Origin of the sequence: Paracoccus salipaludis, from assembly GCF_002287065.1 — a bacterium.
Taxonomy (GTDB): Bacteria; Pseudomonadota; Alphaproteobacteria; order Rhodobacterales; family Rhodobacteraceae; genus Paracoccus; species Paracoccus salipaludis.
The window spans coordinates 1-56,347 of sequence record NZ_NSJZ01000002.1 but is presented as its reverse complement, the minus strand read 5'-3'; the positions used below and the strand labels follow the sequence as shown (position 1 = coordinate 56,347).

Annotated in this window: 51 protein-coding genes and 1 pseudogene (1 of these 52 cut by a window edge); 22 read left to right on the top strand and 30 right to left on the bottom strand. The window is 70.0% G+C overall.

The window, feature by feature from the left end; all coding sequences use genetic code 11:
- Nucleotides 1-203, top strand: partial view of a glutamate--cysteine ligase gene (locus CK240_RS02920; protein ID WP_095638846.1) — the 3' end only. It extends 1,162 nt beyond the left edge of the window; only the last 203 of its 1,365 coding nucleotides appear in the window; its start codon lies off the left edge, out of view; its stop codon occupies nt 201-203.
- Between the two features lie 33 nt (nt 204-236).
- Here CK240_RS02920 and CK240_RS02915 read toward each other — a convergent pair whose 3' ends face one another.
- From CK240_RS02915 to CK240_RS02890, 6 genes are all read right to left on the bottom strand, one after another.
- A complete protein-coding gene (locus CK240_RS02915; protein ID WP_095638845.1) occupies nt 237-650 on the bottom strand; it encodes a DUF2852 domain-containing protein in 414 nt (137 codons plus the stop codon).
- Between the two features lie 92 nt (nt 651-742).
- Entirely contained in the window at nt 743-1,351 is a 609-nt protein-coding gene (locus CK240_RS02910; RefSeq protein WP_095638844.1) for a TetR/AcrR family transcriptional regulator, read from the bottom strand.
- A 10-nt stretch (nt 1,352-1,361) separates the two neighbouring features.
- Nucleotides 1,362-1,637, bottom strand: coding sequence for an HPr family phosphocarrier protein (locus tag CK240_RS02905; protein ID WP_420818599.1), 276 nt, complete (start codon nt 1,635-1,637; stop codon nt 1,362-1,364).
- A complete protein-coding gene (locus CK240_RS02900; protein ID WP_095638843.1) occupies nt 1,634-2,044 on the bottom strand; it encodes a PTS sugar transporter subunit IIA in 411 nt (136 codons plus the stop codon). Before CK240_RS02900 ends, CK240_RS02905 begins: the two co-directional genes overlap by 4 nt.
- Nucleotides 2,041-3,021 (bottom strand): RNase adapter RapZ, encoded by a 981-nt coding sequence (gene rapZ / locus CK240_RS02895; RefSeq protein ID WP_095638842.1) that lies wholly within the window; start codon nt 3,019-3,021, stop codon nt 2,041-2,043. Before rapZ ends, CK240_RS02900 begins: the two co-directional genes overlap by 4 nt.
- 51 nt (nt 3,022-3,072) lie before the next feature.
- Nucleotides 3,073-3,486 (bottom strand): HPr kinase/phosphorylase, encoded by a 414-nt coding sequence (locus tag CK240_RS02890; RefSeq protein ID WP_095638841.1) that lies wholly within the window; start codon nt 3,484-3,486, stop codon nt 3,073-3,075.
- A gap of 268 nt (nt 3,487-3,754) precedes the next feature.
- Between CK240_RS02890 and CK240_RS02885 the strand changes: the two genes are divergently transcribed.
- Nucleotides 3,755-5,350: a phosphoenolpyruvate carboxykinase gene (locus tag CK240_RS02885; RefSeq protein ID WP_095639224.1), complete on the top strand. Its 1,596-nt coding sequence runs from the start codon at nt 3,755-3,757 to the stop codon at nt 5,348-5,350.
- A 228-nt stretch (nt 5,351-5,578) separates the two neighbouring features.
- Here the strand turns inward: CK240_RS02885 and rnr are convergent, their stop codons facing one another.
- Nucleotides 5,579-7,837 carry a ribonuclease R gene (gene rnr, locus CK240_RS02880; protein ID WP_095639223.1) on the bottom strand — a complete coding sequence of 753 codons (2,259 nt, stop codon included), beginning with the start codon at nt 7,835-7,837 and terminating at the stop codon, nt 5,579-5,581.
- An 89-nt stretch (nt 7,838-7,926) separates the two neighbouring features.
- Here rnr and CK240_RS02875 point away from each other — a divergent pair, with 89 nt between their 5' ends.
- Nucleotides 7,927-8,868, top strand: coding sequence for a glycosyltransferase family 8 protein (locus CK240_RS02875; protein ID WP_095638840.1), 942 nt, complete (start codon nt 7,927-7,929; stop codon nt 8,866-8,868).
- On the opposite strand, the gene CK240_RS02870 is transcribed toward CK240_RS02875, so the two are convergent.
- Nucleotides 8,865-9,410, bottom strand: coding sequence for a gamma-glutamylcyclotransferase (locus tag CK240_RS02870; RefSeq protein ID WP_095638839.1), 546 nt, complete (start codon nt 9,408-9,410; stop codon nt 8,865-8,867). The genes CK240_RS02875 and CK240_RS02870 overlap by 4 nt on opposite strands.
- Nucleotides 9,411-9,471: 61 nt before the next feature.
- On the opposite strand from CK240_RS02870, the gene CK240_RS02865 reads away from it, so the two are divergent.
- On the top strand, nt 9,472-10,482 hold the full coding sequence (locus CK240_RS02865) for a DUF2125 domain-containing protein (RefSeq protein WP_095638838.1): 1,011 nt from the start codon (nt 9,472-9,474) through the stop codon (nt 10,480-10,482).
- Here CK240_RS02865 and CK240_RS02860 read toward each other — a convergent pair.
- Together CK240_RS02860 and hisC are read right to left on the bottom strand one after the other, a co-directional pair.
- Nucleotides 10,479-11,411 carry a prephenate/arogenate dehydrogenase family protein gene (locus CK240_RS02860; RefSeq protein WP_095638837.1) on the bottom strand — a complete coding sequence of 311 codons (933 nt, stop codon included), beginning with the start codon at nt 11,409-11,411 and terminating at the stop codon, nt 10,479-10,481. The genes CK240_RS02865 and CK240_RS02860 overlap by 4 nt on opposite strands.
- Nucleotides 11,408-12,505, bottom strand: coding sequence for a histidinol-phosphate transaminase (gene hisC / locus CK240_RS02855; protein WP_095638836.1), 1,098 nt, complete (start codon nt 12,503-12,505; stop codon nt 11,408-11,410). Before hisC ends, CK240_RS02860 begins: the two co-directional genes overlap by 4 nt.
- 128 nt (nt 12,506-12,633) lie before the next feature.
- Here hisC and queA point away from each other — a divergent pair, with 128 nt between their 5' ends.
- From queA to CK240_RS02825, 6 genes are all read left to right on the top strand, one after another.
- On the top strand, nt 12,634-13,692 hold the full coding sequence (gene queA / locus CK240_RS02850) for a tRNA preQ1(34) S-adenosylmethionine ribosyltransferase-isomerase QueA (RefSeq protein ID WP_095638835.1): 1,059 nt from the start codon (nt 12,634-12,636) through the stop codon (nt 13,690-13,692).
- Entirely contained in the window at nt 13,689-14,942 is a 1,254-nt protein-coding gene (locus CK240_RS02845) for an MFS transporter (RefSeq protein ID WP_095638834.1), read from the top strand. The genes queA and CK240_RS02845 overlap by 4 nt, the downstream gene beginning before the upstream one ends.
- Complete coding sequence (locus CK240_RS02840; RefSeq protein ID WP_095638833.1) at nt 14,939-15,526, top strand: DUF924 family protein; 588 nt, start codon at nt 14,939-14,941, stop codon at nt 15,524-15,526. The genes CK240_RS02845 and CK240_RS02840 overlap by 4 nt, the downstream gene beginning before the upstream one ends.
- Before the next feature lie 41 nt (nt 15,527-15,567).
- Nucleotides 15,568-16,959: a dihydrolipoyl dehydrogenase gene (gene lpdA / locus CK240_RS02835; protein WP_095638832.1), complete on the top strand. Its 1,392-nt coding sequence runs from the start codon at nt 15,568-15,570 to the stop codon at nt 16,957-16,959.
- A gap of 584 nt (nt 16,960-17,543) precedes the next feature.
- Nucleotides 17,544-18,380, top strand: coding sequence for a manganese catalase family protein (locus CK240_RS02830; protein WP_095639222.1), 837 nt, complete (start codon nt 17,544-17,546; stop codon nt 18,378-18,380).
- Nucleotides 18,380-18,730, top strand: coding sequence for an HIRAN domain-containing protein (locus tag CK240_RS02825; protein ID WP_240517263.1), 351 nt, complete (start codon nt 18,380-18,382; stop codon nt 18,728-18,730). The genes CK240_RS02830 and CK240_RS02825 overlap by 1 nt, the downstream gene beginning before the upstream one ends.
- A gap of 226 nt (nt 18,731-18,956) precedes the next feature.
- Here the strand turns inward: CK240_RS02825 and phoB are convergent, their stop codons facing one another.
- From phoB to CK240_RS02780, 9 genes are all read right to left on the bottom strand, one after another.
- The gene (phoB, locus tag CK240_RS02820; RefSeq protein ID WP_095638831.1) at nt 18,957-19,646 is read right to left on the bottom strand and encodes a phosphate regulon transcriptional regulator PhoB; all 690 of its coding nucleotides are present in this window, start codon (nt 19,644-19,646) and stop codon (nt 18,957-18,959) included.
- Nucleotides 19,647-19,677: 31 nt separating this feature from the next.
- Nucleotides 19,678-20,397 carry a phosphate signaling complex protein PhoU gene (gene phoU, locus CK240_RS02815; protein ID WP_095638830.1) on the bottom strand — a complete coding sequence of 240 codons (720 nt, stop codon included), beginning with the start codon at nt 20,395-20,397 and terminating at the stop codon, nt 19,678-19,680.
- Between the two features lie 10 nt (nt 20,398-20,407).
- A complete protein-coding gene (gene pstB, locus CK240_RS02810; RefSeq protein WP_095638829.1) occupies nt 20,408-21,211 on the bottom strand; it encodes a phosphate ABC transporter ATP-binding protein PstB in 804 nt (267 codons plus the stop codon).
- A gap of 22 nt (nt 21,212-21,233) precedes the next feature.
- On the bottom strand, nt 21,234-22,598 hold the full coding sequence (pstA, locus tag CK240_RS02805) for a phosphate ABC transporter permease PstA (RefSeq protein ID WP_095638828.1): 1,365 nt from the start codon (nt 22,596-22,598) through the stop codon (nt 21,234-21,236).
- The gene (gene pstC, locus CK240_RS02800) at nt 22,595-23,776 is read right to left on the bottom strand and encodes a phosphate ABC transporter permease subunit PstC (protein WP_095638827.1); all 1,182 of its coding nucleotides are present in this window, start codon (nt 23,774-23,776) and stop codon (nt 22,595-22,597) included. Before pstC ends, pstA begins: the two co-directional genes overlap by 4 nt.
- 102 nt (nt 23,777-23,878) lie before the next feature.
- Nucleotides 23,879-24,910, bottom strand: coding sequence for a PstS family phosphate ABC transporter substrate-binding protein (locus tag CK240_RS02795; protein WP_095638826.1), 1,032 nt, complete (start codon nt 24,908-24,910; stop codon nt 23,879-23,881).
- 193 nt (nt 24,911-25,103) lie between these two features.
- Nucleotides 25,104-25,274 carry a YdcH family protein gene (locus CK240_RS02790; RefSeq protein WP_095638825.1) on the bottom strand — a complete coding sequence of 57 codons (171 nt, stop codon included), beginning with the start codon at nt 25,272-25,274 and terminating at the stop codon, nt 25,104-25,106.
- A 58-nt stretch (nt 25,275-25,332) separates the two neighbouring features.
- Nucleotides 25,333-26,085 (bottom strand): tRNA1(Val) (adenine(37)-N6)-methyltransferase, encoded by a 753-nt coding sequence (locus tag CK240_RS02785; RefSeq protein ID WP_095638824.1) that lies wholly within the window; start codon nt 26,083-26,085, stop codon nt 25,333-25,335.
- Nucleotides 26,082-26,288 carry a putative signal transducing protein gene (locus CK240_RS02780; protein WP_095638823.1) on the bottom strand — a complete coding sequence of 69 codons (207 nt, stop codon included), beginning with the start codon at nt 26,286-26,288 and terminating at the stop codon, nt 26,082-26,084. The genes CK240_RS02785 and CK240_RS02780 overlap by 4 nt, the downstream gene beginning before the upstream one ends.
- A 72-nt stretch (nt 26,289-26,360) precedes the next feature.
- Between CK240_RS02780 and CK240_RS02775 the strand changes: the two genes are divergently transcribed.
- Nucleotides 26,361-27,362, top strand: a complete 1,002-nt coding sequence (locus tag CK240_RS02775; protein ID WP_095638822.1) for a polyprenyl synthetase family protein — start codon at nt 26,361-26,363, stop codon at nt 27,360-27,362.
- A 101-nt stretch (nt 27,363-27,463) separates the two neighbouring features.
- Here the strand turns inward: CK240_RS02775 and CK240_RS02770 are convergent, their stop codons facing one another.
- Complete coding sequence (locus CK240_RS02770) at nt 27,464-28,876, bottom strand: ammonium transporter (protein ID WP_420818604.1); 1,413 nt, start codon at nt 28,874-28,876, stop codon at nt 27,464-27,466.
- A 323-nt stretch (nt 28,877-29,199) separates the two neighbouring features.
- Here CK240_RS02770 and CK240_RS02765 point away from each other — a divergent pair, with 323 nt between their 5' ends.
- Nucleotides 29,200-31,794 (top strand): transglycosylase domain-containing protein, encoded by a 2,595-nt coding sequence (locus tag CK240_RS02765; protein ID WP_095638821.1) that lies wholly within the window; start codon nt 29,200-29,202, stop codon nt 31,792-31,794.
- A gap of 53 nt (nt 31,795-31,847) precedes the next feature.
- Here CK240_RS02765 and CK240_RS02760 read toward each other — a convergent pair whose 3' ends face one another.
- Entirely contained in the window at nt 31,848-32,444 is a 597-nt protein-coding gene (locus CK240_RS02760) for an MlaC/ttg2D family ABC transporter substrate-binding protein (RefSeq protein ID WP_095638820.1), read from the bottom strand.
- Nucleotides 32,434-33,168 (bottom strand): MlaA family lipoprotein, encoded by a 735-nt coding sequence (locus CK240_RS02755; protein ID WP_095638819.1) that lies wholly within the window; start codon nt 33,166-33,168, stop codon nt 32,434-32,436. The genes CK240_RS02760 and CK240_RS02755 overlap by 11 nt, the downstream gene beginning before the upstream one ends.
- A gap of 176 nt (nt 33,169-33,344) precedes the next feature.
- Between CK240_RS02755 and CK240_RS02750 the strand changes: the two genes are divergently transcribed.
- The 4 genes from CK240_RS02750 (at nt 33,345) to CK240_RS18605 (ending at nt 39,824) form a co-directional block, all read left to right on the top strand.
- The gene (locus tag CK240_RS02750; RefSeq protein WP_095639219.1) at nt 33,345-35,081 is read left to right on the top strand and encodes a type I secretion system permease/ATPase; all 1,737 of its coding nucleotides are present in this window, start codon (nt 33,345-33,347) and stop codon (nt 35,079-35,081) included.
- Nucleotides 35,082-35,251: 170 nt separating this feature from the next.
- Nucleotides 35,252-36,514: an HlyD family type I secretion periplasmic adaptor subunit gene (locus tag CK240_RS02745; protein ID WP_240517282.1), complete on the top strand. Its 1,263-nt coding sequence runs from the start codon at nt 35,252-35,254 to the stop codon at nt 36,512-36,514.
- Nucleotides 36,515-36,825: 311 nt separating this feature from the next.
- Nucleotides 36,826-38,199 carry a Trk system potassium transporter TrkA gene (gene trkA, locus CK240_RS02740; protein ID WP_095638818.1) on the top strand — a complete coding sequence of 458 codons (1,374 nt, stop codon included), beginning with the start codon at nt 36,826-36,828 and terminating at the stop codon, nt 38,197-38,199.
- On the top strand, nt 38,199-39,824 hold the full coding sequence (locus CK240_RS18605) for a TrkH family potassium uptake protein (protein ID WP_095638817.1): 1,626 nt from the start codon (nt 38,199-38,201) through the stop codon (nt 39,822-39,824). The genes trkA and CK240_RS18605 overlap by 1 nt, the downstream gene beginning before the upstream one ends.
- On the opposite strand, the gene CK240_RS02730 is transcribed toward CK240_RS18605, so the two are convergent.
- Nucleotides 39,821-40,234 carry a VOC family protein gene (locus CK240_RS02730; protein WP_095638816.1) on the bottom strand — a complete coding sequence of 138 codons (414 nt, stop codon included), beginning with the start codon at nt 40,232-40,234 and terminating at the stop codon, nt 39,821-39,823. The two genes, CK240_RS18605 and CK240_RS02730, sit on opposite strands and share 4 nt — an antisense overlap.
- Nucleotides 40,235-40,381: 147 nt before the next feature.
- On the opposite strand from CK240_RS02730, the gene hfq reads away from it, so the two are divergent.
- Nucleotides 40,382-40,615, top strand: coding sequence for an RNA chaperone Hfq (gene hfq / locus CK240_RS02725; protein WP_020949330.1), 234 nt, complete (start codon nt 40,382-40,384; stop codon nt 40,613-40,615).
- Entirely contained in the window at nt 40,616-42,022 is a 1,407-nt protein-coding gene (gene hflX / locus CK240_RS02720) for a GTPase HflX (protein ID WP_095638815.1), read from the top strand.
- Nucleotides 42,023-42,250: 228 nt separating this feature from the next.
- Here the strand turns inward: hflX and ntrX are convergent, their stop codons facing one another.
- The 5 genes from ntrX to dusB form a co-directional block, all read right to left on the bottom strand.
- A complete protein-coding gene (ntrX, locus tag CK240_RS02715) occupies nt 42,251-43,639 on the bottom strand; it encodes a nitrogen assimilation response regulator NtrX (protein WP_095638814.1) in 1,389 nt (462 codons plus the stop codon).
- Nucleotides 43,636-45,903: a sensor histidine kinase NtrY-like gene (locus CK240_RS02710; RefSeq protein WP_338048839.1), complete on the bottom strand. Its 2,268-nt coding sequence runs from the start codon at nt 45,901-45,903 to the stop codon at nt 43,636-43,638. The genes ntrX and CK240_RS02710 overlap by 4 nt, the downstream gene beginning before the upstream one ends.
- Before the next feature lie 87 nt (nt 45,904-45,990).
- Nucleotides 45,991-47,376, bottom strand: a complete 1,386-nt coding sequence (locus CK240_RS02705) for a response regulator (protein WP_095638813.1) — start codon at nt 47,374-47,376, stop codon at nt 45,991-45,993.
- Complete coding sequence (locus tag CK240_RS02700; RefSeq protein ID WP_095638812.1) at nt 47,358-48,485, bottom strand: two-component system sensor histidine kinase NtrB; 1,128 nt, start codon at nt 48,483-48,485, stop codon at nt 47,358-47,360. The genes CK240_RS02705 and CK240_RS02700 overlap by 19 nt, the downstream gene beginning before the upstream one ends.
- Nucleotides 48,482-49,504: a tRNA dihydrouridine synthase DusB gene (gene dusB / locus CK240_RS02695; protein ID WP_095638811.1), complete on the bottom strand. Its 1,023-nt coding sequence runs from the start codon at nt 49,502-49,504 to the stop codon at nt 48,482-48,484. The genes CK240_RS02700 and dusB overlap by 4 nt, the downstream gene beginning before the upstream one ends.
- A 209-nt stretch (nt 49,505-49,713) precedes the next feature.
- Between dusB and CK240_RS02690 the strand changes: the two genes are divergently transcribed.
- The 4 genes from CK240_RS02690 (at nt 49,714) to CK240_RS02675 (ending at nt 54,724) form a co-directional block, all read left to right on the top strand.
- Nucleotides 49,714-51,096, top strand: a complete 1,383-nt coding sequence (locus CK240_RS02690) for an L-serine ammonia-lyase (protein ID WP_095638810.1) — start codon at nt 49,714-49,716, stop codon at nt 51,094-51,096.
- Between the two features lie 109 nt (nt 51,097-51,205).
- Nucleotides 51,206-51,718 (top strand): hypothetical protein, encoded by a 513-nt coding sequence (locus CK240_RS02685; RefSeq protein ID WP_095638809.1) that lies wholly within the window; start codon nt 51,206-51,208, stop codon nt 51,716-51,718.
- A gap of 124 nt (nt 51,719-51,842) precedes the next feature.
- The gene (locus CK240_RS02680; protein ID WP_095638808.1) at nt 51,843-54,062 is read left to right on the top strand and encodes a YjbH domain-containing protein; all 2,220 of its coding nucleotides are present in this window, start codon (nt 51,843-51,845) and stop codon (nt 54,060-54,062) included.
- Nucleotides 54,063-54,070: 8 nt separating this feature from the next.
- The gene (locus CK240_RS02675) at nt 54,071-54,724 is read left to right on the top strand and encodes a YjbF family lipoprotein (RefSeq protein WP_095639216.1); all 654 of its coding nucleotides are present in this window, start codon (nt 54,071-54,073) and stop codon (nt 54,722-54,724) included.
- A 147-nt stretch (nt 54,725-54,871) separates the two neighbouring features.
- On the opposite strand, the gene CK240_RS02670 is transcribed toward CK240_RS02675, so the two are convergent.
- Entirely contained in the window at nt 54,872-55,102 is a 231-nt protein-coding gene (locus CK240_RS02670) for a hypothetical protein (protein WP_240517261.1), read from the bottom strand.
- A gap of 383 nt (nt 55,103-55,485) precedes the next feature.
- Nucleotides 55,486-56,347, bottom strand: a pseudogene (locus CK240_RS18600) (hypothetical protein); the annotation flags it as partial.

Sequence of the window (56,347 nt, the reverse complement as noted above, 5' to 3'; positions counted from 1 at the left end):
CCGCCGAGGCGCTGGTGTTGGCCGAGGCGGGGCTTGCCGCGCGCGGGCACCTGAACGACCGGGGCTCGGACGAGGCGCAGTTCCTCGCCGTCCTGCGCGACCGGGTGGAACGGGGCGCCACCGAAGCCGACGACCTGCTGGCGAAATACCACGGCGAATGGCAGGGCGACCTGTCGCGCATCTACGCCGACTGCGCCTATTGAAAAGGGGGGCCGGGAAGCCCGGCCCCCTTTGCATCAGTTCTGGCGGCGCTCGTCCATGAACTGGTCGAACTCGGCCTTGTCGCGGGCGTCGCGCAGCTTCTGCAGGAAGTCGAGGAAGGCGCGGTGCTCGTCTTCCAGCCGCTTCAGCGTCTCGTCGCGGTAGGCGTCGAAGGCGGCGTTGCCGGTGCTTTCGTCGCGATAGGCCGGGACGTGGCGGCTGCGGCCGCGGCGGGTGCAGGTTCCGAACATGCGTTTGCTCCAGATCATGTAACCGAGGATGGCGAGGCCCACCGGCCAGGCAAGGACGAGGCCGAGGACCATGGCGGCAAGCCAGGCCATCCTGCCCCGTGCGTCCAGCCAGTCGCGGGCGTGCAGCAGAAGCTGGCGGGCGGACTGGAGGGGGCCCTCGGCGGGTGGATAGCTGCGGGGTTCGTAGGCCGGGATCATGGGCGGTTGCTCCGTGGTTTGATGTGAATGTTAATCACATTAACAATCTTGGAACGGACCGGGCCTGCGTCAATCCCCTCGCCACAAGATTTTCACTCGATGACGCCGAGGCCGCGCAGATAGATCAGCAGGCCGCTTTCCAGCATCTGGTCGGCAGGAATCGGGCTGCGGCCGCCGGGACGGCCGCGGCCGAACAGTTCCACCACGCCGTGCGACATGGCCCAGACGTGGTTGGCGACCATGGTCGCGGGCGGGCGGCGGTCCGCCGGCAGGCGCGCGAACAGCGCCTCGGCGCCGCGCACCAGCGCCGCCTCGGCCTGCTGGGCGGCAAGGGCCAGATCGGCGTTTCCCGCGATCGAGATGCCGGATTCGAACATCGCCATGTAGAAGCCCGGCTTTGCCGCCGCGAAGCCCAGATAGGCCTGCCCCATCCGCAGGAAAGCCGACAGGGCCGAGGGACGGCCCTCGTCGAAGGCCGCTTCGAGCCTTGCGGCGAAGTCCAGGAAGCCCTGCCGCGCGACCTCTTCCAGCAACTGCTCGCGGCCCGAGAAATGGCGATAAGGGGCGGCGGCGCTGACGCCTGCCTGGCGCGCGGCCTCGGCCAGGGTGAAGGCCATCGGGCCCTTGTCCTCGATCAGCGAAACGGTGGCGTCGACGAGCGCCTGACGCAGGTTGCCGTGGTGATAGCTGTCGCGGGCCAAGGGGCGGCCCTCAGCGGCCTTCGCCGAAGTAGTTGTCCACCAGTTCGGCCAGCGCCTGCATCAGCGGCTCGGCCTCGGGGCCGCTGGTGGTCACGCGGATGGTGCTGCCGCGCGGCGCGACCAGCATCAGCAGGCCCATGATAGAATCGCCCGACACCTTCTCGCCGTCCTTTTCCACGACGGCGCGGGCGTCGAAACGCTCCACCGTCTCGGCGAAGCGGGCCGAGGCGCGGGCGTGCAGTCCCTTTTCGTTGACGATCCGCAGTTCGCGGCTGATCTCGGTCACAGCGCCGCCCGGACCGGAGAAGGCTCGGGGGTGTAGCAGTCGATGTACTTGCGTCCGGCCTCGGCAGCCAGCGCGGCGGCGTCCTCGACCGCCAGGTGACGCGACTTGGCCAGCTTGACCAGCATGGGCAGATTGGCGCCGTAAAGAATGCGGCGGCGCGCGGGCAGGCAGGCCGGCATCGACAGGTTCGAGGGCGAGCCGCCGAACAGGTCCGTGACGATCACGACGCCATCGCCGGTGTCCACGTCGTTGGCGGCCTGGCAGATCTCGTCCTGCTTGGCGGCGCGGTCGTGGTTGTCCTCGATGGTGACGGCCCGGAGGCCGGTCTGCGGTCCGACCACATGCTGGACGGCGGCGACATACTCACGCGCCAGCCCCCCATGTGCGACGATGACGATTCCGATCAACTGCCTTCCACCATTCGCAACGGCACGCCGCCCGCCGATCCCCCGGACACCGCCGGCTGTTCTGGGCGGGCCGGGTCGGCCGGTCGCAGCGCCGAGGCGCGACGTTCCAATTCCCGGTGTCGTTTTGACACCTGCCAGCCCTCTTTCGCAAGCGTGTCGGCCATCAGCTCCACCAAAGTGACGGAACGATGTTGTCCTCCGGTGCAGCCGAAGCCGATCGCCAGATGGGCCTTGCCCTCATCCACCTGCGCGGGCAGCAGGAACAAGATAAGGTCACGGACCTGCTGGAAGAAGGCCCGGAACCGGGGATCTGCCGTCACGTAATCCTGAACCGGCGCGTCCCGCCCGTCAAAGGGCCGCAGCGCCGGTTCCCAATGGGGATTCGCCAGGAAGCGGCAGTCGAACATCATGTCGAGCCCGCGCGGCACCCCCCGCTTGTAGCTGAAGGACTGCAGCGACACCGCCAGTCCCCGCCCGCCGCGCAGGTCGAAGGTCCGCGCGATTTCCGCCCGCAGGTCGTGGGGCGTCAGCTCGGTCGTGTCGATCAGCAGGTCGGCGCGCGCCCGGACCGGGGCCAGCAGGTCGCGCTCGGCGGTGATCGCGTCGGAGGGCGTGCTGTCCGCGCCCAGCGGATGGCGGCGGCGGGTTTCCGAATAGCGCCGCAGCAGCGTTTCCGTGGCGCAGTCCAGATACAGCACCTCGGGCGCGAAACCGGGGTTGCGGGTCAGTGCGTCGATCAGCTCGATCAGGTTGCCGGCCGAGAAATCCCGGTTGCGCACGTCCAGCCCCAGGGCCAGCGGAACGGGGCGCGGCTGGCCGTCCAGAAGGCGCGGAATCAGCGACAGGGGCAGGTTGTCGATGGCCTCGAAACCCATGTCCTCAAGCGCGTGAATCGCGGTGGACCGCCCTGCGCCAGACGGGCCGGTGATCAGCACAAGCCGCTGGGCCTGCGGCTCAAGGCCGTGCTCGACTGCCATTGCCGGATCGCTGTCCAAGGCCCATCCCTTCCGCCGGGGCTGCCCCGGCCTTCAGTCGCACCGTCCGCCGCGCATCAGCTGCATCAGTGCCGATGGAAGATGCGGTCCCATCGGCCCCAACACAAGGGGCAGGTCCACCCCCAGGACGGAGGTGGTGCGGAAAGGCGGCAGTCGCGCGGTTTCCGCCCGCCCCAGGTCCACGACCTGCGCCAGCGGGACAGGGCCGGCAGCATCCGCGCGCAGGATGCCGATGCCGCGCGCCTCGATGCGCCCCCGGATCGCCGGCGGGCAATCGGCCAGCAGACGGCCGTCTTCGACCCGCAGGATCACCCGGTCGTCCGCCACGAGCCGCGCGCCCAGTCCCATCAGCGCCAGCGCCAGCGCCGACTTGCCCGCCCCCGACGGACCGAGGATCAGAAGTCCCCGATCCCCGATTCCGACCGCGCCGGCATGGATCGTGGTCACGGGGCATCCACCCCGCAGTTAACCATTGCGGCAATGATAACGCTAACCACTGCTGGTTGCGCTAACTGCCGCCGCTGTTGGTCTATCTTCATCATTCCGCCATGTTATAGGGGCCGGAAGCACAGCGCGCCCGATCCAAGGAGTTCCCTGCATGGCACAGACCGTCGTCAACCTGAATCGCAAGCTCGAAGACCAGGGTCGTCAGGGTCTGGGTGACCATGTCCCAGGCGCGCCGGTCGCCGCGAACTCGACTCAAGGAACCACCGGCATGGCACAGCCCCGCGTCAACCCGAACTGCAAGCTTGAGGACCAGGGGATCGAGGGTCTGGGCAGCATTCACTACAACCTGCTGGAACCCGCCCTGATCGAGGCGGCGATCCGCCGGGGCGAAGGCAAGCTGGGCCTGGGCGGCGCCTTCCTGGTGTCCACCGGCGCCAAGACCGGCCGGTCGCCCAAGGACAAGTTCGTCGTGCGCACCGCGGGCGTCGAGGATTCGATCTGGTGGGACAACAACGCGCCCATGGAGCCCGAGGCCTTCGACCGTCTGTACGAGGACATGCTGGCCCACATGAAGGGCAAGGAATACTTCGTGCAGGACCTGTTCGGCGGCGCCGACCCCGAACAGCGCCTGGACGTGCGCGTGGTCAGCGAACTGGCCTGGCACAACCTGTTCATCCGCCACCTGCTGCGCCGCCCCAAGGCGTCGGAACTGGCGGGCTTCACCCCGGACTGGACGATCATCAACTGCCCGTCCTTCAAGGCGGACCCGGCCCGGCACGGCTGCCGGACGGAAACGGTCATCGCGCTGAACTTCGAGCGCAAGATGATCCTGATCGGCAACACCGGCTATGCGGGCGAGAACAAGAAGGGCGTGTTCACGCTGCTGAACTACATCCTGCCGGAACGCGGCGTGATGCCGATGCACTGCTCGGCCAACCACGCCATCGGCAACCCGGACGACGTGGCGATCTTCTTCGGCCTGTCGGGCACCGGCAAGACGACGCTGTCGCAGGACCCCTCGCGCACGCTGATCGGCGATGACGAGCACGGCTGGTCGGACAAGGGCGTCTTCAACTTCGAGGGCGGCTGCTACGCCAAGACGATCAACCTGTCGCCCGAGGCCGAGCCCGAGATCTACGCCACGACCCACCGCTTCGGCACCGTGGTCGAGAACATGGTCTATGATCCCGACACGCTGGAACTGGACTTCGCCGACAGCTCGATCACGGAAAACACCCGCTGCGCCTATCCGCTGGACGCGATCTCGAACGCCTCGGAAACCGGCACGGCAGGCGAGCCGAAGAACGTCATCATGCTGACCTCGGACGCTTACGGCGTGATGCCGCCGATCTCGCGCCTGACGCCGCAGCAGGCGATGTACCACTTCCTGTCGGGCTTCACCTCGAAGACCCCGGGCACCGAGGACGGCGTGGTGGAACCGCAGCCGACCTTCTCGACCTGCTTCGGCGCGCCCTTCATGCCGCGCCGCCCCGAGGAATACGGCAAGCTGCTGGAAAAGCGGATCGAGACGTCGGGCGCGACCTGCTGGCTGGTCAACACCGGCTGGACCGGCGGCCCCTTCGGCACCGGCCGCCGGATGCCGATCAAGGCCACCCGCGCCCTTCTGACGGCGGCGCTGGACGGCTCGCTGAACAACGTCGAGTTCCGCCGCGACCCCAACTTCGGCTTCGAGGTCCCGGTCTCGGTGCCGGGCGTCGAGGACAAGCTGCTGGACCCGCGCCAGACCTGGGCGGACGGCGCGGCTTACGACGCGCAGGCCGAGAAGCTGAAGGGCATGTTCCGCGAGAACTTCAAGAAATACGAAGCCAAGGTCGATCAGGCCGTCCGCGACGCGGCGATCTGATCCCGACACCCGGATCGAAAGGGGCCGTCCCGCGAGGGGCGGCCTTTTTCATTGCGCCGCCGGACCGGGGCGCTGCCCCGGACCCCGGGATATTTGGACGAAGAAGAAACAGCAGGGCCGGACCGGGTTCGAAACGACCGGCCAAGCTTCAGGAGCGCGGGGAGAAGGCCTCGTCATGCGCTTCGACGCCGGGGAAATGGTCCCCCCGGCGTCACCAGCGCCCAGCGCTCACCGCTTGCGGATGCGGCGCAGCTTGCGGGCGCGGGCTTCACCGGCCTTGGCGTTTTGCGCGTCGCGGCGGCGCGGGGGTTTCCCGCGGCGGCCCTGGGGACCGCGGGCGACGCTGCGTCCTTCGAGTTCCACCAGTTCCAGCGTCAGCCCGCCGGTGGTCGGGATCGCCTCGGCCAGGCGCACGGTGACGCGCTGGCCGATGCCGATCACCACGCCGCTGTCGGACCCGACCAACGTCTGCGCGTCGCGGTCGAAGTGGAAATACTCGTTCCCGATCTCGCGGATGGGCAGCAACCCGTCCGCCCCCGTCTCGTCCAGCTTGACGAAGGCGCCGAAGCGCTGGACGCCGCTGATGCGGCCGGTGAACTCGGACCCCACGCGGTCGGCCAGATAGGCGGCCAGGTAGCGGTCGGTCGTGTCGCGTTCCGCCGCCATGCTGCGGCGCTCGGTGTCCGAGATGTGCTGGGCGGTGTCCTCCAGCGTCTCGATGTCCTGCGCGGACAGCCCGTCCTTGCCCCAGCCGTGCCCCGAGATCAGCGCGCGGTGCACGATCAGGTCGGAATAGCGGCGGATGGGCGAGGTGAAATGGGCGTAGTTCTTCAGCGCCAGCCCGAAGTGGCCGAGGTTTTCGGCGTTGTAGTAAGCCTGCGTCATCGAGCGCAGGGTGCTGACGTTGATCAGCTCGTCGAAGTCCGTCCCCTGCGCCTGGGCCAGCAGCCGGTTCAGGTGGCTCGTCTGCAGCACCTGTCCCTTGGCCAGCGCAAAGCCCGAGGCCTCGGCCACGTCGCGCAGCGCGTTCAGCTTTTCGGGGCTGGGTTCCTCGTGGACGCGGAACAGCAGCGGGCGGCGCAGGCGGGTCAGTTCCTCGGCGGCGGCGACGTTGGCCAGCACCATGAACTCCTCGATCAGCCGGTGGGCGTCGAAGCGTTCGCGGAAGGCCACGGATTTCACCCGGCCGTCGGGGGTCAGCTCGATCCGGCGTTCCGGCAGGTCGAGGTCCAGCGGCTGGCGGCGCGCGCGGGCGGCCTTGAGCAGCCCGTAGGCCGCGAACAGGGGCCGGATCACGTTGTCCATCAGCGGCGCGGCCTGGTCGTCGGGCGTGCCATCGGCCGCTGCCTGCGCCTGTTCATAGGACAGCGAGGCCATGCTGTTCATCATGCCGCGGTGGAAGTCGTGGCCGATCTTGTTGCCCTGCGCGTCGATCCGCATCCTGACGGCGATCACGGGGCGGTCCACGCCCTCGTGCAGCGAACAGAGGTCGCCCGACAGCACGTCCGGCAGCATCGGCACCACGCGGTCGGGGAAATAGGTCGAGTTGCCCCGGTGCCGCGCTTCCTTGTCCAGCGCCGACTGCGGGCGGACGTAGTGGGCCACGTCCGCGATGGCGACCCACAGGATCATGCCGCCTTCGTTCCGGGGGTCGTCGTCGGGCATGGCCGCCACGGCATCGTCGTGGTCGCGGGCGTCCACCGGGTCGATGGTGACGAGCGGCAGTTCGCGCAGGTCCTCGCGGCCCTTCATGGTGGCGGGGGTCGAGGCGTCGGCCTCGGCCATCACGGCGTCGGGGAAGTCGTCGGGGATGCCGTGCTGGTGGATGGCGATCAGGCTGACCGCGCGGGGGGCCGAGGGGTCGCCCAGCCGTTCCACGATGCGCGCCTGCGGCAGGCCGATGCGGTTGCGCGAGCCGACCTGCTCGGCCTCGACCAGTTCGCCGTCCTTCGCGTCCTGGGTGGCGTCGGCGGCCACGCGCCATTCGCGGTCCACGCCCTTGTCGATGGGGACGATGCGCCCGCCCTCGGTCGCCTTGCGGAAGATGCCGACGACACGGTGGGGCGCGGTGCCGATCCGCCGCATGAGCCGGGCCTGGTACTGGTAGTCCTCGCCCTCGACCTCGGTCAGGCGGACCAGCACGCGCTCGCCCGCGCCCACGGCGGCGTCGGCCTTGCGGGGGGCGAAGAAGATGCGCGGCATGGGGGCGGTGCCCTGCCATTCCATCGGCCTGGCGAAGATGTCCCCGTCCGCGTCGGGCGGCAGGATTTCCACCACGCTGACGGGGGGCAGCTTCTCGTGGTCGCGGTAATGGCGGCGGCGGCGTTCCAGCAGGCCCTCGTCCTCAAGCTCGCGCAGCACGCGCTTCAGCTCGATGCGGTCGCTGCCCTTGATGCCGAAGGCCTTGGCGATGTCGCGCTTGGCGGTGGCGTCGGGATTGTCTGCGATCCATTCGAGGATCTGCTGTCGGGAAGGGATCTGGACCATGGTGTTCACGCTATCACGCCGCTTGCGGCAGGGTTAGAGGGGAAAGCGCGCGCTTGCCTTTCGGTTTCAACGCGTGGACATCGGGCAGCATGAATGCCGTGATCTCGCCGGGCTTCCGGCAGCTTTCCGACTGCGCCGTGATCGTGGCCTGCGACGCGGGCTACCTGCCCTATGCCTCGGTGGTGGCGGGCCAGCTTGCGCGGGCGGGCCGCGGCTGGGACGTGCTGATCGGCTCTCCCGATCCGCTGGACCTGGCCGGCGCGCTGACGGACGCGGGCGTGGGCCATGTCGCGGCCCGCGATGCGGGGTTGGAGGCCGCGCTGCCGCTGGATGGCCGGCGTTCGGTCGCGACCTACATGGACGTGTTCCTCGCGGGCGCCCTGAAGGGACGCTGGCGGCGCATCCTGGTGCTGGACGCCGACATCCTGTTCGAGCGCGGCGATCCGGGGCGGCTGATGGCGGCCGACATGAGGGGCCGCGCCGTGGCGGCCGTGCGCGACAACCGGCAATGGCGGCAACCGGGCAAGCGGGTGCCGGACTTCAGGAAGCTCGGCTGGCCCGCGGCGCCCTACTTCAACGCGGGCGTGGTGATGGTGGATACGGATGCCTGGGCGGAACAGGACATGGCCGCCCGCTGCGCGGCCTTCGCCCGGACGCACCTGGCAGGGCTGGGCCGCGACCAGGCGCTGCTGAACGGGGTGCTGCGCGGCAACTGGGCCGAGATGAGCCCGCTGTGGAACTGGCAGTTCACCTGGGCCTCGGCGCATCTTTCCGCGATGGCGGACCCCTGCCTTGTCCATTTCATCGGGCCAGAGAAGCCCTGGCTGAAGCGGTCCGAGGGGATCGTGCCGCTGCGCTGGAGGGCGGCCTATGCCGCCCTGCCCGGCGCCGACGAGGGGCTGGGCCGCCGCCACTGGCCGGACCGCCGCCGACTGGGCCGCGCGCTTCTGCGGCAATGGCGGGCGGCGGGGCCGATGCTGGATTACCTGAGCCGCTTTCCCGACGAATACAGGCTGCTCGACCCGCGCTAGGCGGCCGCGTCCCGCAGCGCACGCACCCGGGCGGCAAGATCGGCAAGGTCGTCGTCGGGGATGCCCAGCTGGGCCAGATGCGCAACGGTGTTGTAAAGGTAATCGGCGTTCGGCCCCCTGCCCCCGCAGGCCAGGGCGATGATCGCCGCCTGCTCGTCCGGCGACAGGCCCGCCGCATATTGCCAGTGGTCGGGGCGCATGACGTAGGTCACGGCCTCGACCCGGCGGCCGTCCGCCAGCGCCAGGGGAACAAGCGCCTCGCGGTAGGCCTCGGTCACGAGTTCGCGGGCGCGGATGGCGGCGATCACCCCGGGCCACAGGGAATCCTCGACCCGCAGGGCCAGGCCCGTGCAGTCGCGGCCGGGGTGGGGTTCCAGCCCCAGCACGAGGCCGGGGCAAGCCTCGGTTCCCCGATGGCGGATGGACCGCAGGCAGAAGCTGCGCCGCCAGCCATCGGCCTGGGCGATGACGGACTCGGCCACCGGAAATTCGGGAGCCCACATCAACGAGCCGTAGCCGAAGACCCAGAAGCCGTCATCCATCGCTTGCCCTTTCCGTCCGGCGCAGGTTAGGCCGGTCCTGCATGATTTCAAGAGAGGCACCGTGAAGACGCTGGCGATCCTTTTGCTGCTGATCGGGGGCGCCGTGGCGGCGGCCTGGCTGGGGGGCGAAACCTGGCTTGCGCGCAAGGCCCAGGCCATGATCGCCGAGGACCCGCGCGTCGAAGCCTCCCAGGTCACCCCCCTGCGCGAGATCGACCGGATCGGCCTGGGCCTTACCGAGGTCGAGATCGCCACGCCCGGAGGCGATGCCCTGCTGCCCGAAGTCGAACTGTGGGCCGCGCCCACGTCGCCCACCCAGTTCCACGCGGCGCTGCCCCCCGTCATGACCCTTCCGGTGATGGGCCGCCCGCTGGCGGTGACGGCGGCCGACGCGGTGCTGACGCTGCGCGTTTCTCCCGGCAGCGACATGGCGATCAGCCGGGTGGCGGCCGCCAGCGGCCCCGTGGCGATCGAGGGCCATCCGCTGCTGGGGGCGCTGGACGCGCAGGCGCAGCTGGTGGCGATGGGGGCCGCTGCCCCCCGCGACGCCCGTGCGGCCTATGACCTGGGCGGCAGCCTGCGCGACCTGACGGGCCTGGGGCTGCTGCCCCGCCCGCCCGCGCTTGGCGACCGGGCCATTTCCGTCGAGGGCGCCGCGCGGGTCTTCCTGACCGCGCCCTTCCGCCAGGCGGCGGATGCCCCGCAGCCGCGGCTGGTCGGCATCTCGTCCGAGGGCGTGACGCTGACGCTGGGCGACCAGTCCCTGCGGCTGGCGGGCACGGTCCGGCCGGGCGCGGACGGGCGGACCGAGGGCGCGGCCTTCGTTTACACCACCGATGCGCGCGCCTGGCTGCAACTGGCCGCCGACCTGGACGCCATTCCCGCCGTCACCGTGGCGCTGGCCGACACCGTGCTGCAGCAGGCCGCGGAAACCCCCGTGGACCTGCCCGCGGGCGTTCCCGCACCGGCCGAGCCCGCAGAGGGCGAGCTGCGGGTGCCGCTGATCTTCCGGGACGGCAAGACCTTTCTCGGCCCCCTGTCCCTGGGCGAGGCGCCGCCGTTCCCCGCCTAGCGGACGGCCTTGGCCGCCGCCCGGCCGAAGTCGGGCGCGGCGGTGTCCTGGCCGGCCTCGATGATGCCGCGGCGGATGGCGCGGGTGCCGGTGAAATACTTGTGCAGATGCTCGCCGTCGCCCATGCGGATGGCGCGCTGCAGGACGAACAGCTCCTCGGCGAAGCGGCCGAGGATGTCGAGCGTGGCGTCCTTGTTGTGCAGGAACACGTCGCGCCACATGGTCGGGTCGGAGGCCGCGATCCGGGTGAAGTCGCGGAAACCCGCGGCGGAATAGCGGACGACCTCGGATTCCGTGACGCGACGCAGGTGATCCGCGACGCCGACCATGGTGTAGGCGATCAGGTGCGGCACATGGCTGGTGACGGCCAGCACGAGGTCGTGGTGCGGCGCCTCCATCCTGTCCACGTTGGCGCCCATGGCGCGCACCAGCGCGGAAAGCTTCTCCACCGCCTCAGGGTCGCTGTCCGGCAGGGGCGTCAGCAGCCACCAGCGGTTGCGGAACAGCGTGGCAAAGCCCGACCGGGGGCCGGAATGTTCCGTCCCGGCCAGCGGATGGCCGGGGATGAAATGCACGCCCTCGGGCACATGGGGGCCGACCGCGTCGATCACCGACTGCTTGACCGAGCCCACGTCGGTCAGGATGGCGCCCGGCGCGAGATGCGGGGCGATCTCGGCCGCGACCGCGCCCATCGCGCCCACGGGGACCGCCAGGACCACGAGGTCCGCGCCCGCGACGGCCTCGGCGGCGCTGTCCACCACCTCGTCCACCAGCCCGATCTCTCGCGCCGTGTCGCGCGTTTCGGCCGAACGGGCATAGCCCACGACGCGGGCGGCAAGCCCCCCCTCGCGCATGGCAAGCGACATGGAGCCCGCGATCAGGCCGAGGCCGATCAGGGCGACGCGCTGGAAGATCGGCCCCTCGCTCATCGGGTGGCCATGAACTGGCCGACGACCTGCGCCACGCGGCGGCAGGCGGCCTCGTCCCCGATTGTGATCCGCAGGCACTGCGGCAGGCCATAGCCGCCGACGCGCCGGACGATGATCCCGTCCTCGCGCAGGGCGGCGTCGCAGGCGGCGGCGGTGGCCTCGTCCGCGAAGCGCGCAAGGATGAAGTTCGCGTGCGACGGATCGGAAGGCACCCCGTGGCGGGCCAGCGCGGCCGCAAGCCAGTCACGCATCCGGGCGTTCTCGGCCCGCGCATGATCCACGTGGCTGCGGTCGCGGACGGCGGCCTCGGCCCCCTCCAGCGCGACGTTGGACAGGTTGAAAGGCCCGCGGATGCGGTTCAGCACGTCGATGACCTCGCGCGCGCCATAGCCCCAGCCGACCCGCAGCCCCCCGAGGCCGTAGATCTTCGAGAAGGTCCGCGTCATCACGACGTTGGGCAGCCGCGTCGCCAGTTCCGCCCCGCCGTCGAAATCGGGGCTGACGTATTCCGCATAGGCCGCGTCGATCACCAGGATCGCCTGCGGCACGGCAAGGGCCAGCCGCTCAAGCTCGGCCGTCTCGATCATCGTGCCGGTCGGGTTGTTGGGGTTGGCGACGAAGATCAGCCGCGTTTCGGGCGTGGCCGCCGCGATCAGCGCGTCGATGTCGGTGGTCCGCTCGCGTTCCGGCGCCTCGACCGGGGTGGCGCCTGCCGCCATCGCGCTGATGCGGTACATCAGAAAGCCGTGTTCCGTGAACAGCACCTCGGTCCCCGGGCCAGCATAGGACTGGCAGAGGAAATGGATGATCTCGTCCGAGCCCACGCCGCAGATGATGCGGTCGGGGTCGAGCCCGTGAACCTCGCCGATCGCCGCCCGCAGCCGGGCGTGGTCGGTCGAGGGATAGCGGTGCATCGCCTGCGCCGCATGGGCCACCGCCTCGCGCGCAGCCGCCGGCGGCCCGAAGGGGTTCTCGTTGGAACTGAGCTTCAGCACGTCGCTGCGGCCCGACAGGGTGGCGCTGCCGGCCTCGTACAGCGCGATGTCCATGATGCCGGGCTGGGGCGTGACCTGAAGGGACGGCGTCTGGGTCATGGAAGGGCTCTCGGCTGCGGATGGGGGCGTCTTAGGCAAGCGGGGGCGCGATGGGAAGGGGCCTCACAGGTGGCTGAGGAGGGCGCGGGGCCTGTTGACCCCGCCCGCGCCCGGGCCGACAAGGCCGCATGCGTCTTTCCGACTTCGACTTCGAGCTGCCCGAGCGGCTGATCGCCACCCGTCCCGCCCGGCCGCGCAGTTCCGCGCGGCTGCTGGTCGCGCGCGGTGACGCCATCACCGATGCGCGGGTCAGCGACCTGCCCTCGTTCCTGCGTTCCGGCGACCTGCTGGTCCTGAACGACACCCGCGTGATCCCCGCGCGCCTGACCGGCACCCGCACCCGCGATTCCGCGCAAGGCCCGGCCACCGCCCGGATCGAGGTCACGCTGCTGGAACCGGCCCCCGGCGGGCATTGGCAGGCGCTGGCCAAGCCCCTGCGCAAGCTGCGGCAGGGCGAGGTCATCCGCTTCGGCGAGGCGCTGTCGGCCCGTGTCGAGGCGATCACCGAGGCGGGCCTGACCCTTTCCTTCGACGCCGAGGGCGAGGCCTTCGACGCGGCGCTGGCGCAGGTGGGCGCGATGCCCCTGCCCCCCTATATCGCCGCGCTGCGCGCACCGGACGAACAGGACCGCACCGACTACCAGACCGTCTGGGCCGAACGCCCCGGCGCCGTCGCCGCACCTACGGCGAGCCTGCATTTCGACGAACCCCTGCTGGACGCCTTGGACGCGATGGGGGTGCGCCGCGTCCATGTCACGCTGCACGTGGGCGCGGGCACCTTCCTGCCGGTCAAGACCGACGACGTGAGCCGGCACCGGATGCACGCCGAGCGCGGCATCGTCACGGCGGAAGCCGCCGCCGCGATCAACGCGGCCCGCGCCGAAGGCCGCCGCGTGATCCCGGTCGGCACCACCGCCCTGCGCCTGATCGAATCGGCGGCGTCCGAGGACGGCCTCGTCCATCCCTTCGATGCGCAGACGGACATCTTCATCCGACCCGGCTATCGCTTCCGCGTCACGGACGGTCTGATGACGAACTTCCACCTGCCCAAATCCACGCTGATGATGCTTGTCTCGGCGCTGATGGGAACCGAACGCATCCGCGCGATCTATGCCCATGCCGTTCACGAGAACTACAGGTTCTTCAGCTACGGCGACGCGTCGCTGCTGCTGCCCCGGGAATCATGATCGCCGTCCTGCGCACCACCTGGCCGCTGCTGCTGGGCGTCCTTCTGCTGATGGTCGGCAACGGGATGCAAGGCACGCTGCTGGGCATCCGCGGGGAAATCGAGGGCATCTCGACCACCCAGATGTCCGTGGTCATGGCCGCCTATTTCGGCGGCTTCGTGCTGGGCAGCCTGATCGTGCCGGGGATGATCCAGCGCGTGGGACATGTGCGCGTCTTTGCCGCGCTGGGCTCGCTGATCTCGGCGGTGCTGATCGTCTACGCCGCCGCGCCCAACTGGATCGCCTGGACGCTGATGCGCCTGTTGATCGGTTTCAGCTTCTGCGGCGTCTATATCACCGCCGAAAGCTGGGTGAACGCCAGCGCCGGCAACGAGACGCGCGGCCGCGCCATGTCGGCCTATTTCATCGTGCAGATGCTGGGCCTCGTCACGGGGCAGGTCCTGATGAACGTGGGCGATCCCGGCGGCTGGATGCTTTTCGTCATCCCCTCGGTCCTGGTGTCGGTGGCCTTCACGCCGATCCTGCTGGCCCAGGTTCCCGCGCCCCGCTTCGAGACCATCGCGCCCATGAGCATGGCGCGGCTTTACCGGACCTCGCCGCTGGGCTGCATCGGCATCTTCCTGATCGGGGGCGTCTTTTCGGCGGTGATGGGGATGGGCTCGGTCTGGGCGGCCTCGATCGGGATGAGCGTGCGCGAGATCTCGGCCTTTGTCGCCGCGCTGTGGATCGGCGGGCTCATGGCGCAGTATCCCGTGGGCTGGCTGTCGGACCGGCTGGACCGGCGCCTGCTGATCACGGCGCTGGCGGTCTTCGGCGCGCTGGTGACGGTGGTGGCCGCGGCCATTCCGGCCGGGATCTGGGGCTATCTGCTGGCCGCGGCCCTGGTCGGTGGCGTGGCGAACCCCGTTTATGCGTTGCTGATCGCCTATACCAACGACTTCCTGGACACCTCGGACATGGCAGCCGCTTCGGCGGGGCTGCTGCTGATCAACGGGGCGGGGTCGGTGTTCGGGCCGATCCTGACCGGCTGGCTGATGGCCGTGATCGGCCCCGAGGGCTTCTGGATCTACATGGCCGTGCTGCTGGCGGCCCTCGGCCTTTACGGCGGCTGGCGCATGACCCGGCGCGCCACGCCCCCCATGGACCAGAGCTATGCCGTCCTGTCGCCCTCGGCGACGCCCGTCGCGGTCGAGACCGCCCTGGCCGAAGCCGGCGACGGCCACCCTTCCCCGCAGGAGCGCACCTTATGACCATGACCGATCCCACCCCTGCCGAGATCATCCGCTTCTGGATCGACGAGGTCGGCCCCAAGGGCTGGTACAGCCAGAGCGGCGATCTGGACCGGGACATCCGCGACCGCTTCACCGCCGCCTGGATCGACGCGCCCCGGCTGGCCGAGGCATGGGCGGGCACGGCGGAAGGATCGCTCGCGGCCCTGATCCTGACCGACCAGTTCCCGCGCAACATGTTCCGAAACGACGCGCGCGCCTTTTCGACCGACCCCCTGGCGCTTCGCATCGCCCGCGCCGCGCTGGACGCGGGCCACGACCTTGCCACCCCCGAACCCGGGCGGCAGTTCTTCTACCTGCCCTTCGAACACAGCGAGGAGCTGCCCGACCAGGACCGGAGCGTCGCGCTGTTCGCCGAGCGGATGCCGGGCGAGAGCCTTCTGCACGCGCGGATCCACCGCGACACCATCGCGAAGTTCGGCCGCTTTCCCTGGCGCAACGAGGCCCTGGGCCGCACCCCCACCGAAGCCGAGCGGATGGTGATGGAGGCGGGCGGCTATGGCGCGCTCGTTTCGGGCAAGCTGTCGCTTGCCGATCTGCCCTGAGCCTGCAAATGTGACGGAACGTCCGAATGCAAGAGGTTCCGATGGCACAGAGTTTCGACGTGGTGGTGATCGGGGCCGGCCCCGGCGGCTATGTCTGCGCGATCCGCGCGGCGCAGCTGGGGCTCAAGGTCGCCTGCGTGGAACGCGAGCACCTGGGCGGCATCTGCCTCAACTGGGGCTGCATCCCGACCAAGGCCATGCTGCGCTCGGCCGAGGTTTTCCACCTGTTCGAACGGGCCAAGGACTTCGGGCTGAAGGCCGAGGGCTTCGGCTATGACCTCGACGCCGTGGTGCAGCGGTCCCGCGGCGTCGCCAAGCAGTTGGCGGGCGGCGTCGGGCACCTGCTGAAGAAGAACAAGGTTTCCGTGATCATGGGCGAGGCGAAGCTGACCGCGCCCGGCAAGCTGTCCGTCAAGACCGACAAGGGCACCGAGGAGCTGACGGCGAAATCCATCGTGCTCGCCACCGGCGCGCGGGCGCGCGAGCTGCCGGGACTTGAGGCCGACGGCGAACTCGTCTGGACCTACAAGCACGCGCTGGTGCCCAAGCGCATGCCCAAGAAGCTGCTGGTCATCGGCTCGGGCGCCATCGGGATCGAGTTCGCGTCCTTCTTCAACACCCTGGGCGCCGACACCACGGTGGTCGAGGTCATGGACCGCGTGCTGCCCGTCGAGGACGCCGAGATCAGCGCCTTCGCCAAGAAGCAGTTCGTCAAGCAGGGCATGAAGATCATGGAGAAATCCACGGTCAAGAAGCTCGACCGCAAGGGCGCGACCGTGACCGCCCATATCGAGACGAACGGCAAGACCGAGACGCAGGACTTCGACACGGTGATCTCGGCCGTGGGCATCGTCGGCAATGTCGAGGGGCTGGGGCTCGAGGAACTGGGGGTGAAGATCGACCGCACCCATGTCCTGACCGACGAATACTGCCGCACGGGGGTCGAGGGGCTTTACGCCATCGGCGACGTCGCGGGCGCACCCTGGCTGGCGCACAAGGCCAGCCACGAAGGCGTGATGGTGGCCGAGCTGATCGCGGGCCAGCACGTCCATCCGGTCAAGCCCTCGAACATCCCCGGCTGCACCTATTGCCAGCCGCAGGTCGCCTCGGTCGGGCTGACGGAAGCCAAGGCGAAGGAACTGGGCCACGAGGTCCGCGTCGGCCGCTTCCCCTTCATGGGCAACGGCAAGGCCATCGCGCTGGGCGAGCCGGATGGGATGGTCAAGACCGTCTTCGACGCCAAGACCGGCGAGCTTCTGGGCGCCCACATGGTCGGCGCCGAGGTGACCGAACTGATCCAGGGCTACACGGTCGGCAAGACGGCGGAACTGACCGAGGAAGACTTCATGCACACCGTCTTCCCGCATCCCACGCTGAGCGAGATGATGCATGAAGCGGTGCTGGACGCCTATGGGCGGGTGATCCACTTCTAAGTCACCGCTTGCGTCGCCGCCGGACTTGGGCTCTGCCCCGGACCCCAGGATATTTGTGACCGTCCGAAGGGAGGTCGCCGAGCTAACGCGCGGGCGAACGAGGCGGACACGATCGCAGTCGGATTGGCGCAGGGCCAGGACGATGCCAGGACAGACAGGCTTCGCAATGAGGCGCTGCTTTGGCGTGCACCGCGCCAGTCGCGGTGCCGTATCATGAAACCAGTGCCAGCATAGGGAGCAGGCCACCGGTCGGTTTGAGCCCAAAGCTGACGTTCATCCGTGCTGCGGTGTTCTCAGATGCTGCCCTCCACACAGGATCCAGCGAGATTCTCATCGATCTCGAGGCTGTCCGCAGCGGAGCGGTCACTGGGAAGGAATACGACAAGTAGCGGCGCCATTTGGCACAAGCTCGGTGATTCATCGAAGACATGCTTGCCGCGTCTGCGGGAGCTTCATGATGTTTGTTAGCGAAGCCTGCTGCCTCAGGAACAAATCGGCCTGAAGTGCAGTTCCTCCGGCGCCTCGGCGGCCGCTGCACCGGAAGACGCAGGCCCTTCAGAACCTATGCAACCTTGGAGTTCGCGATGTTCTACACCGACAACAAGCTGCAATACCCCGTTCGCGTCGATAGCCCCAATCCCGTCTTCGCACGCGCCCTGCAACAGGCCATCGGCGGCGTCGAGGGCGAGATCCGCGTGGCCATGCAGTATTTCTTCCAGGCCTGCGGGGCCCGCGGCAATCCCAAGTTCCGCGACCTGCTGATGAACACGGCGGCCGAGGAACTGGGCCATATCGAGATGCTGGCCACCGCCGTCGCCATGAACCTGGAAGGCGCGCCGTTGTCGATGAAAGAGGAAATGGCCGCCAGCGACCGCGCGGTGGGCGCGATCATGGGGGGCATGAACCTCAAGAACCTTTTGTCCTCGGGGCTGTCGGCGATGCCGGTGGACAGCGACGGCGTGCCTTTCGACATGTCCCACATCTATGCCAGCGGCAACATCGCCGCCGACATGACCGCCAATGTCGCGGCCGAGTCGACCGGCCGGACGCTGGCCGTGCGGCTTTACAACATGACCGACGACGCAGGCATGAAGGACATGCTGTCCTACCTGATCGCGCGCGACACCATGCACCAGAACCAGTGGCTGGCCGCGCTCGAGGAACTGGGCGGCATGACCGGCGCCTTCCCGATTCCCAACAGCTTCCCGCAGGACCAGGAAAAGACCGACTTCAGCTATGCCTATCTGGGCTTCCAGGCGGATGGCAGCGAGCCGGTGGCCGGTCGGTGGTCCGATGGCCAGTCCATCGATGGCAAAGGCGAGTTCACGGCGCAGCCAATGCAGCCTTTGGGGGAAAAGCCTGACCTCGGGGCAGCGCGGCCTCAGAGCGGCGCACAGTCCGAACAGATTGGAGAGCAGTAATGGAACGGCGTGCCTTGTTGGGCGGATTGGCGCTGGCGACCGTTGCTCCGGTTGGGGCATTGGCCCGCCCCGCCATGCCCGCGGGACTGGAAGTGCTGACGACGCATCTGGCGAACGCGGACCGGTTCGAACACCGTCCCAAGGTCGGGCAGCGTCTGGTCCTCCGGCGCGATCCCAGCCGTGCCTTTGATCCCGCCGCCGTCGCGGTCGAAACCGAAGAAGGCCAAAGAGTGGGGTATCTGCCGCCAGCCCAGGCCGGCGTCCTGTCGCGGTTGATGGATCATGGCGCGTCGGCCTCGGCCCAATTGTCCGATACGGGCAAGCTGCAGGTGTTCCTGCACTTGGCGTGATGTGTCAAAGGCAGAACCGCTGAAATCCTGCTGCGAACCTGCGACAGGCGGAGGAGCGTCGTAACCAGTCGCTCCGATCCGCTTGGAAAGCTGTCGGCCCATTCTGCGTGAATACCGCTGTTGTGTCAGGCGTTGTGCATGCACAGCGAACGGCTGCTTTTTCCCCGCAAAACTGACCCCGACCAGCGAACCCATGAGGTCGTCCCGGTCCTGAAGCCGCAGCCCCTCACCCCAACGCATACCCCGTTCCCCGCACCGTCCGCACCGGGTTGTTCCCCCCGTTCGCCATCAGCGCCTTCCGCAGCCGTCCCACATGGACGTCGATCGTGCGGCTGTCCACGTAGATGTCGCGGCCCCAGACGCGGTCGAGCAGCTGCTCGCGGGTCCAGACGCGGCCGGGGCGTTCCATCAGGGTGGACAGCAGGCGGAACTCGGTCGGGCCGAGGTGAAGCGCCTGCCCCCCGCGGAAGACGCGGTGCTCGCCGGAATCGAGCAGGATGTCCTCGAAGCTGAGGCGCTCGCCCATGGTCGTGGGACGGGTGCGGCGCAACTGGGTGCGGACGCGGGCCATCAGTTCGACCACGGAATAGGGCTTGACCACGTAGTCGTCGGCGCCGGTTTCCAGGCCCCGCACCCGGTCGCCCTCGTCCGAGCGGGCCGACAGCATGATGATGGGGATGTGGCGCGTGTCGGGGTCTGCCTTGACGCGGCGGCAGATCTCGATCCCCGACACGTTCGGCAGCATCCAGTCCAGCACCATCAGGTCTGGCGCCTCCTCGGCCACCAGCAGCATCGCCTCGTCGCCGGTTTCGGCAGCGACGACGCGGAAGCCCTCGGATTCAAGGTTGTAGGTCAGGACCTCGCGCTGTGCGCCCTCGTCCTCGACCAGGAGAACGCAAGGTTGCTGGACGGTCATGGCGGGCTCCTTCCTGCGTCAGGGGGCGGGTTCAGCCGCCCGGAACGGGGTCGACGGACAGGACGCTGTTGCCCTTGGGCCGGGGGTCGTCGGGCAGCTCTCCGGTGACGACATACAGAACCTGCTCGGCGATCGAGGTCGCGTGGTCGCCCATCCGCTCGATGTTCTTGGCGATGAAATGCAGGTGCATACAGGCGGAAATGTTGCGCGGGTCCTCCATCATGTGGGTCAGGAACTCGCGGAACATGGCGTTGTACATCTGGTCCACTTCCAGGTCGCGGGCGCGCACGTCGGCGGCCAGCGCCGCATCCCGCTGGACATAGCTGTCCAGCGCGTCGCGCAGCATCCCTTCCACCGTCGTGGCCATGCGGCGCAGGGCCAGGCCGGTGCCGGGGATCACCACCATCTGCGACAGCTGGTGGGTGCGCTTGGCGATGTTCTTGGCATAATCGCCCACCCGCTCCAGCGCGGCCGCGATCTTGATGACCGACAGCACAAGCCGCAGGTCGGTCGCGGTGGGCGCGCGCAGGGCGATCAGGCGCGCGGCGGATTCGTTGACATGCGCCTCGAGCTCGTCGATGGCGCGGTCGCGGCGGCGGACCTCCTCGGCCAGTTCCTCGTCGCGGGTTTCCAGCGCCCGCGCGGCTTCCTCGATGGCCGCCTCGACCATGCCGCCCATGCGGATCACCTCGGCCTGGATGCTTTCCAGGTCGCGGTCGAAGGCGGAAAGGATGTGCTTGTCCCGGTTCATGCCATTCCCCTCAGCCGATGCGGCCGCTGATGTAGCTTTCCGTCCGCGGATCGCGCGGCCGGGTGAAGATGTCGTCGGTGTCGCCGTATTCCACCAGGTTCCCCAGGTGGAAGAAGGCGGTCTTCTGGCTGACCCGCGCGGCCTGCTGCATCGAGTGCGTGACGATCACGACCGAGAAGGTCGCGCGCAGCTCGTCGATCAGCTCCTCGACCTGGGCGGTGGCGATGGGATCAAGCGCCGAGCAGGGCTCGTCCATCAGCAGGACCTCGGGGGCGGTGGCGACGGCCCGCGCGATGCACAGCCGCTGCTGCTGGCCGCCCGACAGCCCGGTGCCGGTCTCGTGCAGCCGGTCCTTGACCTCGTTCCAGAGCGCCGCGCCGCGAAGGGCCTTTTCCACGATCTCGTCCAGTTCCGCCCGGTTGCGGGCAAGGCCGTGGATGCGGGGGCCGTAGGCCACGTTGTCGTAGATCGACTTGGGGAAGGGGTTCGGCTTCTGGAACACCATGCCCACGCGGGCGCGCAGCTGCACCGGGTCCACGCGGCGGTCATAGATGTTCTCGCCGTCCAGCAGCATCTGACCCTCGACGCGGGCGATGCCAATGGTGTCGTTCATGCGGTTCAGGCAGCGCAGGAAGGTGGACTTGCCGCAGCCCGAGGGGCCGATGAAGGCCGTCACCGTCTTGTCCAGCAGGTCGACGCTGACGTCCTTGATGGCGTGTTTCTCGCCATACCAGACCTGCACGTCCCTGCACTGGAACTTGATGTCCCGGGCGTCTGTGTCCACCGCTCGCTCCGCCAATCTCACGTCGTCCATGATGTGGTTCCTTTCCCGGGAATTACCACCGCCGCTCGAACTTGCGACGCAGGTAGATGGCCAGAAGGTTCATCGCCAGAAGGAAGGCCAGCAGCACGATGATCGCGCCCGAGGCGCGCTCGAAGAACGCGGGGTCCGCGCGCTGGGTCCAGTTGTAGACCTGCACCGGCAGGGCCGAGGCGGGGTCCAGGAAGCCCTCGGGCGGCGCCGAAGGGTAGGTCGTGACAAAGGCCACCATGCCGATCAGCAGAAGCGGCGCGGTCTCGCCCAGCGCGTGCGCCAGCCCCAGGATCGTCCCGGTCAGGATCCCGGGCATCGCCAGCGGCAGGACATGGTGGAACATCGTCTGCATCCGCGAGGCCCCCACCCCCAGCGCGGCGTCGCGGATCGAGGGCGGCACCGCCTTCAGCGCGGCGCGGGTCGAGATGATGATCGTGGGAAGCGTCAAAAGCGTCAGCACCAGCCCGCCGACGATCGGCGCCGAGCGCGGCAGGCCCACGAAGTTGACGAAGACGGCCAGGCCCAGGATGCCGAAGACGATCGAGGGCACGGCGGCGAGGTTCGAGATGTTGACCTCGATCGCGTCGGTCAGCCGGTTCTTCGGCGCGAATTCCTCGAGATAGATCGAGGCCGCGACGCCGATGGGCAGCGACAACACCAGCACGATCAGCATCATGTAGAGCGACCCCAGGATCGCCACCCCCAGGCCCGCCGCCTCGGGGCGGTTGTCCGAGCTGTCGGTCGAGGTCACGAAGTCCCAGTTGAACCGGGTCTGCAGGTCGCCCTGCTTCTCCATCGCCATAGCCAGTTCGTATTGCGCGACCGAGGTCTTTGCGTCGCGAGCGGCCGAGTCGCGGCTGACCCGGCCCTTGAACATCCCGTCCACGCGCGACGAGGTCATGACGGGCGCCTCGATCACGGTGCCGACCAGCGCGGGATCGGCCAGCACCGCGTTGCGCAGGTCGGCGCGTCCCTGGGCCGAGAAGAAGGTGGACAGGTCGCGCTCGGACAGGCCCTCGATCTGGATGCCGTTCTCTTCGACATAGGCGGCCAGCGCGTTGTCCAGCAGCTTGCCGTAGCCCATCGTCAGGACCTTCTGCATCTCGGCGGGGTCGCGGTTGCCGGCGGGGTCCACCACCTGCGCCTCGATGGCGACCGGGATGCGGGCATAGGTCTGGAAGAACGCGCTGGAGCCGTCGCGGAAGATCGTGAACAGCAGGAACACCAGCGCCGCTATCGCCAATCCGATGGCAACGACGCCATAAGCGCGGAAGCGCCGCTCGGCCGCGTTGCGCCGCTTGGTGCGCGCGTCCTCGATCAGCAGTGATCGGCGCACGGGGGCGGCCGGGCTGGCGGGATGGGGCCGCGGCGTGGTCGCGTCGGTCATTCGTACTGTTCCCGGTATTTGCGCACGATATAAAGGGCCAGGATGTTCAGTCCCAGCGTCATGACGAACAGCGTCAGGCCCAGGGCGAAGGCCACCAGCGTTTCCGGGCTGGCGAAGTCGTTGTCGCCGGTCAGCTGGCCCACGATCTTGACGGTGATCGTGGTCATCGCCTCGAAGGGGTTGGGGCTGATCTTGGCCATGGCGCCTGCGCCAAGGACGACGATCATCGTCTCGCCGATGGCGCGGGACGCCGCCAGCAGGATCGCCCCCACGATGCCCGGCAGGGCCGCGGGCAGCACCACCTGGCGGATCGTTTCCGAATGGGTCGAGCCCATCGCGAGGCTGCCGTCACGCAGCGACTGGGGCACGGCGTTGATGATGTCGTCCGACAGCGAGCTGACAAAGGGGATCAGCATCATCCCCATGACCACGCCCGCCGTCATCACGGACGAGCCGCCCGATCCCAGGCCCAGCGGCTGGGCGATCCAGTCCCGCAGCAGGGGGCCGACCGTCACCAGCGCGAACAGCCCGTAGACGATGGTGGGGATGCCGGCCAGCACCTCGATCGCCGGCTTCACGACCGAGCGGACGCGCGGGCTGGCGTAGTCGGACATGTAGATCGCCGCGTAAAGCCCGATCGGCACCGCCACCAGCAGCGCGATCAGCGAGATGTACAGCGTGCCCCACAGCAGCGGCAGCATCCCCAGCTTCGACCCGCCGCCGAAGCTGGGCGTCCATTCGGTGCCGAAGAAGAAGTCCTGCCAGGGATACATCTGGAAGAAGCGCGCCGATTCGAAGACCAGCGACAGCACGATCGCCAGGGTCGTCGCGATGGCGATCAGCGCGCAGACGACGAGGACGCCGCGGATCACCCGCTCGACCGAGTTGCGGGCGCGGAACTGGGGCGTGGTGCGCGACAGCGACAGACCGAGGCCCGCCAGCGCCAGGACCAGCGCCGCCGGCGCCACCCAGCCCGGCGCATGGAACAGGCGCGCCCCGGCCAGCAGCAGCAGGGCCGGCAGGGCGGTGAACAGCGCGACGTTCCAGCCGTGATACCCGGGCCGCGAGTGCAGCGCCCTGGTATCGCCGCCGGCGAGACGGATCGAGCGGCTGCGGCCCAGCAGATACCCCAGCACGGCCAGGGCAAGGGTGGCGATCATGATCCAGAAGGGCGACATCAAACCTCGCACAAGGGGGGAACCGGCTCAGGTCATCACGACACCGGCAAAGCCGCAAGCGGGCGGGCCGACATCGGCCCGCCCACCGGTGGCGGGCCGGGCTCAGTTGGCGCCCAGCACCGTTTCGGCGGAAACCACCTGCTGGACATTGGCCAGTTCAGGGTCGGGAACCAGGCCGTATTCGGCCAGCGGGCCGCCGGAGCCGGCGATGGCATCGGTCACGAAGAACTCGGCGTATTCCTTGAGGCCGGGAATGGTGCCGATGTGGTCCTTCTTGACGTAGAAGAACAGCGGCCGCGACACGGGATATTCGCCCGAGGCGACCGTTTCCACCGAGGGCGCCACGCCGTTGATGGTGGCGACCTTCAGCTTGTCGGTGTTGTTCTCGTAGAAGGACAGGCCGAAGACGCCGAGGCCGCCGGGGTTGCTGCCGATGCGGGCCAGCGTTTCCGTGTAGTCGCCGTCGATATCGACCGAGCGCCCGTCGGTGCGCATCGCGACGCAGGCCTCGTCGGCCTTGTCCTCGTCCGTCAGGCCGACCAGCGCCTCGTGCGCGCCCGACGCCTCGCAGCCCGCGGCCATGACCTTCTCCTCGAAGACCTCGCGGGTGCCGTGCTTGGTGCCGGGGACATAGGCGGTGATCTCCTGCGCGGGCAGCGCGGGGTTCACGTCGGCCCAGGTGGCGGCGGTGTTGGGGACCAGCTTGCCGTCCACCACGACCTGCGCCGCCAGCGCGCGATAAACGTCCTGCGGGGTCAGGGCGAAGTCCGGCCCGTCGATCGACGAGGCGAAGACGATCCCGTCATAGCCGAACTGCACTTCCATGATGTTGTTCACGCCGTTGGCGCGGCATTCGGCCAGTTCGGCGTCCTTGATCTTGCGCGAGGCATTGGCGACGTCGATGGTGTTCTCGCCCACGCCCGCGCAGAACTGCTTGAGGCCCGCGCCGGTGCCGCCGCCCTCGACCACCGGGGCGGTGAAGTCCATGTTCTCGGCAAAGGCTTCGGCCACGATGGTGGCATAGGGCAGGACGGTGGACGAGCCTGCGACCTGGATCTGGTCGCGCGCGGCCGCCGCCGTGGCCGAGACGGCCAGCATGGCAAGCGCCGAGGCGGAGAATTTCATCATGTTCATGGGGCAGCTCCTGCGGTGTGGGCCCTGACGGCCTGCGTCCCGTTAGATCGGCTTTGTGTCAACCATGTGACAGAAACGAGTCGGACCCGCAGCCGCAGCGTCATCCGCCGGCCCAGGGGCGAAAGATCGAAAAAGGGGACCGGCATGGCCGATCCCCTGGGCATTCCGCGGTCCCCATCCGGGACGCGGCCCGTCAATGGCTCATGCTGAGGCGCTCGATCTCCTCTTTCAGCCGCAGCTTTTCCTTTTTCATCGCCGCGATGCTGAGGTCGTCCGTACCCGGAGCGCGTTGCGCGCGTTCGACTTGTTCCGAGAGATTCTGGTGCTTCCTGCGCAGTTCCGCAACGTGCGACTGAACCGTCATTCCGAATACTCCTTCTCTGGTGTCGAGAAGGGCAGTGCAGCATGATTCGCCGGCGCTGTCACCCCGATCCTGAAGCTTTGACGTTCAGGGCGGCCCCGTGTCGCAGGACTGCCTGCGCGGCGGGCGTCAGGTCCTCGCCGTCGCGTTCATGCGCTTGGCCTTCGTGCAGCACAAAGGGCGCGAGAAGCCGCAGCGGGCCCCGCGCGCCCTTGCGCGCCGCGACGATCACCCGGCCCGCGTCCCGGCCCCGGCGCGCCGCGACGGGCAGGACCGACGTGGACCCCGCGCGGCCCTGCAGCGCCGAAAGGATGCGGTCCAGCGCCTCGGCACGGTGGATCAGCGCCAGCCACCCGCCCGGCCGCAGCCGGCGGAGCCCGGCGTCGATCCAGGCGTCGAGGGGGGTTTCCTCGTGCCGGGCCTCGGCGCGGCTGCCGTCGGGCGCGCGGGTGCCGGGGCCGAAAAACGGAGGGTTGGCGATGACATGGTCGAATGTCTCGGCCCGCAGGGCGGGGGGCATGGCCGAAAGGTCGCCCGTGACGATGCGGGCCGCGATGCCGGTCGCCTCGGCATTGTGCCGCGCGAGTTCGGCCATGCCGGGCTGGCGTTCCAGGCCCGTCAGGTCGAGCCCCGGCACCCGCGCGCCCAGGCAGAACAGCGCGACCCCTGCCCCGCAGCCAAGTTCCAGCACGCGCTCGCCCGCCCGCGCGGGGCAGGCGGCGGCCAGCATCACGGCGTCGGCGCCCGCGCGATAGCCGCGCGCGGGCTGGCGCAGGACCAGCCGTCCGCCCAGGAAGGCATCGTCGCGCGTCATCCGATCCCGTGGTCGCGCAGGATGGCCGTGGCCATGAAGTGATGGCGGTCGGCCACCATCAGGCGGCGGGGCAGGATGCCGATGGACCCTTCCAGCACGCTCATGTGCTGGTCGAACTGGAACGCCGGGATTCCCTCGGCGGCCAGCACGCCCTCGGCGCGGGTGATGGTCAGCGGATCGGTGGTGCGCAGGACTTCCTTCATCCGCGCCACGCTAGGGCGCGGTTGCCTTGCTGTCCACGCCGTGGCATGGGGCGCGGCGAAAGGGGTGCTCTCATGGGTGTGAACGAAACCGTGGCGAAACCGCTGGACCGACTGGCCGCGCTTCTGGCCGAGGACATGGGGGCGGTGGATGCCCTGATCCGCACCCGGATGGAAAGCCGCCACGCCCCCCGCATCCCCGAGGTTACCGCGCATCTGGTCGAGGCCGGGGGCAAGCGCCTGCGGCCCCTTCTGACCATCGCCGCCGCCCGGCTGCTGGGGTACCGGGGCGCGCATCACCAGCTGCTCGCCGCGACGGTCGAGTTCATCCACACCGCGACCCTGCTGCATGACGACGTTGTGGACGAAAGCCGCCAGCGCCGGGGCCGCCCGTCCGCGAATCTTCTTTGGGACAACAAGTCCAGCGTGCTGGTCGGCGACTACCTGTTCGCCCGCAGCTTCCAGCTGATGACCGAAACCGGCAACATGCGCGTGATGGGGATCCTGTCCAACGCCTCGGCCGTGATCGCCGAGGGCGAGGTGCTGCAGCTGACCGCCGCCCAGGACCTGAGGACGACCGAGGAGATCTACCTGCAGGTCGTCCGCGGCAAGACCGCCGCGCTGTTTTCGGCCGCGACCGAGGTCGGCGGGGTGATCGCGGGCGGCACCGACGTGCAGGTGCGCGCGCTTTACGATTACGGCGATGCGCTGGGGATCGCCTTCCAGATCGTGGACGACATCCTCGACTACAGCGGGGCGACCGAGACCATCGGCAAGAACGTCGGCGACGATTTCCGCGAGCGCAAGCTGACCCTGCCGGTCATCAAGGCGGTGGCGCGGGCCGATGCCGATGAGCGCGCCTTCTGGCAGCGCACCATCGAGAAGGGCGACCAGCAGGAGGGCGACCTCGACCGGGCGATGGCGATCCTGGGCCGCCATGGCACCATCGACGCGGCGCGGGCGGATGCGCTGGCCTGGGCTGCGCGCGGCCGGTCGGCGCTGGCCTCCCTGCCCGAGGGCGAGATCCGGGAGCTTCTGGCGGAGCTTGCCGATTTCGTCGTGGCACGGGTCGCCTGAGGCCCGGCCGGGGCGCTGTCCCCGGGACACTTCAGCGAAGAAGAACGCGCATGCAAAAGGCCCGGCGGATTTGCCGGGCCTTGCCATCTTGCGGGGAAGGCTCAGTTGTAGGCGTTCTCGCCATGGGTGGTGAGGTCGAGGCCCTGGCGCTCGTCCGTCGCGCCGACCCGCAGGCCGATGGTCATCCGCACGAGATGGATCGCCAGGAACGAGACGACGCCCGACCAGATCACGCAGATCACCGCCCCCAATGCCTGCACGTAGACCTGGTGGCCCATGTCGAAGGCGCCCGGTCCGCCCGCGGCATAGTCGTAGATCCCGGCCCCGCCCAGCGAGGGCGCGGCGAAGACGCCCGTCAGGACGGCGCCGACGATGCCGCCCACGCCGTGGATGCCGAAGACGTCCAGGCTGTCGTCGATGCCGATCCTCGATTTCAGCGAGACCACCACCCAGAAGCAGATCAGCCCTGCCGCAAGCCCGATGGCGATGGCGCCCATGGGCCCGACGAAGCCCGCCGCAGGCGTCACGCCGACCAGCCCCGCGATGGCGCCCGAGACCCCTCCCAGTAGCGAGGGGTGGCCGCGGGTCGCCCATTCGCCGAAGGCCCAGGCCAGCGCCGCCGCGGCCGTGGCAACCGCCGTGTTGATGATGGCCAGCGCCGTCAGCCCGTTCGCTTCCAGGTTGGAGCCCGCGTTGAAGCCGAACCAGCCGATCCACAGCAGGCAGCCGCCCAGCATGGTCATGGTCAGGTTGTGGGGCGCCATCGGCTCGCGGCCGTAGCCAAGCCGGGGGCCGGCGACCATGGCGGCGACAAGACCCGCGACGCCCGCGTTGATGTGGATGACGGTGCCGCCCGCGAAGTCCAGCGCGCCATGGGCGAACAGATAGCCCGAAGGCGCGTCATAGGCCGAGGGGCCGCCCCACCACCAGACCATGTGGGCCATCGGCAGATAGGAAAGGAAGAACCAGATCACCACAAAGGCGAGGATCGCGGCGAACTTCATCCGTTCGGCCGTGGCGCCCACGATCAGCGCAGGCGCGATGCAGGCGAAGGCCATCTGGAAGACGACAAAGGCATATTCGGGGATGAAGACGCCCGCCGAGAAGGACTCGGCCATCGAGCTCGTGGTGACACCGTTCAGGAACATCTTGGACAGCCCGCCGATGAAGGGGGTCAGCGGCCCCGCGTCCTCGGCGCTGCCCGCGCCGGTGAAGGCCAGCGAATAGCCCACCACGACCCACAGGATCGCCATGACCGAGAAGGTCGCCAGCACCTGCATCAGCACCGACAGCACGTTCCGCGACCTGACCAGCCCGCCGTAGAACAGCGCCAGTCCCGGCAGCGTCATCATCATCACCAGCACCGCCGAGATCATCACCCAGGCGGCGTCGCCCTTGTCCATGACGGGCGCGGGGGCCGCCACCGCCTCGGGCGCCTGCGCAAGCGCCGTCCCGGCCGTCAGCGCCAGAAACGCCCCCGCGGCAAGGGGCAGGGCCATCCTGGCGGCCGCCATCCTTTGACGGCCCGCGGGCCCGTCGCCTGCATGGATCAAGATCTGGCTCATCGGCATGTCCTCGTCGCTTGCCGCGGGCCCTTGCGCCGGCCCGCCCTTCAGCCGGATCACGCGGCAACTGCCCTCGGCACGTCCAGCGGCAGGCGGATTTCGGCCAGCCTGCGGCAGGGATTGCCCGTCCGCGCGGCAGATTTTGCCGAAACTGCGCGATATTCCGGCAGGTCACGTCTGGGTGCGCAGGCTGACGGCGTGTTCTCAAGCGGGCATGGTTGCTATATGTGGGCGGACGAAAAAGGCCGGGAAACGGCCCATTGGACACAGGCATGAAGAAACCCGAAAAGCCCCGGCGCCTTGCCGCCGACAGGCGCTATGCCGCCCCCACCGACGCGGCCCCGCCTTCGGGCGGAGGGCTGCCGCCCCAGCAGGCGCAGCGGCGGGCCGCCGCGGCGCCCCCCCGCAAGCCGCGGCGCGGCAACTTCGTCACGCGCGGCGTGACCGGCGCGGTGTCGCTGACCTGGCGCATCATCTGGGGGTCGTTCTGGCGCACCGGGGCCACGCTGGCGCTGATCCTGGGCCTGACGGTCGCCTATTACTATTCCACGCTGCCCGATCCGCAGGCCCTGTTCGACGGGCGCGCGCGCGGCTCGGTCACGATGCTGGACCGCGAGGGCCGCGTCTTCGCCTGGCGGGGCGAGACCTACAACTCCCTCAGCGCCGAGCAGATCGCGCCGGTGCTGCGCAACGCGGTGGTGGCGACCGAGGACAAGCGCTTCTTCAACCACCTCGGCATCGACCCGCGCGGCATCGCCAGCGCCATCAAGATCAACATGGCCGAGGGCCGTGGCCCGCTGGAAGGCAACGGCGGCTCCACCATCACCCAGCAGGTGTCCAAGCTCCTGTGCCTCGGCGAGGAATTCGACCCCATCAAGTGGAAGTCCGAGGCCGACTACGAGGCCGACTGCCGCAAGTCCTCGCTGTGGCGCAAGATCAAGGAAGTCCCCTACAGCCTCGCGATGGAGGCCAAGTATTCCAAGGCCGACATCCTCAACATCTACATGAACCGCAGCTACCTGGGCGCGGGGGCGCGCGGCTTCGAGGCCGCGGCCCAGCGTTACTTCGGCAAGTCGGCGTCCGAGGTGACCGCCGCCGAGGCCACGATGCTGGCGGGGCTTCTGAAGGCGCCCAGCTACTTCTCGCCCACCTCGAACCTGCAACGCTCGCAGGATCGGGCGGCGGTGATCCTGGGACTGATGCGGGACCAGGGCTATCTTTCCGACGAGGAATATGCCCAGGCCAAGGCCAACCCGGCGGTCCTGTCCAAGGCAGCGGCGGCGCGGGCGGGCGGCTATTTCGCGGACTGGGTGATGGAATCGGGTCCGGGCTTCCTGACCTCGGAAACCACCGAGGACGTGACGATCACCACGACCTTCGACCAGACCGTGCAGCGGCAGGCGGAACGCGCGCTGAAGCGGATCTTCGACGAGAAGGTCAAGGACGGCTCCAAGGCGCAGGCCGCCGTGGTCGTGATGTCGGCTGACGGCGCGGTGCGCGCGATGATCGGCGGACGCGACACGGCGGGCGCGGGCACCTTCAACCGCGCGACCCAGGCCAAGCGGCAGACGGGTTCGGCCTTCAAGCCCTTCGTCTTCGCGGCGGCGCTGGACCAGGGCTATTCGCCCAACGACACGATCCTGGACGCGCCGATCACGATCCACATCAAGGGCTCGAAACCCTGGACGCCCAAGAACTACACCCGCAACCACCTGGGGCAGATCACGCTGACCACGGCGCTGGCCAAGTCGATCAACACCTCGACCATCCGCCTGCAGGAGGCCGTGGGCCGCGACAACGTGCGCCGCGTGGCGCAGGACTTCGGCTTTGCCCATGACATCATGGCCAGCCCCTCGATGGGCCTGGGGGTGTCGGAAACCACGCTGCTGGAAATGACCGGCGCTTATGCGGGCATCCGCAACGGCGGAACCGCCGTGCGTCCCTATGGTCTGGTCGAGCTGCGCATCAAGGGCGACGACAAGCCGCTGATCGGGCAGATCGGCGGGATGGGGCAGCGCGTCATCTCTCCCAAGGCCGCGTCGGAACTGATCTGGATGATGCAGCAGGTCGTGGAAAGCGGCACCGGCGGGCGCGCCAAGCTGCCGGGACGCGAGGTGGCGGGCAAGACGGGCACGACCTCCTCCTATCGCGACGCCTGGTTCATCGGCTTCACCGAGCAGTACGTGACGGGCGTCTGGATGGGCTATGACGACAACACGCCGCTGCAGGGGGTGACGGGCGGCGGCCTGCCCGCCGAGATCTGGCAGGCGGTGATGGCCGAGATCCACGAGGGCCTGCCGCCCCAGCCGCTGGGGGTGATCGCGCCCGACGCGGCGGGCAACATGATCGTCGCCAGCGACATCGTGTCGGCCGATTCGGACGACCCGCTGGCAGCCGCCCTGGCCGAGGCGGTGGCCGCGGCCCAGCCGGTGGACGGCGGCATGGCCGACGTGGCGCAGCCGGGCGGCGCCACGGGGATGCCGATCGACGCGCCCGCCATCGTGGCGGCCTCGCCCGACGGCGCGGCGGACCCGCTTGCCGCCGCACTGGCCGAGGCGATGGGCGAAGCCGCCCCCGCGTCCGAGCCCGCACGCCTCGTGGAACCGGCGCCTTCCGCCCCGCCACCCGCGCCGGTGCCCCAGCCGGTGCCGGTCCGCTCCGGCCCGATCGGGGCGGAACCCGTCCCCCCGCCCGCGCCGCGGACCGAGGGCTCGACCGTCAGCAGTTCGGGCGAGGCCGCGCCCCCTGCCCCCGATCCTGCCGAGGCCGCCATGGCAGAGGCGGCGGCCCCGGCCGATCTTCCGGCGGATGACGTGCTGAACGACGCGCTCAGCCAGGCGCTACAAGGCATCCCGGCCCTGAACTGACCAAAGCAAAAGCCCCGCCGGAGCGGGGCTTTTTCATGGCGCGTAGAAAGGTCTCAGCCCGCCTGCTGCAGGTCCGCGATCAGCGCGGCCATGTCGCCCTTGCGGCGCGCCAGCATGGCGGTGATCTCCTCGCGTTCCGAGGCCAGCATGTTCACGCCCTCGATGATGAGGTTGAAGAAGCGCGGCTGCCCGGTCTTGTCCGAAATGTGCCATTCGACCTGCATCGGGCTGCGGCCGTTCAGGTAGGCCGTGGACTCGACCGCCCAGAAGGACTTGAGCGGACGCGCCGTCCCGACCTCGATGCGCGAGCCCAGGAACTCCTGGAAGCGGCGGCCGTATTTACGCGCGATGTAGCCCGTCATCGCGTCGCGGAACCGGGCGAAGCTGGCCGCGTCCATCTGCCGCGCCGCGGGCCCCAGGGCCGAGCGCGCGATCGCGTCCACGTCGGCATGGCGCTGGAACACGCCCGCAAAGGCCGCATACATCTGCGCGGGCGGCCGGCCCGAGCTGATGATGCCCAGCACCTCGTCCACCGCGCGCCGGATCGCGGCCGAGGCCTCGCCGGCCGTCATCGCATGGGCGGGCGTCACCGCCAGCGCGCCGCCCGCGGCGATCATCCCCAGGAACCCGCGTCGGGTGCTATTCGGCATATGGGTCAATGGCGTCCTCTTCCTGCTTCAGCTCGTATCGGCGGTGCTGGGTGTAAAGCAGCCGCGTCTGGGCGTAACTGTCGGCACTTTCATGCAGGACCGAGTCCACCGTCGAGCCGAATTGCGCCCGCTCACCCGCTTTTGACACCACGCGCGCCGCCGTGCCCGCAAGCTTCTGGTCGTCCGTCAGCACGTTGTCCAAGGGGTCGATCAGGGCGAAGTCGACGATCTTGCCCGCGAGGTCGCGTTCCGTGGACGGCCCCAGCAGGGGCAGTTCCAGATAGGCGCCCGAGGGCACGCCCCAGACATGCAGCGTTTCCCCGAAGTCCGTGTCGATCTCGGGCAGGGCAAAGTCCGACCCCGCCGGATCGAACAGGCCGCCCAGGCCCAGCGTCGTGTTGACCGCAAAGCGGAAGGTGTTTCTCACCGCAGGCTCGGGCCGGCCCTGCAGCAGGCTGTTCACGACCTTGCCCGGCAGCGACAGGTTCGAGCCGAAGTTCCCGACCATCTGCAGCACGCCCGGCGGCTGTCCGGGGGGCCTGGGGCCTGACGCCCCGTCCCCCTTGACCATGCGCGAGGCCGGGCGCACCAGATTGGCGTCCAGCGCCTTGTTGAAGGCGTGGACGCGGCGGTTCATCGGCTCATAGGGATCGGCGATCTCGCCCGGGGGGGCTGCGGCGCAGCCGGCAAGTCCCAGAACCAGCACAACCGGAACAAGACGCATCAATCTCTCCTTAACATCTGTCGGCGAGTGTGGGCTGATTGCCGAACAGGGCTTGCCGCCGGACTGTCTGAATGGTTCGGGTTGGGATAAAGGGCGCGCGGTGCCACGGCAACCTGTGGCCGCCACCAGGACGAAAGGGCGGCCGATTGGCGCGCATGAACGGAAGCACGGGGGCGATGGCAACAGGACGTCAGGACGGATTCGCCGAGCTTCGGGCGGCACGCGGTGGCAGCATGGGGCTGGTCGCCGCCGTGGCCGTCTTCTCGATCGCGGTGAACCTGCTGAACCTCACGGGACCCCTGTTCATGATGCAGGTCTATGACCGTGTGCTGGGCAGCGGGTCGGTGCCGACGCTGGCGGCGCTGTTCGGGCTGGTGGCCTTCCTGTTCGCGATGATGGGCCTGATCGACCTGGCGCGCGTGCGCGTCATGTCGCGCGTGGCGATGCGCTTTCAGGACCGGCTGGAATCGCGCGTCTTCCAGGCCGCACTGGCCGAGGGGGCGGTTACGGGCCAGGCCACCGCCGCGCAGGGCGGCCTGCGGGACCTGGAAGCGGTGCGCCAGCTGATCGGCTCGCCGGTGCTGATGGCGCTGTTCGATCTGCCCTGGGCGCCGGTCTTCCTGGCGGGGCTCTACATCTTCCATCCGGTGCTGGGGGTCGTGGCGACGCTGGGGGCGCTGGTGCTGGTCCTGACGACCTGGGGGAACCAGTCGCTGACCCGCCGCCCGCTGCAGGAGGCGATGATCTCGGGCCAGACCGCCGACCGCGCCGCCGACCTTTACCGTGACGAGGGCGAACTGATCGGCGCGCTGGGCATGCGGCAGGCGGTCTTCGCCCGCTGGAAGCAGACGCGCGACCGGATGGCCGATGCCACGATGTCGGCCTCGGACCGGGGCTCGGGCTTCTCGGTCTTTTCGCGGACCTTCCGGCTTTTCCTGCAATCGGCGCTGCTGGCGGCGGGGGCCTGGCTCGTGCTGCAGCAGGCGGTGACGCCCGGGGCGATGATCGCAAGCTCGATCCTGATGGGGCGGGTGCTGGCGCCGGTCGAACAGATCGTCGGCGGCTGGTCGGCGGTGCAGCGCGCTCTGGACGGCTGGAACCGGCTGGGGGGGCTGCTGACGCGCCGCCCGCCGCAGCCGCAGCGGACGCCCCTGCCCCGGCCCGCGGCGCGGCTGGACGTGGCGAACCTCACCGTCGTGCCGCCGGGGCAGACCGTGCCCACGCTGCGCGGCGTCAGCTTCAACCTCGCGCCCGGGCAGGCGCTGGGCGTGATCGGCCCCTCGGGCGCGGGCAAGTCCACGCTCGCCCGCGCGCTGATCGGGGCCTGGGCGCCGGCCAGCGGCTCGATCCGGCTGGATGGCGCCACGCTGGAACAATACGACCCCGACGTGCTGGGCCGGCTGATCGGCTACCTGCCCCAGCAGGTGACGCTGTTCGACGGCACCATCGCGGAAAACATCGCCCGGCTTTCCTCGCGCCCCGATCCGGACGCGGTGGTGCGCGCGGCGGCGGCGGCGGCGGCGCACCGGATGATCCTGGACCTGCCGCAGGGCTACGACACGCCGCTTGCGCAGGCGGGCGCGCGGCTTTCGGGCGGCCAGATCCAGCGCGTGGGCCTCGCGCGGGCGCTTTACGACGACCCGGTGCTGTTCGTCCTGGATGAGCCGAACTCGAACCTCGACAACGAGGGGTCCGAGGCGCTGAACCTCGCGATCCGCGCGATCAAGGCGCGCGGCGGCGCGGTCATCATCATGGCCCACCGCCCGGCCGCCATCGCGGAATGCGAGCTTCTGCTGGTCATGGAAGGGGGCATGCGCCGCGCCTTCGGCCCGCGCGACGAGGTGCTGCGCTCGACCGTCAGGAATGCCGAGACGATCACCCGCGCGCGCGGCGCGGGCGGAGGCGTGACATGAACAATCCCACCCCGCAGATGCGCGGTCCCGGCCCGGTGGGCCTTGCCATGGCACCCGTGGCCAAGGTGGACGGCATCGTCACCCCTCCGCGCCGCCCGGCGCGCGGGACCGGGCAACCCCCGTCGCCCCCGCCGGCCGAAGGCAGCCGCTGGTCGGCCCGCAGCGCGTTGATGCTGGGGCTGGTCGGGATGCTGCTGCTGGTCGGCGGCTTCGGCCTGTGGTCCGTGACCTCGCGCATCGCGGGCGCGGTCGTCGCCTCGGGCCAGGTCGAGGTCGAGCAGCACCGCCAGGTCGTCCAGCACCCCGAGGGCGGCGTGGTCGAGGAAATCGCCGTGCGCGAAGGCCAGCCGGTCCGGGCCGGCGACCTGCTGATCCGGCTGGACGGCACGCTGCTGCGCACCGAGCTTGCCATTGTCGAGGGCCAGTACTTCGAGATTCTCGCTCGCCGCGGCAGGCTCGAGGCCGAGCGCGCCGACCGTCCCGCCATCACCTTCCCCGAGGAACTGCTGCAGCTCGCCCCCACCCGCCCCGACGTGGCCGCCCTGATCGAGGGGCAGACGCGGCTTTTCGAAAGCCGTCTCGACACGCTCAGGCAATCGACCGACCAGCTGGACCAGCAGGCCCAGCAGGTGCGCAACCAGATCGAAGGGATCGACGCGCAGATGATCGCTCTGAAGACCCAGCGCGACCTGATCCAGGAGGAACTGACCGACCAGCAGACGCTGCTCGACCGCGGGCTGGCCCAGGCCTCGCGCGTGCTGGGGCTGGAACGCGAGGCGGCGCGGCTGGACGGCCAGCTGGGCGAAACGCAGGCCATGCGCGCGCAGGGCGAGACGCGGGTGACCGAGATCGACATCACCAAGCTCAAGGAGGCCGCCGAGCGGCGCGAAACCGCCGAAACCGAACTGCGCGACCTCGGCTACCGCGAACTGGAACTGGCCGAGCGCCGCCGCTCGCTGACCGAGCAGATCTCGCGGCTCGACATCCGCGCGCCGGTGTCGGGCATCGTGCACCAGTTGCAGGTGACGACGCCCCGCGCGGTGATCCGGGCGGCCGACCCGGTGCTGTTCCTGGTGCCGCAGGACCGCCCCCTGGTGATCGCGGCGCGGGTCTCGCCCCTGAACATCGACGAGGTGTCGGTCGGGCAGGATGTCACGCTGCGCTTTTCCGCCTTCTCCAGCCGGACCACGCCCGAGATCCATGGCACCCTGGCGCGCGTCTCGGCTGACGCCGTCACGGACGAGGCGACGCAGATGCAGTATTACCGCGCCGAGGTCACGATCCCCCCTGCGGAGCGCGCAAGGCTGGGCGACCTGTCCCTGATCCCCGGCATGCCGGTCGAGGTTTATGTCCAGACCGGCGAGCGCAGCCCCCTCGCCTATCTGATGAAGCCGCTGACCGACTACTTCGTGCGCGCCTTCCGCGAACAATAAAAGGCCGACGCCCTGCGATGCGGCCCACGCGGCAAGAAGGGCCGGCATCCGCACGCTTCGTTCCTGCCCTCCTCTCCCCAGGAGGGACGAACGAAACGCGGCTCGCGCCCTGAGTTCCTTCTTCTTCGTCAAAATATCCCGGGGTCCGGGGCAGCGCCCCGGTCCTTCCCGCGCTCCTGCGGGACGACCCTTCACCGCCATGAGCCTGCCCCTCCGCGGCTACGCTCCCGGCCCGGCCGCAAAGCGGCCCATTGCCGTGGGCCCGACCTCGGCCTAAGGCTGCGTACTGACATTCACCGCGGGACAGGGCCATGCGGATCATCATCTGCGGTGCGGGGCAGGTCGGCTGGCAGATCGCCCGGCAATTGTCGGGCGAAGGGCATGACGTCGCGCTGATCGATCGGGACGAGCGGCTGATCCAGCAGGTCAATGACGCGCTGGACGTCCAGGGGATCGCCGGGCACGCCAGCCACCCCGGGGTGCTGGACCGCGCGGGCGCTGCCGACTGCGACCTGCTGATCGCCGCCACCGCCAGCGACGAGGTCAACATCGTCGCCTGCGAGATCGCGGCGGCGCTGTTTTCCGTTCCCCGCCGCATCGCGCGGCTGCGGGCGCAGGCCTATGTCCGCCCCGAATACGCCGATCTCTACCAAGCGCAGAACCTGTCCATCGACGTCGTCATCAGCCCGGAGCAGGAGGTCGCAGCGGCCGCCCTGTCGCGCCTGGACGCGCCCACGACATTCGACACCGAAACCTTCATGGACGGGCGCGTCCGGATGCTGGCCATGGTGCTGACGGAAAGCTGCCCGATCCTGAACACGCCGCTGCGCCATCTGGACCAGACCTTCTTCGGCCTGCGCGCCGTGGTGGTGGGGCTGCGGCGCGGAGGACGCTTCTTCGCGCCCGAACCGAACGACCAGCTGCACGCGGGCGACCGGGCCTATGTCGTGACCCCGCAGGAGGACGTGGCCCGCACGTTGGACATCTTCGGCCTGCCGGGGCGGCCCATCCGCCGCGTGGTCGTGATCGGCTGCGGCAACATCGGCACCGCGGTCTCGCGGGCGCTGGACGAGGCGCCGGACGTCACGCTGCGCATCATCGAGGGCGACCTCGGCCGCGCCGAGGCGGCGGCCGAGCGGCTGCGCCGCAGCGTCGTGCTGCAGGGCGACGGCATGTCCCTCGACCTGATGGCCGAGGCGGGCGTGCCCAGCGCCGACGCCGTGCTGACCCTGACCGCCAACGACCATGTCAACATCCTGGCCGCGATCCGGGCGCGGCAGGCGGGCGCAGGCATGGTGGTCGCGCTGATCAACGACCCGACGCTGCTGCCCCTGGCCTCATCCCTCGGGATCGACGCCCAGATCAGCCCCCGCGCCGTCACCGTGTCCTCCATCCTGCGCCACATCCGCCGGGGCCGCGTCCGCGACGTCTATTCCCTGGGCGACACCGAGGCCGAGCTGATCGAGGCGCAGGTCCTGCCCGGCTCGGCCCTTGCGGGACAGGCGGTGCGCGACCTCAAGCTGCCGCGCGGCGCGCTGATCGCGGCGGTGGAAAAGGGGGGCGAGATCCTCAAGCCCCGCCCCGACACGCGGCTGGAACCGGGCGATCTGGTGTTGATCTTCGCGCTGGCCGGCGACATCCACGAGGTCGAGCGCCTGCTTCAGGTCTCGGCCGACTGGTTCTGATGGACCGGATCGCCCGCCTGCCCGCCCTGGTCATCGCCGGGCTGGCGATTGCCCTGGCGATGCTGGTCCCGGCCGCCCATGCCGAGGCCATCGGCGACCATCGCATCGCCGCGATCTTCGCCGCCTCGGCACTCGGCGCGCTGGTGCTGGGAACGATGCTGGGGCTGGCGACCGCCGCCACTCCCGCCGCCGCGCCCTCGCGCGGGGTGCTGGGCACGCTTCTCAGCGTCTATGCCGGGCTTCCGCTGCTCTGCGCGGTTCCCTTTGCGGCGGTGATGGCCGACACGGGCCTTTTCAACGCCTGGTGGGAGATGCTGTCCTGCCTGACGACCACGGGCGCCACGCTTTACGCCGCCGACCGCCTGCCGCCCACGCTGCACCTGTGGCGCGGCACCGTGGGCTGGCTGGGCGGGCTGTTCATCTTGGTGGCCGCGATCGCGCTGATGGCCCCGGTTCGGGTCGGGGGCTTCGAGATCATGGACCGCACGACCGGCACCGACGAACGCTTCGAGCGCTTGGGCGGCAGGACCGAGGTCCGGCGCGGCCGCGACTATGCCGCCCACCTGGGCGACCCCGCGCTGCGGCTGATCCGCTGGGGCCTTGCCGTCGCGCCCCTTTACGCGGGCGCGACCGGGGTCCTGTGGCTGGGGCTGATGATGACGGGCGACCAGGCGCTGAACGCGCTGATCCGCGCCATGGGAACGCTGTCCAGCAGCGGCGTCGGCCTTGACGCGCGCCCGGTCGGCGCCAGCGGCGGAATGGCGGCCGAGGCGCTGGTCGCCGTCTTCATGCTGGCCGCCCTGACCCGCCGCGCCTGGCCGGGCGGCGGCGAGCTGCAGACCACACGCCGCCTGCGCGACGACCCCGAACTTCGGGTCGCGGCCGGTCTTCTGGCGCTGGTCACGCTGATGCTGGTGCTGCGACCCTTCCTCGGCGCGTTCAATGCCGACGTGCAGCCGGTCGCCCCGCCCCACCCTGCCGGGCCGGGCCTGACCGGCGGGCTTGCCCGCGCCGCCGGCGCCGCCTGGGGCAGCCTGTTCACGGCCCTGTCCTTCCTGACGACGACCGGCTGGACCTCGATGCACTGGGACGGCGCGCGGGCCTGGGCGGGCCTGTCCGCACCGGGGCTGATGCTGGCGGGACTTGCCATCATGGGCGGCGGCGTCGCCACCACGGCGGGCGGCGTCAAGCTGCTGCGTGTCTTCGCCGTGGCGCTCCACGCCAAGCGCGAACTGGACAAGATCGTCCACCCCGCCTCGGTCGCGGGCGGCGGTCCGGTCATCCGGCGGCTCAGGGGACCGGGGGCCTACCTGTCCTTCATCTTCTTCATGGTCTTCGCCCTGTCGATCGTGGCGACCATCGCGCTGGTGTCCGTGCGCCCGGTGTCCTTCGAGACCGCGACCATGCTCAGCGTGGCCGCCCTGACCAATACGGGCCAGCTCGCCGAGGCGATCCCCCTGACCCCCGTCTTCGAGGGAAGCGCCGGGATCGCGGGCGCACCCTGGCAGGGCTGGGCGGGGCTCGCCCCCTTCACAAAGGCGGTGCTGGCCGCCGCCATGGTGGCCGGACGGCTGGAAATGCTGGCGATCCTTGCCCTGCTGACGCCCGGGGCCTGGAAACGCTAGCGGGCGAAGATCCCCGACGTGTCGGCAAAGCCCTTGACCTCGATCGGGTTGCCCGAGGGATCGCGGAAGAACATCGTCCCCTGCTCGCCGGGCTGGCCCTGAAAGCGGATCTGCGGCTCAAGCTCGAAGCGGGTGCCCGCGGCGCGCAGCCGTTCGGCCAGCGCGGTCCAGTCCTCCATCCCCAGCACAACGCCCAGATGTGGCATCGGCACCATGTGGTCGCCCACCTTGCCGGTGTTGGTGGTGGCGAAGGGCTGGCCCAGGTGCAGGCTGATCTGGTGGCCGAAGAAGTCGAAATCGACCCAGCTGTCGGTGGAACGCCCCTCGGCGCAGCCCAGCGTGCCGCCATAGAAGGCGCGCGCCTCGTCCAGGTCGGTGACGTGATAGGCCAGGTGGAAGACGGACTGCATCGCGGCTCCTTGTCGCAAGTCGGCGAAGAATAGCCGGGCGTGGCGAAAGGGAAACACCTGTGGCGCATTTTTGCCCGCGCCTTGTCACGTTGCGGCGGCTGACCTTAATGTGAAGGCAACGCACAAGAACAAGAAAAGGTGTCCCGCATGGCCGGCGACAAGCAGAACCTTCAGGACGCGTTTCTGAACCATGTCCGCAAGGCCAAGGTCCCGGTCACGATCTTTCTGATCAACGGCGTCAAGCTTCAGGGCGTCATCACCTGGTTCGACAACTTCTGCGTGCTGCTGCGTCGGGACGGGCAATCGCAGCTGGTCTACAAGCACGCGATCTCGACGATCATGCCGGGCCAGCCCATCAGCCTGTATGAAGGCGAGGACTGAGTGGCCGAGGCCCATTCGACCGAAACGCGGCGCACGCCCGCCTTTGTCATCCATCCCGACCTCGGCAGCCGCCGCGACCAACGCCGCTCGCCCGAGCTTGCGCTGGAGGAAGCCGTGGCCCTCGCGCGCGCCCTGCCTGCGATCGAGGTCGTGGGCAGCACGGTGGCCAAGCTGCGCAACCCTTCGCCGGGGATGCTGTTCTCCTCGGGCAAGCTGGAAGAACTCGGCGAGGCGATCCGCACGGCGGAAGCCGAGCTGGTCCTGATCGACGGCCCCGTGACCCCGGTCCAGCAGCGGAACCTGGAAAAGCACTGGGACGTCAAGATCCTGGACCGCACCGGCCTGATCCTCGAGATCTTCGCCGACCGGGCGCGGACGCGCGAAGGCGTGCTGCAGGTCGAACTCGCGGCGCTGTCCTATCAGCGGACGCGGCTCGTGCGCGCCTGGACCCACCTGGAACGCCAGCGCGGGGGCTTCGGCTTCGTCGGCGGCCCCGGCGAGACGCAGATCGAGGCCGACCGCCGCGCCATCGACGACCAGATGGTCCGCCTGCGCCGCCAGCTTGAACGCGTCGTCCGTACCCGCACCCTGCACCGCGCGGCGCGGGCCAAGGTGCCCTATCCCATCGTCGCGCTGGTGGGCTATACCAACGCGGGCAAGTCCACGCTGTTCAACCGCCTGACCGGGGCCGAGGTGCTGGCCGAGAACATGCTGTTCGCCACCCTCGACCCCACCATGCGGGCGATCCACCTGCCTTCGGCGGACGGAGAGGCGCGGGGCCGCCGGATCATCCTGTCCGACACCGTGGGCTTCATCTCGGACCTGCCCACGGAACTCGTCGCCGCCTTCCGCGCCACGCTGGAGGAGGTGCTGGAAGCCGACCTGATCCTGCATGTCCGCGACATCAGCCACCCCGAAACCGAGGAGCAGGCCGCCGACGTCGGCGACATCCTCGACAGCCTGGGCGTGGACGAGGACGTGGCGCTGATCGAGGTCTGGAACAAGATCGACGCGTTGTCGCCGGAAAGCCGCGCCGCCCTGCGCCGCACCGACGCGCGCCGCGCGGATGTGCAGGCCGTCAGCGCCCTGACCGGCGAGGGGCTGCCGGACCTGATCGCCGCCATCGACGCGCGCCTGGCCGAGGTTCTGGACGAGCCGCGCGAGCCGGGCGTGGTCACGCTGACCCATGCCGAGGGCCGCCGCCGCGCTTGGCTGCACGAGGCGGGCGTGGTGGAGCGCGAGGAAGAGACCGAGGAAGGCCCCCGCCTGCACGTGCTCTGGACCCGCCGCCAGCGCGCGGCCTTCGAGGCGCTGGACGGCGCCGACCGGCCCGCGGCCGAGGATGACGAGGACGACGTCGATCCGCCGCCGCGCCTGGGTGGCTGGGACCCGCTGGCGAACGACTGACGGCGGGCCCGCGTCCCCTCCGGTCCGCGGCATCGGCCGACGCCCGCAGGCTCCACATGCATCCGTCCTGCGGCAGTGGCGAAGCGCCGGCTGGGGGGGGGCAGCACCCCACCCCCGAAAGGCTTGCAGCCGGGAGACGACCTGCGGAACGCGGCAGATGCCTTGTCTTTCGGCCTCCGGCGTCGTCGCCGAAGGCCGAGGCGGTGCAGCCCGCGCGGCGGCGGGGCCCTACTTCGCCATCACCTCATCCTCGACCCGCATTCCGCCCACGACGCCCAGCGACTTGAGCTTGCGGTGCAGGGCCGACCGCTCCATTCCCACGAACTGCGCGGTGCGGCTGATGTTGCCGCCGAAGCGGTTGATCTGCGCAAGCAGGTATTCCCGCTCGAACAGTTCGCGCGCCTCGCGCAGGGCCAGCGCGGTGATCTGGGGGCCTAACGCCAGCGCCTCGCCGTTGTCGGGGGTGGCGCCCTGGGGCTCCAGTTCCGAGGGCTGGATCGGGCCGCTGCCCTCGCCCAGGATCAGGACGCGCTCGATCACGTTGCGCAACTGGCGGATGTTGCCGGGCCAGCGCATAGCCTGAAGGGCGGCGATGGTCTCCTCCGGCAGGGCGCGCAGCGGCAGGGCCTGGCTGGCGTGGAACTGCTCGATGAAGTGGCGGGCAAGCTCGACGATGTCCTCGCGCCGCTCGGCAAGGCTCGGGACCTGCACGGGCACCACGTTCAGCCGGTCGTAAAGCTCCTGACGGAAGCGGCCGGCGGCGATCTCGGAGCCCAGGTCGCGGTTGGTCGAGGAGATCACCCGCAGGTCCACCCGCACCTTGTCGGTGCCGCCCGCGCGCTGGAACTGCTGTTCCGTGAGGACCCGCAGGATCTTGGGCTGGGTGCCCAGGGGCATGTCGGCCACTTCGTCGAAATAGATCACGCCGCCATGCGCCTGTTCCAGCAGGCCCGGCTCGATCCCGCGCTCGGGGGTTTCGCGGCCGAACAGGACCTCCTCCATCCGCTCGGGCTCGATCGTGGCGCAGGGAACGGGGACAAAGGGCGCCTCGGCGCGGGGCGAATGGGCGTGGATGTAGCGGGCGGCCATCTCCTTGCCCGCGCCGGGCTCGCCCGTCAGCATCACCCGGCCGTTCGACTTGGCGACCTTGTCGAGGTTCTCGCGCAGCCGCCGGAAGGAAGCGGAATGGCCCAGCATCTCGGCCGCCGTGACCTCGCGCCGGCGCAGCTGCATGTTCTCGCGCCGCAGCCGGCTGGTTTCCATCGCGCGGGTGATGACAACCATCAGCTGGTCGATGTTGAAGGGCTTTTCGATGAAGTCATAGGCGCCCTGCTTGATCGCAGCGACCGCGATCTCGATGTTGCCGTGCCCCGAGATGATGACGACCGGCACCGAGGGGTTGTTGCGCTTGACCTGCTTGAGGATGTCGATCCCGTCCATCCGGCTGTCCTTGAGCCAGATGTCCAGGATCATCAGCGCCGGCTCCTCGGCGTTGATGGCGGCCAGCGCCTCGTCGGCATTGGCGGCGGTGCGGGTCTTGAATCCCTCGTCGCCAAGGATGTCGGCGACCAGTTCCCGGATGTCGCGTTCGTCGTCCACGATCAGAATGTCGCTCATGTGCCTGTCGCCTCTTCGAGTTTATGTTTGCGCGAAGGGGCCAGCCGCACGGGCTGGCGTTCGCGGGGCAGTCTGACTTCGGCCATCGCGCCGCGGTGGCCGGTGGCATCGGGGGGCGCGTCGGTCAGGACCAGCGAACCGCCATGCTCCTCGACGATCTTCTTGACGATGGGCAGGCCCAGCCCGGTGCCGCCCTGCTTGAGCGTCACGTAGGGCTCGAACAGCCGGGCGCGGTCCTCGGGCAGGCCCACGCCGTTGTCGCAGATGCGGATCGTCACCGCATCGGGACGGGCTTCCAGCACGACCTCGGCGCGCGGGGTCCAGTCGCCCGCCGGGCGGTCGCGCAGGGCCTCGCCCGCGTTCTTCAGGAGGTTGGTGAAGACCTGTCCCATCATGCCCGGATCGCAGTCCACGATCACCGACTCGTCCGGGATGCTTGCCTTCACGCCGCCCGCGATGGCGTCCTTCTGCAGCACCACCGCCTCGCGCAGCAGGGCGGCGATGTCGGTTTCCTCGCGGTCGGGCTCGGGCATCCGGGCAAAGCGGCTGAACTCGTCCACGATCCGGCGCAGGTCGTTGGTCTGGCGGATGATGACATCGGTGTATTGCGCCAGCGCCTCGCGGTCCTCGTCGGTGGGCGCGAGCTTGCCGAACTTGCGGCGGATGCGTTCGGCCGAAAGCTGGATGGGGGTCAGGGGGTTCTTGATCTCGTGCGCCACGCGCCGCGCCACGTCGCCCCAGGCGGCCATGCGCTGGGCCGTGACCAGTTCGGTCACGTCGTCAAAGGCGATGACATAGCCCGCGACGGTGCCGTCCTCGCCCTGCCGGGCGGCCATGCGCACCAGCAGGCTTTCGATGCGCCCGTCGCGTTGCAGCCGCACCTCGTCCTGCACGCTGTCGGCGACCGATCCCTGGAGGCGGGCGAAAAGCGGCCCGAATTCCGGCACCACGTCCAGAAGGGGCATGTCGTCCGTCGCCGTCGGGTCCAGCCCCAGCAGGCGCAGGGCCGAGCGGTTGACGAAGTCGATCCGCCCGTCGCGCCCCAGCCCGATCACCCCGGCCGTCACCGAGGTCAGCACGCTGTCGAAGAGCCGCCTCTGCTCGTCGGCCGCGCGGTAGCTGTCCACCAGCTCGACCCGCTGCTGCTTGAGCGCCTGGGTCATCCGGTTGAAGCTTTGCCCCAGCGTCTGGATCTCGTCGCCGGTGTCGGGTTCCGGGACCTGCACGTCCAGGTTCCCCTCGCCCACCTGTTCCGAGGCCGCCGCCAGCCGTCCGATGGGGCGCGCCAGCCGTTCGGCGAACCACAGGCCCAGCCAGATCGCCCCTGCCACCAGCAGCAGCGCAAAGCCGAGATAAAGCAGCGAGAACTCGAACAGGACACGGCTGCGGGTGCGTTCGAGCTGCTGGTATTCGCCCACCGTCGCGCGGGTGTCGTCCAGAAGGCCCAGAAGGTCGCCGTCCACGTCGCGGGTGACGTAAAGATAGCGGTTCGGCAGCCGGTCCAGGCGGACCAGGGCACGGAACTCGTTGTTCTGCCAGTCCTCGACCAGCAGCGTGCCCTCGCGGTCGGCGGCGCGGAACTGCTCCTCGGTCGGTTGTTCGTACCAGAAGCGATAGCTGCGCTCGCCCCGCGCGCGGATGGCGCCGGTTGCGTCGATCACGTAGGCTTCGCGCAACCCGCGCTGGATCAGGGCCTGGCCCTCGGCCAGCACGCCGCGGACGGTGCCGTCGTCCAGGAAGGGCGCGGCGCGGGCGGCCTCGTCCAGCACGCGGGCAAGAAGCCGGGCGTCCTCGGTCAGGTCGCGGCGGTGTTCGTCCTGATAGGCCTCGGCCGCCGACAGCGAGGTGGCGACCACCTGCTGCACCCGGCCCGAGAACCAGCCTTCCAGACCGATGTTGACCGTCAGCCCCGCGAACAGCGCGACCAGAACGGTCGGGAACAGCGCCAGGGCGGTGAAGACGCCGACCAGCCGCATGTGCAGCCGCGATCCGGCGGCGGCGGACTTGCGGGCGGTCAGGATGGCCGCCATCCGCGACCCGACCAGCCCGGTCAGCAGCAGGATGTAGATGAGGTCGGCCAGAAAGACGAGCCGCAGCCCCGTGCTGGCCGTCTGCTGGCTGAGCGGACCCATGACGACATAGGTCGCGACCGCCAGCACCGGGCCCAGCACAGCCATGAACAGCATGGCCGCGTTGCGCACGCGCCGCTTCCGGCGCAGACGCGCCAGACGTTCCCAGGGTCGCGCCGCGATTGCGTGTGCCACCTTGACTGCCTCGCCCTCGGTCCGCCGCTGTTTTCGCGGCGTTCTTGTTGCACAGGCGTTACGTGCCCCTGTGTCTCTGTGACCGTTTTACATCAGGCGGCGGCGGCGTGTCACCTCGATATTCAGGTCGTTCACCTTCTTGCGAAGCGTGTTCCGGTTGATCTGCAGAAGATCGGCGCAACGCAGCTGGTTTCCGTTGCACGCGTCAAGCGCGATCTGGATCAGCGGGCGCTCAACCTCTCGCAGCACCCGGTCGTAAAGGCCGGGCGGGGGAAGCTGGTCGCCATGCAGGTCGAAATAGCGCTGCAGGTGCTGTTCGACGGCTTCCGACAGGGGCCGCGAAGGGTCGATGCGCGGCGCGCCGACGCGGGGGGCGTTCGGCACCGGCAGGGCGGCGGCCACGTCCTCGGCCTCGATCCGGGGACCGGGGGCGGTCAGGGCCAGGCGGCGCAGCAGGTTGTCCAGCTCGCGCAGGTTGCCGGGGAAGGGATGGGCGCGCAGCGCCTCGAGCGCGGCGTCCGACAGGGTGGCCGCGCCCCCCTGCCCGGCGGCGCGGTCCAGCATCAGCCGCGCCAGGGCCGGCAGGTCGTCCAGCCGCGACCGCAAGGGGGGCACCGTCAGCACCATGCCCGCCAGCCGGTAATACAGGTCGGGCCTCAGCAGCCCGGCGGCCAGGTCCCCTTCCGGGTCGGGGCCGGTCGTCGCCACCAGCCGCGGCGCGCGGGCGCGGTCGGGGCCGCTTTCGGCCGCCTCGATCAGGCCGGCAAGCCGGGCCTGGACGGCGGGCTCCATCCCGGCCGGGTCCTCGAGGATCAGCGTGCCGCCCTGGGCCTGCGCCAGCCGCGTGCCCAGCGTTTCCGCCGTTTCCGAGGCGCCCAGCCGCACCAGCGGCCCCTCTCCCCGGTCGCCCAGGTCATGCAGGGCCTGCGCCAGCGTGCTGCGGCCGGTTCCCGGCTCTCCGGCCACGATCACGGGCAGGTCGGTGTTGACGATGCGCGCCACGCTGCGGAACAGCCCCTGCATGACCGGCGTGTGGCCGATCAGGGACACGCCCTCGGGCACGACCGGCGCGGACGAGGACGAGGCGGCGGGCGCGGGCTCGCGGCGGATGCGGCGTTCCAGCCCGGCGCGGACGCGGCCCATCAGATCGGGCAGGTCGAAGGGCTTGGGCAGGTAGTCGAAGACCGACGCCTCGGTCGCCCGGATCGCCGTCACGATCGAGTTCTGGGCCGAGATCACGATCACCGGCAGATCGGGCCGCGCGCGCGAGATGCCGGGGATCATGTCCAGCCCGTTGCCGTCGGGCATCATCACGTCGGTCACGACCAGGTCGCCCGTGCCGTCCTCGACCCAGCGCATCAACTGGCCGAGGCTGCCGGTCGCATGGACGCGGCAGCCTGCCCGCGTCAGCGCCTGCGTCAGCACGGTGCGGATGGTGCGGTCGTCGTCCGCGATCAGTACGGTTCCGTCCATGGGGCAGCTCCTTTCCCGGCAAGCGGCAGGGATACGCGAAACAGGGTGCGGCCGGGGCGGCTGTCCACACGGATCAGCCCGCCATGCTCGGTCACGATCTTGCCGACCAGCGCGAGGCCGAGCCCCGTGCCGTTTTCCCGGCCCGACACGAAGGGCTCGAAGATCTGGTCGGCGATGGCCTCGGGGACGCCGGGGCCGTTGTCCTCGACCTCGACCTGCAACGGCAGGGCGGTGCCATGGGGGCCGCGCACGTCGCGGTCATAGGCGGTGCGCAGGCGGATCAGCGCGGGGCCGCGCGGGTCGTCGGGGGCGCGGGCCTCGCGCGCCAGCGCCTCGGCGGCGTTGCGCAGCAGGTTCAGCACGACCTGCATGATCCGGCCCGGATCGACCAGCGCGGGCGGCAGCGAGGGGTCGTAGTCGGCGACGATCTTCGGCGCGGCGCCGCCCAGCGCCATGCTGCGGCGGGCGCGGTCAAGGATGTCGTGGACATTCACGGGCCGAAGCTGCGGCAGGGTGGTGTCGCCGAAGCGCTCGACCTCTTCCAGCAGGGCCACGATGCGGCGGCTTTCGGCCACGATCAGGTCGGTCAGCTCGCGGTCCTCGGGGCCGAGGTTCTCGGACAGAAGCTGCGCCGCGCCCCGGATGCCGGCCAGCGGGTTCTTGATCTCGTGCGCCAGCATCTCGGCCATGCCGATCGCGCTGCGGGCCGCGCGGCGGGGCGAGGCGTCCACCTCGGCCTCGGGCTCGGGGCGGATCAGGGCGACCACGCCCCCGTCGGGCAGGGGTGCGAGATCCAGCCCCGCCCGGCGCGCGGTCCAGCGGCCGGCGCGGTCGCTGATCTCGAAGCGGACACGGGGGTGCAGGACGGATTCCCCCGCCTGCGCGGCCTGCGCGACAAGGGGGCCGAGTTCGGGTTCGACCCGCAGGCGGGCGATCAGGGCGGGATCGTCGGCGGAAAGGCCGGCCACGCCGCGTTCCGACAGGTTCAGCCACAGCTCGGCGGCCTCGTTCAGCCCGCTCCACCGGCCCTGGGCGTCAAAGGTGGCGACCGGCGCGGGCAGCGCGGCCAGCACGACGCCGGGGTCCGCAGGGATGAAGGCGCCGGTCATGCCGCCCGCGCCTTTTCGCCCGCGCCGGAAAAGACGGCGCGGATGGCGGCCATGGCAGCCTGGGGGGTAGCGGCGGCCATCAGGGCAGCGCGGGCGGCGGCGAGGTCCGCAAGGCCCGCCGCCTCGGCATACCAGCCGAGGTGCTTGCGCGCGACGCGCATCCCCAGGTCGCGGCCGTAGTGGGACAGGATGTCGGCATGGTGCTCGGCCACCGCGTCGGCCAGCGCCGCGCCCTGCGGCACCTCGGGCGCGGGCGCGCCATGGTTGGCCGCCGCGATCTGCGCCAGCCGCCAGGGCGCGCCCTGCGCCCCGCGCCCGACCATCACCGCGTCCGCCCCCGACAGTTCGCGCGCGCGGGTGGCCGAGGCCGCATCCACCACGTCACCGTTGGCGACCAGCGGCACGTCGGGCACCGCCTCGCGCACCGCGCGGATGGCGGCCCAGTCGGCGCTGCCCGTGTAGAACTGCGCCCGCGTGCGGCCGTGAACGGCGATCATCCGTATCCCTGCGTCCCGCGCGCGGCGGGCGAGGTCGGGCGCGTTCAGGCAATCGGCATCCCAGCCGAGCCGCATCTTCAGCGTCACCGGCAGATCGGGGACGGCGCCCACGACCGCCTCGATCAGCGACAGCGCGCGGTCGGGCTCGCGCATCAGCGCGGCGCCCGACAGCCCGCCCGTCACCTTGCGGGCGGGGCAGCCCATGTTGATGTCGATGATCCCGGCGCCCATGTCCGCCACGATCCGGGCGGTTTCCGCCATCGGCCCCGGCTCGCGCCCGGCGATCTGGACGCTGACGGGGACGCCGTTCTCCTCGACCATCGCCTTGGCGCGCACGGCCGCGCGGGTGGAAGGGCGGGGCGTCACCATCTCGGTCGAGGCGACCATCTCGCTGACCACCAGCCCTGCCCCGTGCCGCGCCACCGCACGGCGGAACGGCAGGTCGGTGATCCCGGCCATCGGGGCCAGGAAGACCGGGGGGTCCAGCAGCGCGTCGCCAAGGCGGATGGGGTTGGTCGTCATGGGCTCAGTTGACCTTGCTGCCGGGGATCGGAAAGCGGCCAGGCGGCATGACTTCGGGGCAATGACCATCGCCGCCGGGCAACTGCCTCGCACCGCGCCCGTATGCCTAAGTTTTGGGCAGAATGCAAATGTGCCGGTTGTGCAAAGGGCTGGCGGCGGACGGGTTCGGGCCCTAGGTTGCCCCGGGCTTCGCAAGGGAAGGCACCGCCATGTTCCTGTCGGTCTTCGACCTCTTCAAGGTGGGCGTCGGGCCGTCGTCCTCGCACACGATGGGGCCGATGGTCGCGGGGGCGCGCTTCCTGGACGTTCTGCGGGCCGCGCCCTTCCGCGCGCATGGCCTGCGGGCCAGCCTGCACGGCAGCCTTGCCTTCACCGGGAAGGGCCATGCCACCGACCGGGCGACGATCCTGGGACTGGCGGGCTTCACCCCCGAGACGATGGACCGCGAGGCCGCCGACGCCGCGCTCGAGGCGAACCGCCAGACCGGCCTGCTGCATCCCGAGGGCCTGGGCGATTTGCGCTTCGACCCCGAGCGCGACCTGATCTTCGACTTCGACCGTTCCCTGCCGGGACATGCCAACGGCATGATCCTGATGGCGACGGACGCGCAGGGCGACGTGATCGGGCGCGAAACCTTTTACTCGATCGGCGGCGGCTTCGTGCTGACCGAAGCCGAGTTGGCCGACCGCGCGGCAGACCGGCGCAGCGACGCGGGCTCACGCGTGCCCTACCCCTTCGCCACCGCCGCGCAGATGCTGGAGATGGCGGCGCAGTCCGGCCTGTCGATCGCGCAGATGAAGCTGGCGAACGAGCGGGTGCATCGCAGCGAGATCCAGATCCGCGACGGGCTGGCCCGCATCTGGCAGGTCATGCGCGACTGCATGGACCGGGGGCTTGCGGCCGAGGGCACGTTGCCGGGGGGACTGAAGGTCCGCCGCCGCGCCGCCGCGATCCACCAGGCGCTGCTGGCGGAACGCGGGCAGAACCTGACCGCGCCCCATGTCATCAACGACTGGATGTCGGCCTATGCCATGGCCGTGAACGAGGAGAACGCCGCCGGCGGACAGGTCGTCACCGCCCCCACCAACGGGGCTGCGGGCGTGGTGCCCGCCGTGATCCGCTACTGGCTGGACCACGTGCCCGGCGCGTCCGAGCGCGACATCGGCACCTTCCTGCTGACCGCCTCGGCCGTGGGCGGGCTGGTCAAGCACAACGCCTCGATCTCGGGCGCCGAGGCGGGTTGCCAGGCCGAGGTCGGGTCCGCCAGCGCCATGGCGGCGGCGGGGCTGGCCGCGGTGCTGGGCGGCACCCCCGAGCAGGTGGAAAACGCCGCCGAGATCGCGCTGGAGCACCACCTGGGCATGACCTGCGACCCCGTCGCGGGGCTGGTGCAGGTGCCCTGCATCGAGCGGAACGGGCTTGGCGCGATCAAGGCGGTCAGCGCGGCAAGCCTGTCCTTGCGCGGCGACGGCAGGCATTTCGTGCCGCTGGACGCCGCCATCGAGACGATGCGCCAGACCGGCCGCGACATGTCCGAGAAGTACAAGGAAACCTCGCTGGGGGGTCTGGCGGTCAACGTGCCCAACTGCTGACGGCAAAACCGCGCCGCAGGGGGGCCTCGGGGTGCGGGGAATGCTTGTCACGAGGGAGCGCGCTGTCTAAGGCTGGCGGCAAAAGAACGACTTGGGACAGGATAATCACATGACGTTGCGCTTTGCCCTGCTGGCGTTGCCGCTCGCGCTGGCTGCATGCGACAGCCAGGCCATGCAGAACATGCAGAACCTGCGGATGCCCTGGGACAAGCCCGAGCCGGTGGCCGCCGCCCCGGCCCAGCCCGCGCCCCCCACCATCCCCGAGCCGACCGGCGCCTCGCCCACCGTGCAGCCGCTGGAAATCCAGGGCGAGACCGCCAAGATCGCCACCGCCGAGGCCGAGACGCTGGCCGTGACGGACCTGACCGCCTCGGGCGAGGGCTGGACCGCCAGCGTCAAGGGCACCACCGCGCGCTTCGAGCCCGCCGGCGGCAAGGCCGCGAACGTCACCGTGCGCCGCATCCCCTATTCGGGCGGCATCGAATACATCGGCGTGCTGGGCGGCCAGCCCTTCGTGCTGCGGGTGAACGCGCAGGATTGCGGCGGCCAGCCCATGACCGCGACGCTCCGCGCCAGCGGCAACACGCTGTCGGGCTGCGCCGCGCCGGCCGCGGCCGCCTGACCGACGACCGCGGGCGGCCCTGCGGCCCGCGGCACATGACCCGGCGCCGCCGTCCGACCGGCGGCCCATCGGAAGACCCGGCTGCCCTGTGGGACCGGGTTCCGCCCGCGAAAGGACAGTTCGCATGACGAAGGCCCGCCTGACCCCTCTGACCCGCCGCCTGCTGGCCACGGCGCTGCCGACGGCAGTGGCGCTGGTCCCGGCCGGCGCGGGCCTTGCCGACCCCATGATCGGGACGGTGACGAACCGCTATGGCCTGCCCGGCGCGATCGACACGCCCTCGGCCGAGATGACGCCCGACGCGACCCTTGGCGCGGTGCTGGGCTATTCCGCGCTGGGCAACACCGCGGGCCTCAGCTTCCAGATCCTGCCGCGCGTCACCGGCGTGCTGCGCTACGGCAAGTTCGACAGCACCGAGGAAGAGCGCGGCTATGTCCGCGACCGGTCCTTCGACATCCGCGTGTCGCTGCTGGACGAATCCCCGGACGGCTGGCGGCCGGCGGTGGCGGTCGGCCTTCAGGATGCGATCGGCACGGGGTTCTATGCCTCGGAATACGTGGTCGCCACCAAGACGCTGTCGCCGCGCCTGCGCGTTTCCGCGGGCCTCGGATGGGGGCGGCTGGCAAGCTCGGGCGGCATCGGCTCGCTGATCGACGACCGGGGCGCGCCCGACGACGAGGAAGGCGGCACGCTGAACACGGACCAGTGGTTCCGGGGCGAAGCCGCGCCCTTCCTGAACATCCAGTGGAAGGCCACCGACAAGCTGACGCTGCTGGCCGAATATTCGGGCGACGATTATGCCTGCGAAACGGGCGATGCCGACAGCTGCCCCCGCGACGTCTGGCTGAGCGACGAAGAGCCCTTGTCGACCAACATCAACGTCGGGCTCAGCTACCAGGCCGGGCAGAACTACCAGATCGGCGCCTATGTGCTGGGGGGCAAGCATTTCGGCATCCAGGCCAGCATGACGCTGAACCCGCGCCAGGCGCCCTTCCCCTCGGGGCTGGAAAAAGGGCCCGCGCCTGTCCGACTGCGCCCGGCGGTGGCCGCCGATCCCGACGGCTGGTCGGGCGCCTGGGCGCAGGACCCGACCGCGCAGCCCGCGATCCAGCAGGCCTTGGGCGACGCCCTGCGCAAGGAAGGCCAGGTGCTGGAATCCATGGTGCTGACCGCCAACCGCGCCGAGGTCCGCATCCGCAACAACCGCTACGTCCAGCAGGCCGAGGCCGTGGGCCGCACCGCCCGCCTGATGACCCGCGCCCTGCCGCCCTCGGTGGAAACGCTGGTCGTGACCTCGGTGGAAGGGGGCATGCCCGTGTCCTCGGTCACGATGCGCCGCTCGGACGTCGAGCGGTTGGAGAACACCGAGGTCGGGCAGATCGCCAGCGTCGCCGCGCTGACCGACGCCGACCCGCGTCCCGCCGGGCTGGTGCGCAGCCCCGATGTGACGCCGCGCTTCCAGTGGGGGCTGCGTCCCTACCTGAGCACGGGCCTCTTCGATCCCGACGAGCCCTTCCGCTTCGAGGTCGGCGCCGCCGCCACCGCCAGCTACGAATTGCTGCCGGGCCTGACGCTGAAGGGCACCGTGCGCCAGCGCCTGTTCGGCAATGCCGAGCAGGACGCCCCGGGCGACTTCACGGTCGATGAATACCTGGCCCTGACGGACGAGGAGATCGCCGCCGAGAACAATGGCGTCTACCGCGTCCGCTCGGACGGGCGGATGTATTCCGGCAACGACAAGCCGCGCGTGCCCGAACTGACGCTGGCCTGGAACGCGCATCCGACCTCGACGGTCTATACCCGCGTGACCGTGGGCCTGTTGGAGAACATGTACGGCGGCGTTTCGGGCGAGGTGCTGTGGAAGCCCGTGAACTCGCCGCTGGCGCTGGGGGCCGAGATCAACCGCGTCCGCAAGCGCGACTACACCGATGCCTTCGAGTTCCTGGACTACGAGGTCACCACGGGCCACGTGTCCGCCTATTACGAGTTCGGCGGCGGCTTCGTGGGCCAGCTGGACGTGGGCCGCTATCTGGCGGGCGACGACGGGGCGACCGTCACGCTGACGCGCGAATTCGCCAGCGGCTGGTCGGTCGGCGCCTATGCCACCAAGACAAACCTGTCGGCCGAGGAATATGGCGAGGGCTCGTTCGACAAGGGCATCGAGATCAAGATCCCGCTGGCCTGGGCCACGGGGATGCCGTCCAAGCGCACGGTGGGCGGTTCGCTCAGCTCGCTCAACCGCGACGGCGGGCGGCGGGTGCGCGTGGACGACCGGCTGTACGAAACCGTCCGCGACAGCCATTCGACCAAGATGTATGAGGGTTGGGGGAAATTCTGGCGATGAACAGGCCCATGCTGAAGCTGGCATCCGCCCTTGCGGTGATGGCCGTGGTCGCTGGCTGTGCCAGCCGCAACAACATCAACGAGGACGAGCCCTCGGCCTCGCCCTTCGGGATCGCACGGGCTGCCCTGGGGCAGGTGGTGGCGCAGCGCCAGCAGGCGCAGGCGGCATCCGCCCCCGCCCGCAGCCCGCAGGACATGGCCGCCGCGGCCCTGGCGGCAAACCCCGGGCCCCTGATCATGGTGGGGCTGGAACAGTCCGGCACGACGCAGGTGATGGCGATGACGGGCCAGAACGGCGGGATGCGCACCTACATGACCCCGAACGAGCAGGCCGTGATCATGCGCGGCTTCATGCTGACCGGCACGCGCGGCCTGGGACACGACCTGTCGGTGGCCGAAGCCGCGCCCTCGGCGGCGCTGATCCAGGCGGGCCGGTCCGGGACCGCGCGGCGCCTCATGCGCTATTACAGCGGGGACGGGCTGGAACGGCCGATCGACTTCACCTGTCGGATCGGGCCGGGACCCAACGCCGGGGTGATGGTCGAGGATTGCGAAGGCCACGGGCTGTCGTTCCAGAACAGCTACCTGCCTTCGGCGGGCGTTTCGCGCCAATGGATCGGACCCGGCCTGGGTTATGCGACGATCCAGGTCCTGCGCGACTGAACCCGGCCTTCCCTCTGCACAGCGGCCCGCCGTCAGGCGGGCTTTTTCATTCCTTGCCGACAAGGCCGCAATCGGCAGCCGACAGCGCAAAAGGAAAAGGGGCCAGTCCTGAGACTGGCCCCGATCACTTCCGATTTCTGGACGAAATCAGTTGGTGGTGTCGTCGTCGTCATCATCATCGTCATCGTCGTCCGAAGCGACGGCAGCGATGACGCCCAGCAGCAGCAGGGCGGGGACGACGAGACCAGCGTTGGTCGAGGCCGGCTTGGTGTCGACGACGACCGGCTCGACGTCGACGACCGGGGCGACATAGCCACCGGCCAGAGCGGTCGAAGCCGACAGGCCGAGGGCCAGGGCAAAGGTAGCGAATTTGGTCATGATCATGCTCCGTACTTTTTTGAAGTCTGCCAGTTGCCCGACAGCATCGAGGCGACAGTTACACAAAGGCCCGATATTGAAAAGCGGCTAACGGCCGGTTTCGCTGCGGGTCAGCGTGGACTGTTGCTTTTTCGCCAACACCCGCTCGGCACGCAGGTTCCGCGTTTCCAATCGCCGTTAACGGGCTGTGGCGCTTCTGCATCAAAAGCCCGAAGACCGGCAACTAACCGCACATCCTTTGCCTGTTCCGAGAAAGTCGGGAACCGGATTGCACCGGGTGAAATAAGGGCTCGGCCTGCAACCCGGCCACGAATCGTAAAGCAGGGAGAGAGCCCCGGCAGCTCCGCGCCGGGACCCCCTTAACCATGGGTGGCAAGGCCGCGTCAGCGCCCCTGCCCGCCCCGCGGCGGACCCTTGGGCCGGTTGCCCGGCTTGCCGCCGGGTCCCCGCCCCGAGGAGAACCCGCCCCGCGGCTTGTCGCCGCCGGGACCGCTGCGCGGCCGTGCGCCCTGCGCGCCTTCTGCCCGGGGACCACGCTCTGCGGCAGGACGAGAGGGCCGGTCGCCCCGAGGTCCCTCGCCCTGCGCCCGGTCGGGGCGCGGGGTGCGGGGCTTGCGGGCAAAGCCCTCATCCTCGCTGCGGCGGGGTGTGCGGGGGGCGCCATCCCGGAACGGCCGATCACCGTCCCGCTGCTCTCGCCCGGCCCAGGGCTTGCGGTCGCCGCGCGGCCCCTGGCCGCGTCCTCCCTCGGCTTCGCCCCGGCGCGCGTGGCCCTGGCCCTTGCGCTCGAAGCCGCCCTCGGCCGACCGAGGAGCACGCTCGCGGTCTCCGAAGCGGCCCCCGTCGGCACGGTCAGGGCGCGGGCCCGCAGGCTTGCGGTCGTCGCGGCTGCGCGGGCCGCGGTCGTTCCCCCGCTCAAAGCGGCCGGCTCCACCCTCGGCCCCATGACTGCGCTCGAATCCGCCCTCGCGGGGCTTGCGCTCGAAGTCGCCGCCCTCGCGGCGCGGCTTGCGCTCGAAGCCCTCGCCGCGAGGAGGCCGCGCCTCGCCCGACCGTGCGGCCCAAGGCTTGCGTTCCGCGCCCTCGGCGTCCCGGCGGGGCGCCCTCGGCTTGCGCTCGAAGCCCTCGCCCTCGGGGCGCGGCGACCAAGGCCTGCGCTCGGCGCCCTCGGCGTCACGGCGCGGGGCGCGCGGCTTCCGGTCGCCGCCCTCGGGGCGTGCCGCCCAGGGCTTGCGTTCCGCACCC

Coding starts and splice junctions, on each gene's coding strand:
- CK240_RS02915 (WP_095638845.1), bottom strand. CDS start 650: ATGATCCCGGCCTACGAACCCCGCAGCTATCCACCCGCCGAGGGCCCC.
- rapZ (WP_095638842.1), bottom strand. CDS start 3,021: ATGGCAGTCGAGCACGGCCTTGAGCCGCAGGCCCAGCGGCTTGTGCTG.
- CK240_RS02885 (WP_095639224.1), top strand. CDS start 3,755: ATGGCACAGCCCCGCGTCAACCCGAACTGCAAGCTTGAGGACCAGGGG.
- rnr (WP_095639223.1), bottom strand. CDS start 7,837: ATGGTCCAGATCCCTTCCCGACAGCAGATCCTCGAATGGATCGCAGAC.
- CK240_RS02875 (WP_095638840.1), top strand. CDS start 7,927: ATGAATGCCGTGATCTCGCCGGGCTTCCGGCAGCTTTCCGACTGCGCC.
- CK240_RS02870 (WP_095638839.1), bottom strand. CDS start 9,410: ATGGATGACGGCTTCTGGGTCTTCGGCTACGGCTCGTTGATGTGGGCT.
- CK240_RS02860 (WP_095638837.1), bottom strand. CDS start 11,411: ATGAGCGAGGGGCCGATCTTCCAGCGCGTCGCCCTGATCGGCCTCGGC.
- hisC (WP_095638836.1), bottom strand. CDS start 12,505: ATGACCCAGACGCCGTCCCTTCAGGTCACGCCCCAGCCCGGCATCATG.
- queA (WP_095638835.1), top strand. CDS start 12,634: ATGCGTCTTTCCGACTTCGACTTCGAGCTGCCCGAGCGGCTGATCGCC.
- CK240_RS02845 (WP_095638834.1), top strand. CDS start 13,689: ATGATCGCCGTCCTGCGCACCACCTGGCCGCTGCTGCTGGGCGTCCTT.
- CK240_RS02840 (WP_095638833.1), top strand. CDS start 14,939: ATGACCATGACCGATCCCACCCCTGCCGAGATCATCCGCTTCTGGATC.
- lpdA (WP_095638832.1), top strand. CDS start 15,568: ATGGCACAGAGTTTCGACGTGGTGGTGATCGGGGCCGGCCCCGGCGGC.
- CK240_RS02830 (WP_095639222.1), top strand. CDS start 17,544: ATGTTCTACACCGACAACAAGCTGCAATACCCCGTTCGCGTCGATAGC.
- CK240_RS02825 (WP_240517263.1), top strand. CDS start 18,380: ATGGAACGGCGTGCCTTGTTGGGCGGATTGGCGCTGGCGACCGTTGCT.
- phoB (WP_095638831.1), bottom strand. CDS start 19,646: ATGACCGTCCAGCAACCTTGCGTTCTCCTGGTCGAGGACGAGGGCGCA.
- phoU (WP_095638830.1), bottom strand. CDS start 20,397: ATGAACCGGGACAAGCACATCCTTTCCGCCTTCGACCGCGACCTGGAA.
- pstB (WP_095638829.1), bottom strand. CDS start 21,211: ATGGACGACGTGAGATTGGCGGAGCGAGCGGTGGACACAGACGCCCGG.
- pstA (WP_095638828.1), bottom strand. CDS start 22,598: ATGACCGACGCGACCACGCCGCGGCCCCATCCCGCCAGCCCGGCCGCC.
- pstC (WP_095638827.1), bottom strand. CDS start 23,776: ATGTCGCCCTTCTGGATCATGATCGCCACCCTTGCCCTGGCCGTGCTG.
- CK240_RS02795 (WP_095638826.1), bottom strand. CDS start 24,910: ATGAACATGATGAAATTCTCCGCCTCGGCGCTTGCCATGCTGGCCGTC.
- CK240_RS02790 (WP_095638825.1), bottom strand. CDS start 25,274: ATGACGGTTCAGTCGCACGTTGCGGAACTGCGCAGGAAGCACCAGAAT.
- CK240_RS02785 (WP_095638824.1), bottom strand. CDS start 26,085: ATGACGCGCGACGATGCCTTCCTGGGCGGACGGCTGGTCCTGCGCCAG.
- CK240_RS02780 (WP_095638823.1), bottom strand. CDS start 26,288: ATGAAGGAAGTCCTGCGCACCACCGATCCGCTGACCATCACCCGCGCC.
- CK240_RS02775 (WP_095638822.1), top strand. CDS start 26,361: ATGGGTGTGAACGAAACCGTGGCGAAACCGCTGGACCGACTGGCCGCG.
- CK240_RS02770 (WP_420818604.1), bottom strand. CDS start 28,876: ATGGCGGCCGCCAGGATGGCCCTGCCCCTTGCCGCGGGGGCGTTTCTG.
- CK240_RS02765 (WP_095638821.1), top strand. CDS start 29,200: ATGAAGAAACCCGAAAAGCCCCGGCGCCTTGCCGCCGACAGGCGCTAT.
- CK240_RS02760 (WP_095638820.1), bottom strand. CDS start 32,444: ATGCCGAATAGCACCCGACGCGGGTTCCTGGGGATGATCGCCGCGGGC.
- CK240_RS02755 (WP_095638819.1), bottom strand. CDS start 33,168: ATGCGTCTTGTTCCGGTTGTGCTGGTTCTGGGACTTGCCGGCTGCGCC.
- CK240_RS02750 (WP_095639219.1), top strand. CDS start 33,345: ATGGCAACAGGACGTCAGGACGGATTCGCCGAGCTTCGGGCGGCACGC.
- CK240_RS02745 (WP_240517282.1), top strand. CDS start 35,252: ATGCTGGGGCTGGTCGGGATGCTGCTGCTGGTCGGCGGCTTCGGCCTG.
- trkA (WP_095638818.1), top strand. CDS start 36,826: ATGCGGATCATCATCTGCGGTGCGGGGCAGGTCGGCTGGCAGATCGCC.
- CK240_RS18605 (WP_095638817.1), top strand. CDS start 38,199: ATGGACCGGATCGCCCGCCTGCCCGCCCTGGTCATCGCCGGGCTGGCG.
- CK240_RS02730 (WP_095638816.1), bottom strand. CDS start 40,234: ATGCAGTCCGTCTTCCACCTGGCCTATCACGTCACCGACCTGGACGAG.
- hfq (WP_020949330.1), top strand. CDS start 40,382: ATGGCCGGCGACAAGCAGAACCTTCAGGACGCGTTTCTGAACCATGTC.
- ntrX (WP_095638814.1), bottom strand. CDS start 43,639: ATGAGCGACATTCTGATCGTGGACGACGAACGCGACATCCGGGAACTG.
- CK240_RS02705 (WP_095638813.1), bottom strand. CDS start 47,376: ATGGACGGAACCGTACTGATCGCGGACGACGACCGCACCATCCGCACC.
- CK240_RS02700 (WP_095638812.1), bottom strand. CDS start 48,485: ATGACCGGCGCCTTCATCCCTGCGGACCCCGGCGTCGTGCTGGCCGCG.
- dusB (WP_095638811.1), bottom strand. CDS start 49,504: ATGACGACCAACCCCATCCGCCTTGGCGACGCGCTGCTGGACCCCCCG.
- CK240_RS02690 (WP_095638810.1), top strand. CDS start 49,714: ATGTTCCTGTCGGTCTTCGACCTCTTCAAGGTGGGCGTCGGGCCGTCG.
- CK240_RS02685 (WP_095638809.1), top strand. CDS start 51,206: ATGACGTTGCGCTTTGCCCTGCTGGCGTTGCCGCTCGCGCTGGCTGCA.
- CK240_RS02680 (WP_095638808.1), top strand. CDS start 51,843: ATGACGAAGGCCCGCCTGACCCCTCTGACCCGCCGCCTGCTGGCCACG.
- CK240_RS02675 (WP_095639216.1), top strand. CDS start 54,071: ATGCTGAAGCTGGCATCCGCCCTTGCGGTGATGGCCGTGGTCGCTGGC.
- CK240_RS02670 (WP_240517261.1), bottom strand. CDS start 55,102: ATGACCAAATTCGCTACCTTTGCCCTGGCCCTCGGCCTGTCGGCTTCG.